45 protein-coding genes, 5 tRNA genes, 1 pseudogene and 1 riboswitch are annotated in these 48624 nt (G+C 58.5%); of the genes and pseudogenes, 26 read left to right on the top strand and 25 right to left on the bottom strand.

Annotated features, from left to right (window positions below; all coding sequences use genetic code 11):
- Nucleotides 1-20: 20 nt before the first annotated feature.
- Complete coding sequence (locus BN1129_RS20290) at nt 21-227, bottom strand: hypothetical protein (protein WP_042039009.1); 207 nt, start codon at nt 225-227, stop codon at nt 21-23.
- Between the two features lie 114 nt (nt 228-341).
- Between BN1129_RS20290 and BN1129_RS20285 the strand changes: the two genes are divergently transcribed.
- A complete protein-coding gene (locus BN1129_RS20285) occupies nt 342-2591 on the top strand; it encodes a patatin-like phospholipase family protein (protein WP_042039007.1) in 2250 nt (749 codons plus the stop codon).
- 227 nt (nt 2592-2818) lie between these two features.
- Nucleotides 2819-5416, top strand: a complete 2598-nt coding sequence (acnB, locus tag BN1129_RS20280) for a bifunctional aconitate hydratase 2/2-methylisocitrate dehydratase (RefSeq protein ID WP_042039006.1) — start codon at nt 2819-2821, stop codon at nt 5414-5416.
- Between the two features lie 105 nt (nt 5417-5521).
- On the opposite strand, the gene BN1129_RS20275 is transcribed toward acnB, so the two are convergent.
- On the bottom strand, nt 5522-6433 hold the full coding sequence (locus tag BN1129_RS20275) for a LysR family transcriptional regulator (protein ID WP_042039004.1): 912 nt from the start codon (nt 6431-6433) through the stop codon (nt 5522-5524).
- Between the two features lie 77 nt (nt 6434-6510).
- Here BN1129_RS20275 and BN1129_RS20270 point away from each other — a divergent pair, with 77 nt between their 5' ends.
- The 4 genes from BN1129_RS20270 to mdtD all read left to right on the top strand — a co-directional run bounded on the left by BN1129_RS20270 (nt 6511) and on the right by mdtD (nt 11227).
- On the top strand, nt 6511-7128 hold the full coding sequence (locus BN1129_RS20270; protein ID WP_042039002.1) for a LysE family translocator: 618 nt from the start codon (nt 6511-6513) through the stop codon (nt 7126-7128).
- Nucleotides 7129-7245: 117 nt separating this feature from the next.
- Nucleotides 7246-8640 carry a D-arabinono-1,4-lactone oxidase gene (locus BN1129_RS20265; RefSeq protein WP_042039000.1) on the top strand — a complete coding sequence of 465 codons (1395 nt, stop codon included), beginning with the start codon at nt 7246-7248 and terminating at the stop codon, nt 8638-8640.
- 9 nt (nt 8641-8649) lie between these two features.
- Complete coding sequence (locus tag BN1129_RS20260; protein WP_042038999.1) at nt 8650-9777, top strand: CobW family GTP-binding protein; 1128 nt, start codon at nt 8650-8652, stop codon at nt 9775-9777.
- 61 nt (nt 9778-9838) lie between these two features.
- Nucleotides 9839-11227 carry a multidrug transporter subunit MdtD gene (gene mdtD / locus BN1129_RS20255; protein ID WP_042038998.1) on the top strand — a complete coding sequence of 463 codons (1389 nt, stop codon included), beginning with the start codon at nt 9839-9841 and terminating at the stop codon, nt 11225-11227.
- Nucleotides 11228-11248: 21 nt separating this feature from the next.
- Here the strand turns inward: mdtD and BN1129_RS20250 are convergent, their stop codons facing one another.
- The 3 genes from BN1129_RS20250 to folB form a co-directional block, all read right to left on the bottom strand.
- Complete coding sequence (locus BN1129_RS20250; protein ID WP_042038996.1) at nt 11249-11737, bottom strand: YbaK/EbsC family protein; 489 nt, start codon at nt 11735-11737, stop codon at nt 11249-11251.
- A gap of 124 nt (nt 11738-11861) precedes the next feature.
- Nucleotides 11862-12371 (bottom strand): 2-amino-4-hydroxy-6-hydroxymethyldihydropteridine diphosphokinase, encoded by a 510-nt coding sequence (folK, locus tag BN1129_RS20245; RefSeq protein ID WP_042038995.1) that lies wholly within the window; start codon nt 12369-12371, stop codon nt 11862-11864.
- A 52-nt stretch (nt 12372-12423) separates the two neighbouring features.
- A complete protein-coding gene (folB, locus tag BN1129_RS20240) occupies nt 12424-12795 on the bottom strand; it encodes a dihydroneopterin aldolase (protein WP_042038994.1) in 372 nt (123 codons plus the stop codon).
- Between the two features lie 169 nt (nt 12796-12964).
- Between folB and plsY the strand changes: the two genes are divergently transcribed.
- Complete coding sequence (gene plsY, locus BN1129_RS20235) at nt 12965-13576, top strand: glycerol-3-phosphate 1-O-acyltransferase PlsY (RefSeq protein ID WP_042038993.1); 612 nt, start codon at nt 12965-12967, stop codon at nt 13574-13576.
- A gap of 61 nt (nt 13577-13637) precedes the next feature.
- Here plsY and citG read toward each other — a convergent pair whose 3' ends face one another.
- From citG to BN1129_RS20195, 8 genes are read right to left on the bottom strand one after another with little or no spacing between them, the layout of a single operon-like run.
- Complete coding sequence (citG, locus tag BN1129_RS20230) at nt 13638-14471, bottom strand: triphosphoribosyl-dephospho-CoA synthase CitG (RefSeq protein ID WP_042038991.1); 834 nt, start codon at nt 14469-14471, stop codon at nt 13638-13640.
- Nucleotides 14449-14994 (bottom strand): citrate lyase holo-[acyl-carrier protein] synthase, encoded by a 546-nt coding sequence (citX, locus tag BN1129_RS24620; RefSeq protein WP_209418537.1) that lies wholly within the window; start codon nt 14992-14994, stop codon nt 14449-14451. The genes citG and citX overlap by 23 nt, the downstream gene beginning before the upstream one ends.
- A complete protein-coding gene (gene citF, locus BN1129_RS20220; RefSeq protein WP_042038989.1) occupies nt 14991-16511 on the bottom strand; it encodes a citrate lyase subunit alpha in 1521 nt (506 codons plus the stop codon). Before citF ends, citX begins: the two co-directional genes overlap by 4 nt.
- 10 nt (nt 16512-16521) lie before the next feature.
- Nucleotides 16522-17397, bottom strand: coding sequence for a citrate (pro-3S)-lyase subunit beta (gene citE / locus BN1129_RS20215; RefSeq protein ID WP_042038988.1), 876 nt, complete (start codon nt 17395-17397; stop codon nt 16522-16524).
- The gene (citD, locus tag BN1129_RS20210) at nt 17394-17687 is read right to left on the bottom strand and encodes a citrate lyase acyl carrier protein (RefSeq protein ID WP_042038987.1); all 294 of its coding nucleotides are present in this window, start codon (nt 17685-17687) and stop codon (nt 17394-17396) included. Before citD ends, citE begins: the two co-directional genes overlap by 4 nt.
- Nucleotides 17688-17704: 17 nt before the next feature.
- Nucleotides 17705-18724 (bottom strand): [citrate (pro-3S)-lyase] ligase, encoded by a 1020-nt coding sequence (gene citC, locus BN1129_RS20205; RefSeq protein WP_042038985.1) that lies wholly within the window; start codon nt 18722-18724, stop codon nt 17705-17707.
- A gap of 18 nt (nt 18725-18742) precedes the next feature.
- Nucleotides 18743-19603, bottom strand: coding sequence for a fumarylacetoacetate hydrolase family protein (locus tag BN1129_RS20200; protein WP_042038984.1), 861 nt, complete (start codon nt 19601-19603; stop codon nt 18743-18745).
- Nucleotides 19604-19630: 27 nt separating this feature from the next.
- The gene (locus tag BN1129_RS20195) at nt 19631-20992 is read right to left on the bottom strand and encodes a 2-hydroxycarboxylate transporter family protein (RefSeq protein WP_042038982.1); all 1362 of its coding nucleotides are present in this window, start codon (nt 20990-20992) and stop codon (nt 19631-19633) included.
- A 358-nt stretch (nt 20993-21350) separates the two neighbouring features.
- Between BN1129_RS20195 and BN1129_RS20190 the strand changes: the two genes are divergently transcribed.
- From BN1129_RS20190 to BN1129_RS20165, 6 genes are all read left to right on the top strand, one after another.
- Nucleotides 21351-22976, top strand: a complete 1626-nt coding sequence (locus BN1129_RS20190; RefSeq protein ID WP_209418536.1) for an ATP-binding protein — start codon at nt 21351-21353, stop codon at nt 22974-22976.
- Nucleotides 22966-23679 carry a response regulator gene (locus BN1129_RS20185; protein WP_042038980.1) on the top strand — a complete coding sequence of 238 codons (714 nt, stop codon included), beginning with the start codon at nt 22966-22968 and terminating at the stop codon, nt 23677-23679. The genes BN1129_RS20190 and BN1129_RS20185 overlap by 11 nt, the downstream gene beginning before the upstream one ends.
- Before the next feature lie 392 nt (nt 23680-24071).
- Nucleotides 24072-24147 (top strand) — tRNA-Phe (locus tag BN1129_RS20180).
- 52 nt (nt 24148-24199) lie between these two features.
- Nucleotides 24200-24275, top strand: a tRNA-Thr gene (locus BN1129_RS20175).
- A gap of 10 nt (nt 24276-24285) precedes the next feature.
- Nucleotides 24286-24361, top strand: a tRNA-Phe gene (locus BN1129_RS20170).
- Nucleotides 24362-24369: 8 nt separating this feature from the next.
- Nucleotides 24370-24445: transfer RNA gene (locus tag BN1129_RS20165), tRNA-Asn, on the top strand.
- A gap of 197 nt (nt 24446-24642) precedes the next feature.
- On the opposite strand, the gene BN1129_RS20160 is transcribed toward BN1129_RS20165, so the two are convergent.
- Nucleotides 24643-24975, bottom strand: coding sequence for a hypothetical protein (locus BN1129_RS20160; protein ID WP_042038978.1), 333 nt, complete (start codon nt 24973-24975; stop codon nt 24643-24645).
- Between the two features lie 569 nt (nt 24976-25544).
- Here BN1129_RS20160 and BN1129_RS20155 point away from each other — a divergent pair.
- Nucleotides 25545-26717 (top strand): CD0519/CD1768 family membrane protein, encoded by a 1173-nt coding sequence (locus tag BN1129_RS20155; RefSeq protein WP_042038976.1) that lies wholly within the window; start codon nt 25545-25547, stop codon nt 26715-26717.
- 60 nt (nt 26718-26777) lie between these two features.
- On the opposite strand, the gene BN1129_RS20150 is transcribed toward BN1129_RS20155, so the two are convergent.
- A complete protein-coding gene (locus BN1129_RS20150; protein ID WP_042038975.1) occupies nt 26778-27791 on the bottom strand; it encodes a chemotaxis protein in 1014 nt (337 codons plus the stop codon).
- 208 nt (nt 27792-27999) lie between these two features.
- Here BN1129_RS20150 and BN1129_RS20145 point away from each other — a divergent pair, with 208 nt between their 5' ends.
- A complete protein-coding gene (locus tag BN1129_RS20145; RefSeq protein WP_042038973.1) occupies nt 28000-28719 on the top strand; it encodes an SDR family NAD(P)-dependent oxidoreductase in 720 nt (239 codons plus the stop codon).
- Here the strand turns inward: BN1129_RS20145 and BN1129_RS20140 are convergent.
- Nucleotides 28706-30772 carry a tRNA(Met) cytidine acetyltransferase TmcA gene (locus BN1129_RS20140; RefSeq protein WP_042038972.1) on the bottom strand — a complete coding sequence of 689 codons (2067 nt, stop codon included), beginning with the start codon at nt 30770-30772 and terminating at the stop codon, nt 28706-28708. The two genes, BN1129_RS20145 and BN1129_RS20140, sit on opposite strands and share 14 nt — an antisense overlap.
- The gene (locus BN1129_RS20135) at nt 30769-31083 is read right to left on the bottom strand and encodes an HlyU family transcriptional regulator (RefSeq protein ID WP_042038970.1); all 315 of its coding nucleotides are present in this window, start codon (nt 31081-31083) and stop codon (nt 30769-30771) included. The genes BN1129_RS20140 and BN1129_RS20135 overlap by 4 nt, the downstream gene beginning before the upstream one ends.
- Nucleotides 31084-31220: 137 nt before the next feature.
- Between BN1129_RS20135 and BN1129_RS20130 the strand changes: the two genes are divergently transcribed.
- The 4 genes from BN1129_RS20130 (at nt 31221) to BN1129_RS20115 (ending at nt 34906) form a co-directional block, all read left to right on the top strand.
- On the top strand, nt 31221-31427 hold the full coding sequence (locus tag BN1129_RS20130; protein ID WP_042038969.1) for a bacterioferritin-associated ferredoxin: 207 nt from the start codon (nt 31221-31223) through the stop codon (nt 31425-31427).
- A gap of 145 nt (nt 31428-31572) precedes the next feature.
- Complete coding sequence (gene bfr / locus BN1129_RS20125) at nt 31573-32052, top strand: bacterioferritin (protein ID WP_042038967.1); 480 nt, start codon at nt 31573-31575, stop codon at nt 32050-32052.
- A 201-nt stretch (nt 32053-32253) separates the two neighbouring features.
- Nucleotides 32254-34359, top strand: a complete 2106-nt coding sequence (locus BN1129_RS20120) for a DUF885 domain-containing protein (protein ID WP_042038965.1) — start codon at nt 32254-32256, stop codon at nt 34357-34359.
- Between the two features lie 88 nt (nt 34360-34447).
- On the top strand, nt 34448-34906 hold the full coding sequence (locus BN1129_RS20115) for a methylglyoxal synthase (protein WP_042038964.1): 459 nt from the start codon (nt 34448-34450) through the stop codon (nt 34904-34906).
- 163 nt (nt 34907-35069) lie between these two features.
- Here BN1129_RS20115 and BN1129_RS20110 read toward each other — a convergent pair whose 3' ends face one another.
- Complete coding sequence (locus BN1129_RS20110) at nt 35070-35657, bottom strand: superinfection exclusion B family protein (protein WP_042038963.1); 588 nt, start codon at nt 35655-35657, stop codon at nt 35070-35072.
- Nucleotides 35658-35861: 204 nt separating this feature from the next.
- Nucleotides 35862-35969: riboswitch (yybP-ykoY riboswitch) on the top strand.
- Nucleotides 35970-36057: 88 nt separating this feature from the next.
- Here BN1129_RS20110 and BN1129_RS20105 point away from each other — a divergent pair.
- Nucleotides 36058-37044 (top strand): sodium:calcium antiporter, encoded by a 987-nt coding sequence (locus BN1129_RS20105; RefSeq protein WP_042038962.1) that lies wholly within the window; start codon nt 36058-36060, stop codon nt 37042-37044.
- Between the two features lie 95 nt (nt 37045-37139).
- Here the strand turns inward: BN1129_RS20105 and ansB are convergent, their stop codons facing one another.
- The 3 genes from ansB to BN1129_RS20090 all read right to left on the bottom strand — a co-directional run bounded on the left by ansB (nt 37140) and on the right by BN1129_RS20090 (nt 39563).
- Nucleotides 37140-38198, bottom strand: coding sequence for an L-asparaginase 2 (gene ansB, locus BN1129_RS20100; protein WP_042038960.1), 1059 nt, complete (start codon nt 38196-38198; stop codon nt 37140-37142).
- A gap of 130 nt (nt 38199-38328) precedes the next feature.
- Complete coding sequence (locus tag BN1129_RS20095) at nt 38329-38523, bottom strand: heavy-metal-associated domain-containing protein (RefSeq protein ID WP_042038959.1); 195 nt, start codon at nt 38521-38523, stop codon at nt 38329-38331.
- Between the two features lie 89 nt (nt 38524-38612).
- On the bottom strand, nt 38613-39563 hold the full coding sequence (locus BN1129_RS20090) for an AEC family transporter (RefSeq protein WP_042038956.1): 951 nt from the start codon (nt 39561-39563) through the stop codon (nt 38613-38615).
- A gap of 139 nt (nt 39564-39702) precedes the next feature.
- Between BN1129_RS20090 and treR the strand changes: the two genes are divergently transcribed.
- From treR to BN1129_RS20065, 5 genes are all read left to right on the top strand, one after another.
- On the top strand, nt 39703-40650 hold the full coding sequence (treR, locus tag BN1129_RS20085) for a trehalose operon repressor TreR (RefSeq protein WP_042038955.1): 948 nt from the start codon (nt 39703-39705) through the stop codon (nt 40648-40650).
- Nucleotides 40651-40841: 191 nt separating this feature from the next.
- Entirely contained in the window at nt 40842-42272 is a 1431-nt protein-coding gene (treB, locus tag BN1129_RS20080; protein ID WP_042038953.1) for a PTS trehalose transporter subunit IIBC, read from the top strand.
- 67 nt (nt 42273-42339) lie between these two features.
- A complete protein-coding gene (treC, locus tag BN1129_RS20075) occupies nt 42340-44001 on the top strand; it encodes an alpha,alpha-phosphotrehalase (RefSeq protein WP_042038951.1) in 1662 nt (553 codons plus the stop codon).
- Between the two features lie 3 nt (nt 44002-44004).
- Nucleotides 44005-44628: a sugar O-acetyltransferase gene (locus tag BN1129_RS20070; protein WP_280136047.1), complete on the top strand. Its 624-nt coding sequence runs from the start codon at nt 44005-44007 to the stop codon at nt 44626-44628.
- Nucleotides 44629-45073: 445 nt separating this feature from the next.
- Nucleotides 45074-45406, top strand: coding sequence for a hypothetical protein (locus BN1129_RS20065; RefSeq protein WP_042038950.1), 333 nt, complete (start codon nt 45074-45076; stop codon nt 45404-45406).
- Nucleotides 45407-45653: 247 nt separating this feature from the next.
- Here BN1129_RS20065 and BN1129_RS20060 read toward each other — a convergent pair.
- Together BN1129_RS20060 and nhaC are read right to left on the bottom strand one after the other, a co-directional pair.
- Nucleotides 45654-45979, bottom strand: a pseudogene (locus tag BN1129_RS20060) (aldehyde dehydrogenase family protein); the annotation flags it as partial.
- Nucleotides 45980-46155: 176 nt separating this feature from the next.
- Entirely contained in the window at nt 46156-47565 is a 1410-nt protein-coding gene (gene nhaC / locus BN1129_RS20055) for a Na+/H+ antiporter NhaC (protein ID WP_042038947.1), read from the bottom strand.
- Between the two features lie 298 nt (nt 47566-47863).
- Between nhaC and BN1129_RS20050 the strand changes: the two genes are divergently transcribed.
- Nucleotides 47864-48073, top strand: a complete 210-nt coding sequence (locus BN1129_RS20050; protein ID WP_042038946.1) for a hypothetical protein — start codon at nt 47864-47866, stop codon at nt 48071-48073.
- Here BN1129_RS20050 and BN1129_RS20045 read toward each other — a convergent pair.
- A complete protein-coding gene (locus BN1129_RS20045; protein ID WP_042038944.1) occupies nt 48068-48340 on the bottom strand; it encodes a late competence development ComFB family protein in 273 nt (90 codons plus the stop codon). The two genes, BN1129_RS20050 and BN1129_RS20045, sit on opposite strands and share 6 nt — an antisense overlap.
- Before the next feature lie 109 nt (nt 48341-48449).
- Nucleotides 48450-48535, bottom strand: a tRNA-Leu gene (locus BN1129_RS20040).
- Nucleotides 48536-48624 lie beyond the last annotated feature (89 nt).

Genomic DNA, 48624 nt, shown 5'->3' with positions numbered 1-48624 from the left:
CGCTCTCTGTTGTTTCTGGTTCACGTCAAGGAGCAGGTCCGAGCCGGAAGCTGCCCACCAGCTTGCCGAACTGGCCGCAGAGCGGCAGCAGGCTGCGGCTCGACAAGCCGGTGGGCTATGTCGGTCGTCTTGATGTCATCCACGTTGCGGTTGATCTCGCTCATCACGCAGGACTGCCCCTCGGTGGCGGTGGGCTCACACAGCGGCACCGGATTGTTCAGACCCATTGGCTGCTCGGTGAGTGCGCTATATCGCTGTCGTAGCGGTTGCGGTTCCTTGTTCGCACTTTATAGTAGGCTTCATTGCTCACTTGGCTCGAACTGGATTCAATGGAAAATCATATGCGCATCTTTCATCGGGGATGGACCCACCTGTTTCTGGTTTTGCTGGCTTGCCTGCCGTTCATGGTGGCGGCCCAGTCCGATCGGCCCAAGATTGCTCTGGTACTGAGTGGCGGTGGTGCCAAGGGGGCGGCCCATATCGGTATCCTCAAGGTACTGGAGGAGAAGCGCATTCCGGTCGACATCATAGTGGGCACCAGCATGGGTGCCTATGTGGCGGGCATGTCCGCCATGGGGCTCAGTGCCGAAGAGGTGGAGCGAACCACGCTCGCCATCGATTGGAGTAAGGGATATCAGGACCGAGTGGGCCGCGAAGAGCTCTCGCTGCGTAAAAAGCAGCAGATAGAGAGGTTTCAGCTGCGTACCGATATCGGTTTTAATGGCGGAGCTTTCCAACTACCGAATGGCTTCATTCAGGGGCAGACTATGGCTAGTCTGCTACGACTCGCGACCTTCAACCTGCCGTCATTGCAGAGTTTCGACGATCTGCCCATCCCCTATCGTGCCATGGCGACCGACATGGAGACCGTCACCCCCTTCGTGCTGGATCACGGTAGCTTGGCTAAGGCGATGCAGGCCTCCATGTCCATCCCGGGGGCGCTCAAGCCGGTCAAGTGGGAGGGGCGCATTCTGGCCGATGGTGGCATCGTCAATAACATGCCGGTTGATGTTGCCAAGGCGATGGGGGCTGATGTGGTGATCGCGGTGGATATTGGGGCCAGGCTGCGCACTCAGGAATCCCTCAATTCTGGCCTTGCCATGATTGGCCAGCTCACCACCTTCATGACCCGGGTCGGTACCGACAGGCAGAAGGCGCTGCTGGAGGATGGAGATATCCTGCTGACACCTGACATAGACGACATCGGGATCGCTGATTTTGCCCGTATGCCGGATGGGATCAAACGGGGTGAGATGGCTGCCATGAAGGCTGCACCGGAACTGGATCGGCTTGCCCTGAGCAAGGAGCGTTACAAGGAGTATCGCGATCACAAACTGAGCCGGCGGGCCGAGCGTAGTGGTCAGCCCGCCTACTTCATCGACAAGGTGGAGATCATCAACAACTCGCGCCTCTCGGACGAGACTGTGCGCGCCATGTTGAACGTACGTCCCGATCAGATCCAGACCAATGAGAGCTTGGAGGCTGGGATCCGCCGTCTCTATGCGCTGGAGTCATTTGACCGTATCACCTACAAGATAGAGGAACGGGATGGGGAGAACGTGCTGGTGGTGGATGCCAACGAGAAGAGCTGGGGTCCGGGTTTCCTCAACTTCCAGTTTGGCTTCTCTGACGATTTCGAGAGTAATTCCAACTACAACGTCGGCATGTCCTATACCCTGACCAATGTCAACAAGTGGGGGGCCGAGTGGTTAACAGAGGCCGCGCTTGGTACCTCAAAGCACGTTAAAACAGTCTTCTACACCCCGCTGGAACCATCCCAGACCTTTTACGGTGAGGCGAGCCTGGCTTATAACAAAACCCCGCGGCGCATCTTCAATATTGGGTTGGATGCATCGACTAATCCCGACATCAGCTACTCATTCTTCAGCTCCGAGCTGGCCGTGGGTTGGAACAGTCAGCCCTGGAGCCGTATCTACACGGGACTGGAGGGGCAAATAGGCAGTATCGAGATTAAACAGGCGGGGAATGCCAATGTAGATGCCACCACTTGGGGCCCTTTCATTCACTTTGAGTACGACACCCTGGATAGCCTCTACTTCCCCTACTCGGGAAATAAGTGGGACATGAAGCTGGGTTACTCCCGCGTCAATCTCACTGGGGGAGAACTTGATCAGATTGGCAGGGACAGGGGACTGAACTACAACTTCGCCATGGTCAAGCCTTGGTCGTGGGATCGGCACAGCCTCAACCTGATACTGGAAGGGGGCGGTTCCAATAGTGACGAGATAGTACCGCTCTACGTCCAGGATCTTGGTGGTCCTTTCCGCCTCTCCGGCTTCCAGCGCTATCAGCTGAGCGGTCGCTACAGTCTGCTGGGAGGACTTCGCTATATCTACCGGGTGGCGGATAACGACTTTGGTGCATTCAGGATGCCGCTCTATCTGGGCAGTTCCCTCGAACAGGGCGGGGTATGGAACAAGGGGGCGGAGATCGACTTCGACAGCTCCATTACCGCCGGTTCCGTCTATGTGGGGGTGGAGAGCTTCCTCGGCCCCATCTTCCTCGGCTATGGCGTGGCAGAGGGGGGCAACAACATGTTCTATCTGCAATTGGGCACCACATTCGAATAACGGCCAAATGATGCTTTTTTGTTAACTTATTTCTGGTGTGTCTTTTATATGCTGGCAAAACATGAGCAAGTTTAGATGGTTATGTTGTTTTGGTGAATATATGTACAGTGTTTGGATTTTAATTAGTCGTTAAAACTTATATAGTGGGGGGCACCCTAAGGGTGTCCCGCAAGGACGATCGCCGCGAGCGTGGGCGACCCCCAAAAAAGACCAAAGAGGAATTAGTCGTGCTTGAAACATACCGTAAACACGTCGCAGAACGTGCCGCCGAGGGCGTGGTAGCCAAACCTCTGGATGCAGAGCAGGTCGCCGCCCTGGTTGAGCTTCTCAAGAACCCGCCCGCTGGCGAACAAGACTTTCTGAAAGAGCTGTTGTCCTCCCGTATTCCCCCAGGAGTTGATGAAGCGGCCTATGTCAAAGCCGGTTTCCTCACCGCCATCGCCAAGGGCGAAGCCCACTCTCCCATCCTGACTGCCGCGCAAGCTGTTGAGCTGCTGGGCACCATGCAGGGTGGTTACAACATTCAGCCGCTGATCGACCTGCTGGACCACAGCACCCTGGCCCCGCTTGCCGCCAAGGGCCTCTCCCACACCCTGCTGATGTTTGACTCCTTCCACGACGTGGAAGAGAAGGCCAAGGCGGGCAATGCTCACGCCAAGCAGGTGATGCAATCCTGGGCCGATGCGCAGTGGTTCCTCTCCCGCCCAGAGCTTGCCGAGAAGATCACGGTCACCGTGTTCAAGGTGACTGGCGAAACCAACACCGACGACCTCTCTCCGGCGCCGGATGCCTGGTCCCGTCCCGACATTCCGCTCCATGCCCTGGCCATGCTGAAAAACGCCCGTCCCGGCATCACTCCGGACAATGACGGCACCGTTGGCCCCATCAAGACCATCGATGCCCTGAAAGAGAAGGGTTTCCCGCTGGCGTATGTCGGCGACGTGGTCGGCACCGGTTCTTCCCGCAAATCCGCCACCAACTCTGTGCTCTGGTTCATGGGCGACGACATTCCGTTTGTGCCGAACAAGCGCGCTGGCGGTGTCTGTCTGGGTGGCAAGATTGCCCCGATCTTCTTCAACACCATGGAAGATGCCGGCGCCCTGCCCATCGAAGTGGATGTCTCTGCGCTTGCGATGGGCGATGTGATCGACATCTACCCGTTTGCCGGCAAGATCTGCAAGCACGGCACCGAGCAGGTGCTGGCCCAGTTTGAACTCAAGACAGAGGTATTGATCGACGAAGTGCGTGCCGGTGGCCGTATTCCGCTGATCATCGGCCGCGGCCTGACCGACAAGGCGCGGGAAGTCATGGGTCTGCCGTTTTCCACCGTGTTCCGCCGTCCTGTGCCTGTGGCCGATACCGGCAAGGGTTACACCCTGGCCCAGAAGATGGTGGGCAAGGCGTGTGGCGTGAAGGGCATTCGTCCCGGCACTTACTGCGAGCCTCGCATGACCACGGTCGGCTCTCAGGACACCACAGGCCCCATGACCCGCGATGAGCTCAAAGATCTGGCTTGCCTCGGCTTCTCCGCCGATCTGACCATGCAGTCCTTCTGCCACACCGCGGCCTATCCCAAGCCCATCGACGTACAGACTCACCACACCCTGCCGGACTTCATCATGAACCGTGGTGGCGTCTCCCTGCGTCCGGGTGATGGCGTCATCCACTCCTGGCTTAACCGCATGTTGCTGCCCGATACCGTGGGTACCGGTGGTGACTCCCATACCCGTTTCCCCATCGGTATCTCCTTCCCGGCGGGTTCCGGTCTGGTGGCGTTCGCCGCCGCCACCGGCGTCATGCCGCTGGACATGCCGGAGTCCGTGCTGGTGCGCTTCAAGGGCGAACTGCAACCGGGCATCACCTTGCGTGATCTGGTTCATGCCATCCCTTACGCTGCCATCCAGAAAGGGCTGCTGACCGTCGAGAAAGCGGGCAAGAAGAACATCTTCTCCGGCCGCATCCTCGAAATCGAAGGCTTGCCGACCCTGAAGGTGGAGCAGGCGTTCGAGCTGGCCGACGCCAGTGCCGAGCGCTCCGCCGCCGGTTGCACCATCAAGCTGGATCAGGCGCCGATCATCGAGTACCTCAAGTCCAACATCGTCATGCTGAAATGGATGTTGTCCGAGGGCTACGGTGACCCGCGCACCATCACCCGTCGCATCAAGGGGATGGAAGAGTGGCTGGCTAATCCTGTGCTGATGGAAGCAGACAAGGATGCCGAGTACGCCGAAATCATCGAGATCGATCTGGCCACCATCAAGGAGCCGATCCTGTGTGCGCCGAACGATCCTGACGATGCCCGTCTGCTCAGCACTGTGGCTGGCGACAAGATCGACGAAGTGTTCATCGGTTCCTGCATGACCAACATCGGCCATTTCCGCGCCGCCGGCAAGCTGCTCGAGAAGTTCCAGGGCGAACTGCCAACCCGCATGTGGATAGCGCCGCCCACCAAGATGGACAAAGATCAGCTGACCGAAGAGGGCTACTACGGCATCTTTGGTCGCGTCGGGGCCCGCATCGAGATCCCGGGCTGCTCCCTCTGTATGGGCAACCAGGCGCGCGTGGCGGAAGGGGCCTCCGTGGTTTCCACCTCCACCCGCAACTTCCCGAACCGTCTGGGCAAGGGTGCCAACGTCTATCTGGCCTCTGCCGAGCTGGCTGCCGTGGCCGCCATCCTCGGCAAGATTCCGACCGTGGCTGAGTACCTGCAGTACGCCAAGACCCTGGATGCCACTGCGGCTGACACCTATCGCTACCTCAACTTCAACGAGATCGCTTTCTACACCAAGAAGGCCGGTGGGGTGATCCTGCAGCAAGCGGTATAAGGATTGGCGCCGGTTGGCGCAAACAGTCTGACAAAAAGCCCCGGCTCATGCCGGGGCTTTTGTTTGGCCGACCCTTGCCTCTGGTTCTATCTTGCCTGCCAGGGCTCAGGCATTGAGGGATTGCAGCCAGTTCGCCAGTTTTCCATGGGGGCTGCCCGGAATCGGCGGTGCGGGAGCGAGCAGGTGATAGCCGGTGCCATCCGGGATGAATCCGAGCGGGGCGGCCAGCAGGCCGGCGGCGACATCGTCGCACACCAGCCGGTAGGGGCCGATGGCGACGCCAAGGCCCGCCACGGCGGCCTGCAGGCTGAAGTAGAAGTGTTCGAAGGTCTGGGTCGGCGCCTCGTCGCTTGCACTCTGTCCGGCCTGTTCCTGCCAGCTTTGCCAGGCGGCGGGACGGGTCTTGGTGTGCAGGCGGGGGGCAGAGGGGCGCAGCGCCGGCAGTTCCCCTTGTGGCTCGAAAAACTGCGATACCTTGCCCGGCTGACAGACGGGCCCCGTTAGCTCCTCAAACAGCAGCTGGCTGTAAAGGTCATCAGGCCAGTGAAAGTCGTTGCGCCGAATGGCGAGGTCTATGCCGTTGCCAAAGCTGAGGGCGCCACCGCCCGCCATCAGATGCACGTCCAGCTCGGGATGCAGGGCTTGAAAGGCAGGCCAGCGCGGGATCAGCCAGCGCATCAGCAGGGTGGGCTCGCAGGAGATGACCAGCGACTGGGGCTTGCTCTGCTGGCGCAGCGCCTGCACCGTCTCCCGGATCCTGCCCAGCCCTTCCCTGACGGCCTCATGTAGCCTGCTGCCCGCCTCGGTCAGAAAGACCCGGCGCTGGCGGCGCTCGAACAGCCCGATCCCCAGATCCTCCTCCAGCAGGCGTACTGCCCGGCTGATGGCGCCATGGGTGAGATGCAGCTCATCGGCGGCGCGGCTGAAGTTTTCGGTGCGGGCCGCCACCTCGAAACAGCGCAGTGCCGTCAGGGAGGGGAGGGAGAGGTCTTTCTGTGAGTTATTATCACCATTCATGTCAGAAGTTATCGTTCGTTATTGGTGTGAATGCCAAATAAAATAGCCGATATCTCTCAGCATCAGGACTCTTTTTAATGACCGAACTGTTAGCCGTAGTGGCCATTACCTTCTTTGCCGTCATCAGCCCGGGGCCCGATTTTGCCATGGTGTCGCGCAACAGCCTGCTGCTCTCCCGTCGCACCGGCGTGCTGACGGCGCTCGGCATAGCGGCCGGGGTCTGTGTCCATGTGACCTACACACTGCTGGGGGTCGGCCTGCTGATCCAGCAGTCGCTCTGGTTGTTCAACCTCATCAAGCTGGCAGGGGCTGCCTACCTCATCTTCCTCGGCATCAAGATGTTGCGTGCCAGACCTGTGACCCATGAGGAGATGGTCAGCCAGCCAGCGCTATCCAGCCTGGGGGCACTGCGCACCGGGTTTCTGACCAATGTGCTCAACCCCAAGACCACCATCTTCATCGTCAGCCTGTTTATGCAGGTGGTGCGACCGGACACGGCCCTTGGCGTCCAGCTTGGCTATGGCGCCTTTATCGTGCTGGCCCACGGGGCCTGGTTCAGTGCGGTGGCGCTTTTCTTCTCCACCGCGTCGGTACGGGCCCGTCTCTTGGCGGTGCGCCACTGGATCGATCGGGTGTTTGGCGGCTTGCTGGTGGGGTTTGGCATGCTGCTGGCACTGACCCAGCAATCGCGCTGAGGAAGTGGGTGAGTCATCCCCCTTATCCACTCTCGACTGTAGGGGCTTGTTTTTCATGCCTTGTGGTCCGCTTTTCGGTAGAATTGCCGCTCATTTTGAAGTCAGATGAGGCGCGGTATGACGGTCAAGTTCCAGGCATTTCACAGCATCAAGGCGATCAACAATCGGGAGGTGCTGTTCAACTGGTCCAGGACCAACCCCCTCGGCGCGCTGGATCAGGTGTGGCGCCCGACCCATAGCGACGAGCTGCAAGCGCTGCTGCGCGAACACCCCGGGCGCAAGCTGCGGCTGATCGGCTCAGGCCTCTCCTTCGAACCCATCCACAGCGTCTATGCCGAGGGCAGTCAGGCGCTGCTGGTGGATCTGTACCACCTGCGCGGCCAGCTGGCGAAAACCGCCGATACCGTCACCTATCAGGCGGGTACGCCGCTCGATACCATTTACGCTGATCTCATCGCCATGGAGCGGATGCTGCCCGCATCCCCCGGCGTCATTGGCATCCAGACCCTGGGCGGTGCCCTCAGCACCGGCACCCACGGTCAGGGGCTGTACCAGTCTGCCCTCTGCGATGCCGTGGAGGCGATGACTGTGATGCTGGCCAGTGGCGAGATCATCCGGGTCGATCGCACCGATCCGCGCTTCGGCGCCTTCGTGATGGGGATGGGGATGCTCGGTATCCTGCTCGACGTCACCCTGCGTACCGTGCCTAACCGCATCATGCGCTGCACCAAGTTCACCACCGACTATCCCTTCCTGCTGGAACACAACGAGCGGCTCAACCGCGAGCACGGCTTCGTGAAGAGCTGGTGGTTCGCCTGGACCGGCGAGAGCCACATCTGGCTGGTGGATCCCGCCTCCGATGACGAGGTGGCCCGCTACCGCGCCGCTGGCAGCGAGCCGCTGCTGCTGGAGGGCGATATCGACGCCCGTATGAATGCCACCATAGATGCCACCCTGCAGAAGATGGCGAAAGACACCAAGGATGAAGCACTGGCAGGGGAGCACTTCGAGACGGTGCGCCGTTTCAAGGATGCCTCCGATCTGGTGGGCAACGTCTACCAGATCCTCTGCAAGGGGATCCCGGCGCCCCAGATCAACTGCGAGGTGGCGGTGCCGCTCAATCGTATGAACGAGGCGCTGGAGACCCTGCAAGCGTGGCAGCAGGCCAATCCCGGCGTGTTGCACTACCCCTTTATCCTGCGCTGCACCGGCCCTTCCGAGGCCTGGCTCAGCGCCGCCCATGGCCAGTCGGTCTGCTGGGTGGGTTTCTTGGTCTATCTGGCGGCGGACGGCACCTTCGTCAACGGCTCCATGGAGCAGATGCGCGAGCTGCAGCAACTGCTGGTGCCGCTTGGCGGCATTCCCCATTTTGGCAAGCATCTGGCGATGGATCTCTACGACTTCCCGGCCCTGTTGCCACGCTGGAACGACTTTGTGGCCTTGAAGCGCGAGCTCGACCCTCACGGTCGCTTCGAAAACCGCTGGCTCAGCGACCTGTTTGCCAACCGGTAAGGACCCGACATGACCGATATGCAAGACACCCGTATCCCTGTGACCCTGCTGACCGGCTTTCTCGGCAGCGGCAAGACCACCTTGCTCAACCACTGGGTCAAGCAGCCTGAGCTTGGCGAGTGCGCCGTGCTGATCAACGAGTTCGGCTCGGTGGGGCTGGATCACCATCTGGTACAGCAGGTGGACGAGCAGGTGGTGCTGCTCGATTCGGGCTGCATCTGCTGCTCGGTGCAAGGCTCCCTGGTGGAGGCACTGCAGGGGCTCTTCATGCGTGCCATCCAGCGAAAAATTAAGCCGTTCAAGCGACTTATCATAGAAACAACCGGCCTGGCCGATCCGGCTCCCGTGCTGTTTACCCTGCGCGAAGAGGGCTTTATCGCACAGCGTTACCGCTTCGATGGCACTGTGACAGTGGTGGATGCCGGTCATATCGAACAGCAGTTGGCGGCTCAATATGAGGCGGTCAAGCAGGTGGCGCTGGCGGATCTGCTGGTGGTGAGCAAGGGGGATCTGGTGGATGGCGAACAGCTGGCGCGGGTCGAAGCCCAGCTGGCATCCCTCAACCCGGCGGCCCCCATCGAGCGGGTGACTAATGGCGAGTTGTCGCCAGCGGTGCTGGAGAAGCTCGGTGCCTACAACGAGGCGGCGGGGCGCGACGTGCGTCAGCTGCTGGCCTGGCTGCGCACCGAATCCCCGAAGCAGGGGCTGGCCTCGCCGATGCAGCCCAAGATGCAGCCATTCGCCGCCAAGGTGGGCACCGCCGCGCCGACCCATTTCGAGCATGGCAACATCGAGAGCTTCTCCCTGCGCATCGGCGAGCCGCTCAAGCCGTCTCGCTTGCTGGCCGCCATCGATGCGGTGCAGGCCCAATATGGCGATGCCCTGCTGCGGCTCAAGGGGATCTTGCAGCTGGAGGGTGAAAGCCAACCTGTGGTGATCCACGGCGTACACGGTCAGCTCTATCCGTTGCAGGCATTGGGCGACTGGCCTGAGGGCAAGGCCCAGTCCCGGCTGGTGTTTATCGTGAAAAGTCAGGACAAGGCGGGGATCGAGCGGCTGTTCCTTGATACGCTCGAGGCCCCCGAGCCCAGTCTGGAAGAGCGGCTCAAAGCCATGCTCGGCCAACCGGATGCCTGACCGGCTGATATGACCCGCTTGCGTGCGGGTCTTTTTTTATCTGAAGAGGAGGTGGTTGCTCATGCCCGATAGCACACACATGGTGACCCCTGCCCAACGCAAGTGGCTGCCGTTGCTGACGGCGGTCGGCTTCTTCATGCAGACCCTGGATGGCACCATCCTCAACACGGCCCTGCCCAGCATGGCCGAGACCCTGGGCGAGAGCCCGCTGCAGATGCAGTCGGTGATCATCGCCTATATGCTGACGGTGGCACTGCTCATTCCCGCCTCCGGCTGGCTGGCGGACAGGTTCGGCACCCGCCGCATCTATCTGGCCGCCATCCTGCTGTTCACCCTGGGTTCGCTGGCCTGCGCCGCCTCCAACACCCTGCCCATGCTGGTGGCGGCCCGGGTGCTGCAAGGCATAGGTGGCGCCCTGCTGATGCCGGTGGGGCGCCTCGCCGTGCTGAGGGTCTACAGCAAGCACGAGTTGTTGCGGGTGATGTCGTTCGTCACCATCCCCGGGCTGGTGGGGCCCTTGATCGGCCCGGCACTGGGAGGCTGGCTGGTGGAGGTGGCGAGCTGGCACTGGGTGTTTCTCATCAATCTGCCGGTGGGAATCGTCGGCTTTATCGCCAGCTGGCACTTCATGCCCGACCTGCGGCAAGGCACGGCCAAGTTCGATTGGCAGGGGTTCGTGATGTTCAGTGCCGGTATGGTGCTGGTGTCGGTGGGCTTGCAGGGGCTGGGTGAGCACAGCATCTCTACCGGCTGGGCGCTGTTTGCCCTGCTGTTCGGTCTGGCCGCCATGGCAAGTTACTGGCTCTATGCCGCCACTGCCAAGGAGCCACTGTTCAGTCTGGCGCTGTTCAAGACCAGCACCTTCGCCATCGGTGTCTGGGGTAACCTGTTCGCCCGCCTCGGCAGCGGTGCCATGCCCTTCCTCACCCCGCTCTTCCTGCAACTGGGACTGGGTTTCTCGCCGAGCAAGGCGGGTATGACCATGATCCCCACTGTGCTTGGGGCCATGCTGACCAAAACGCTGGTGAACAAGCTCATTCCGCGCATCGGTTATCGGCGCATCCTGATCGGCAATACCCTGGCGCTGGGGGCCATGATCGCCAGCTTCTACTTCATCGACAACCAGCTGCCCTATGAGGTACTGCTGGGCTGGTTGATGGTGTTTGGCGCCATCAACTCGCTGCAGTTCTCCGCCATGAACACACTCACGCTGCAAGACTTGAGCGCCGAGCATGCCAGCAGTGGCAACGGTCTGTTGTCGGTGGTGATGCAGCTCTCCATGAGCCTGGGGGTGGCCATCGCCGCCAGCCTGTTGGGGCTCTTCTCTGCGGGTTTGTCGGCGTCGAATGGGCAGTGGCTGGGAGGCTTCCACCTCACTTATCTCTGCATCGGCCTCATGTCCATGCTGGCGGCGCTGATCTTCGCCCAGTTGGCGCGGGACAAGGGGTGAGCGGGTTGGTACCGTCAGCCGTCAGGTTGATGGCGCAGGCAGATAGCTGACCTGACAGGGCAGCTGCTCAAGCACCCGGGCAAGGTGGACAGTCTCCAGCAGAAAGGTCTGCTCCGGGTGACCCGGCGTCCAGGTGAAGGCGTGATGGTCCATCAGTTGAGGGTCTACCAGCAGCGGAATATCGGCGCGGGGCAGGAAGGGGCAGACTGCGCCCGGCAGACAGCCGATCTCGGCCTGCATCTCTTCTGCGGTGCAGATGGAGGGCTTGGCACCGAGCGCGGCTTTGACCGCCTTGTTGTCGAGCCGCCCCCCTTGATGGGTCAGCAGCAAGGCGAAGCGACCATCCTTGAATTTGAGAAACAGCGTCTTGCTGAACACCGCCTGCCAGCCCAAGCGGGCCCTGACTCTTTCGTCGGTGGCGTAATCCAGAATGGGTTCATGCTGGTAGCGCTGATGGGGCAACTCGACCAGCAGCTGGCAGTTGAAGTCGTGAATGGTGTCGAGCGGCATGGGGATCTCCTGTGGCGAGCCTTATCCTGCCAGCCATGGCGGGCTGGGCCCAATAACACTTTCTTATGGCGGATAAGCCGCCTTGCAAGATGCAACAAGGGCACCCTCGGGTGCCCTTGTTGATTCAGTAAGGCTGCAGCTCGCACGCTTCCCAGTGAAAGGGAATAGGGCAGAGTCGCTGGGATGCCTTGTCATAACCCTGCCACAGCTCGCCCAGCGTGCGGCCATCGACCGGATGGCGCAGGCTTGGGGCCAGTTCGGCCAGTGGCCAGAGCACAAAGGCATTGGTGAGGATCTCGCCGCGGGGCAGGGCAACCGGGGTCTCGCAGACCCGATCACCATAGAGCAGCAGATCCAGATCCAGAGTGCGCGGTGCGAACTTCTTGGCATCCGGCTCGCGGCCGTGGGCGAACTCCATGGCGCGCAGCCGTTGGCACAGGGTTGCCAGCGGCAGATCGGTGTCGGCCCCCACGACCAGGTTGTAGAAGGGGCGGCCATTGAAGCCCACCGCCTCGCTCTCGAATACCCTGGAGACCGCCAGCTCGCCGAACTCGGCCTGCAGGGCATCGAGTCCGGCGCGGATGTGGTGCTCCCGCTCTATGTTCGAGCCCAGACTGATATAGATGCGGGTCATGCGGCGCTCCCTGTCATCGGGCTTGCACCCAGACGGATATAGAAGGAGGCCATCAGTTGGCGCTCGTGGCCGGAATACGGTGGCGCAGGATCTCGACCCCGACGCCGGCGGCATTGGGCACGGCGCCCGGTTTGGTCAGGATGACCTTGACCCATTGCACCCGCTCGTCGGCCAGCACCAGCATGGCGACCTGCTCGGCCATGGTTTCGACCAGTTCCACCACCTTGCTGGCGGCGTGATCACAAATCTTGCGAGAGAGGGTGGCGTAATCCAGTGCCAGATTGATATCGTCGGTTGCTGCGGCGGGACGGTTGTCAAACCCCATTTCGAGGTCGAAACAGAGCTTCTGGCGAATGCCTTTCTCCCACTCATAAACACCAATAGTGGTCAAAACCTCGAGTCCGCGAATAAACACCTTGTCCATGACAGTACTTCTTCTTTACTCTTGATGGGCTGTGATAACAGCGCAGGGATGCAGGCCTGGCAACCAGTTTGCCGCGCGGTCGGTTTGAACGACACGCTTTTGGGCAACGCCAAGCCAGAGAATGTGGCCCGCATCATACCCCATTCATATCGTGGTAAAAACGACCAAGATGACGGCCCTGACGATTTTGATGATTATTCTGGCCTATCTGGGCGGCTCGCTGTCCAGTGCTGTGCTGGTTTCCCGTATCACGGGTCTGCCGGATCCTCGCGATCATGGCTCACACAATCCGGGTGCGACCAATGTATTGCGCCTCGGCGGGCGCGTGGCTGCCGTTGTGGTGTTGCTGCTCGACGTGCTCAAGGGCACGGCCCCCGTCTATCTCGCCTGGTATCTGCAAATCAAACCCGTTTACCTCGGCTTGATCGGGGTGGCGGCCTGCCTCGGCCACATGTACCCCATTTTCTTCCACTTCCGTGGAGGAAAGGGGGTCGCGACGGCGCTTGGTACCATGATGCCCATTGGTTTCACCATGGGCGGTGCCGTCATCGGCACCTGGCTACTGGTGCTGCTGGTGAGCGGCTACTCCTCGTTGGCCTCCATCATTACCGTGCTGCTGACCCCGCTCTTTACGTACCTGCTCAAACCCGAATACACGCTGCCGGTCTCGTTGCTCTCCTGCCTCATCCTTATCCGCCATCATGAGAACATAGCCCGCCTGCTGAAAGGGGAGGAGCCCAGAGTCTGGGGGCGAAAGGGGAAGCAGAAAGAGGAGTCGTAGCGACTCGGCTGGCAACGCCTTGGGGCGCGCGGGGTTCATCATGACCCGTCTTGCCGGTCAGTTATGGGGCCAGTTTGGCCAGAACGCAGGCGACGGCCAGCAAGTCGGCGCTGCCGCCTGGGCTCAAGCGTTTGGCGATCAACGCTCTGTCCATCTCTTGCAGTCTTGCTAGGTCCCACCCGTTATTCAGCAGGTTTTGCGCATAGCTCTGAACGTAGCGCAGACCGGCAATACCTCCTCGGGAGACCAAGTTACTGTCATTATTGGTCGCCATCAGTCTTAACAAGGCATGGTGCAACTGTCGCTCCCCCTGCTCGGCATGCCAATGTGGCAGGACGAAGCGCCTTATCGTAGCGAAACCGTTTTCCACTTCACCTCGCGCTCCCGTCAGGGCAAATTGCTGAAATTGACGCTCACCCGCTGTGCTGGGATGGGGTTTATGGTGCAACTCTCGACTGACCAGTCCCTGACAGATTTCACTGACCGTTCCGCAGACATTGTCGCTCGTCACGGGTCTGTTTTGCCCCAGCAGGCGACCGGCGGCAAAGCAGAGCAGACCCAGTGAAAAGATACCGCCTTTATGGGTATTCACCCCGCCCGTTGCGTTGAGCATATCCTGTTCGCAGGCCATCCCTGCCGGGCGTACCAGCGCCAACTGTCTATCCGGGGTATGCTGGGCATTTGCTCTCCCCATCTCTTCAAAGATGGTCAGCCAGGGGGTGATGGCGGCAATGCTGCGCAAGAACAGCGGGTAATCCATATCGGAGTGCGAGCCCGAGTTTGCCTGATCCACCAAACCCGGTTTTGGGGTCAAATCCAGCTCCTGAAGCAGTGCCCAGGCCGCGATAGCCGGTACATCGATTGCATGGCTTTTAAGGGCGAGTGAAGCAGTCATCGATTAACTCCTCGATTCGTCTGACTATCTCTGGGTGTGGGTGGCGGCGGGAGCGGGCACAACCGTGAGCCTGTTCATCACATATCAAGCACCGGCGTGGAGGCTCGCCCAGAGCGCGTCGTCCGATCTGGCCGGTCTGATGACAAATGACATCGAGATCCCACAGTCTGCCAAGGGGGTGGGTTTGTTCCAGCGCGACACAGGCGGTTTTAATATCGGTGGCGGCGTGTGCAATCGACCATAGTCCTTCCGGGCCAGTGGGTAGCCACAGAACCTGGTGGTCCAAGACTTGCCATTGCCGGGCTTGTAGTAGTTGCTGGCACTGTGTGATGGCGGTTTGCATGCATTGGCGGTAACGGGGGCTATCTTTTATGGCCCCCGGCGTGACCAGCGTGAGTGAAATGATGGGGTGCTGGTAACGAGTCAGCCATTCTTGCTGGCGTGCTGCGCGGCACTCCTTTGCCGTCAGCAGTTGCTCCAGGCTGACCCCCGCCTGAGCGGGGGACTCTTTATCACGGATCAACTCTCTTTCACCTCTCGTACCGTATCGATAACACTCCCATCGCGATAGCGGATCACGCCGACAATCTTGTCGGTAAATTCGATCGCTTTCGGTTTACCCGTCAGCGAGATGGCTTTCTCATAAAGTGCCTCGATATCGACCAGTTTCAGCCCCGCAGTGGCCAGCCTCGCACGAATTTCCGGACGAGCCGGATTCACCGCGATCCCGTGATCGGTGACCAGTACATCAATGCTCTCGCCTGGTGTCAGTCGGGTGGTGACCTGCTTCACTACGGTCGGGATGCGGCTGCGCAGTAAGGGCGCCACCACAATGGTGAGATTGGCGGCCGCGGCGACATCGCAGTGACCGCCGGATGCACCACGCATCACCCCGTCCGATCCGGTGATCACATTGACGTTAAAATCGACGTCAATCTCCAGTGCGCTCAGAATGACGATGTCCAGTTGGTCGCAGCAGGTCGCCTTGCTGTCCGGGTTGGCATAGACGTTGGTGGAGATCTCTATGTGATTGGGATTGCGAGCCAGAGAGGCTGCTGCTTGCCCATCAAAGCATTGGGTATCAAGCAGCTTTTCAATCAACCCTTTTTCATGGAGTTCGACCAGGCTGCCGGTGATGCCGCCCAGAGCAAAACGGGCTTTGACGCCATTGCGCTCCATTTTTTCTGCCATGAAGCGGGTACAGGCTGTTGATGCCGCGCCGGAGCCGGTCTGCATCGAGAAGCCGTTTTTGAAGTAACCCGAGTGTTCAATTACATCGGCGGCAAAGCGGGCAATCAGCAGTTCGCGCGGGTTGCTGGTGACGCGGGCTGCACCGACGCTGATTTTTGCCGGATCCCCAACGCTCTCCACTTTGACAATGTAATCGACCTGATCCTGGACCAGGCTGGCAGGCATATTGGGGAAGGGCACCAGCTCTTCGGTCATCAACACCACATGACGTGCGAAGTGGGCATCGACCATCGCGTAGCCGAGCGAACCACAGCAGGATTTGCCGTGGGTGCCATTGGCATTGCCAAACTCGTCGCTGCAGGGGACGCCAAGAAACGCTACGTCGATCTTCAGTTCGCCATCTTGCAGCAGTTTTACCCGTCCGCCATGGGAGTGGATCTGGACCGGTTCATCCATCAGACCATGGGAGATGGCGTCGGCCAGTTTGCCGCGCATGCCGGAGGTGTAAATCCGGGTGATCACCCCGTTTTGGATGTGCTCAATCAACTTGTCATTACAGGTCATCAGGGAGCTGGAGGCCAGGGTCAGATTTTTGAAGCCCAGTTTGGCCAGCGTGGCAACGACCTGATTGATCACCTTGTCCCCTTCGCGAAAAGCGTGGTGGAACGAGATGGTCATGCCATCTTTCAGGCCGCAACGTGCAACCGCCTGCTCCAGGGATTCACACAGTTTGCGATTGTGCTTGGCAGCCTGATCTCCCAGCCAGGGGGTTGCGTGGTAGGCTCCGGCGAACGGGGTCAGTGCCCGCAGGTGAGGAAAATTGATATGGAGTTGTTCAGTCTGTTTCATGGTTGCATCCTTAACGGCGCACGCCGGAGGCTGCGGCGCGCTCCAGCACTACTTGGGCGTGATTGATAATGGGGGCATCCACCATTTTCCCGTTGAGGGAGACCACCCCCAATCCGTTGCGCGCACCCTCTTCGGCGGCCTCAATGATCCGTTTCGCGTGCTCGACTTCCTGTTGCGTCGGGGCATAAGCGTTATGCAACAGGTCGATTTGGCGCGGGTTGATCAGGGATTTGCCGTTAAAGCCCATGCGGCGGATCAGCTCGACTTCCCGTAAAAAGCCTTCCTCGTCATTCACATCCGACCATACGACGTCAAAGGCATCGATACCTGCGGCACGTGCCGCATGCAGCACGGCGCAGCGGGCGTAAAACAGTTCGGTGCCATCTCCCCGCTCGGTTTGCATGTCCATGACGTAGTCAAAGGCCGCGAGGGCGATCCCGATCAGGCGCGGTGAGCTGCGGGCGATGGCGACCGCATTGATCACGCCAACCGCGGATTCGATGGCCGCCATCACTTTGGTCGAGCCAACCTCCCGGCCACATTCCCGCTCAATTCGCTCCAGATGGCCTTCCAGCTCATAGATATCATCGGGGGTATCGGTTTTCGGCAGGCGGATCACGTCCACGCCACCCCGGACTGCTGCTTCCAGATCGAGCAGACCAAAGGGGGTGTTCAGTGGATTGATGCGGACCACGGTTTCGATGTCCCGATACATGGGGTGCTGCAAGGCGTGGAAGACCAGCAATCTGGCCGAGTCTTTCTCCCGCAGTGCGACGGCATCCTCCAGATCAAACATGATGGAGTCGGGGTTGTAGATAAAGGCGGTCGAGAGCATGGCGGCATTGGCCCCCGGCAGGAACAGCATGCTGCGGCGAAGTTTTTTCATTGCAGTTTCTCCCAAGCAATCTGCTGCACATCGGTGGCACGCAATATTGCGCTTTGCAGGCGAGCGCGAATGACGCAGTCCAGCGCCCCTTTATCTTCGATGATGATCAGTCCCCGGGTGATGCCCATGGCATCGAGCGTGATCTCCACGACCTGGCGGATCTGTTCGCCAAACTGTTTCATCACTTCGCTGTAGATTTCGATCTCCAACCCCTGGTCAGAGGGGGCAATCTTTACCATCAGGTCGCTGGACTCCTGAGTTCCTGCCAGCGCCTCTCTTACTATATTCATGGTGAATTCCTTAACTGCTATGCGACTTCCGCGCTGTAATGGGTTTCGAGATAGGCAAGGGTGCTCTCGGGGACGATCTTTCTTATCCGGGAAAAGAGCTGCTGCTGAAGCAAGCGGCGGACCTCTGATGCTGAAATCGCTTTATCGGCCTCCTTGATGCGCGGTATTTCCACCACATCAATCGTGCCAGCCAGCAGGTCATGCAGCGTCTGATTGTATTGCCGGGAAATCTGGCAAAACGGTTCGGAGCCGATGAAGCGATGGGTAATGCCTAGCGCGGGGGCGATGTAGTCGCGAAAGGTAATCACATCTATTTCGCTCCAGGCTTGCTGCACCTTGCCGCTCTCTTTCAGGAAGTAGGTCGGAAATGTGGCGCGGGAGATGATGTATTTCGAACCTTCATGAACGGTCACATTCGCCAGGTTCGCCACACCGGCACGCACCATTTGCAGCCGAGCGTGGAACGGGAAAAAGGAGGCATCTTCCCGTACGACAAACAGATGAACCCAATCGCACTGTTTGGCCGCTTGGGTGATCAGGTGATAATGGCCAAGGGTGAACGGATTGGCATTCATCACAATCGCCCCGACCTGTCTGCCTTCATGCCGGTAAGGGAGGAGTGAACGACAGTAACGGTCAACGCCACCGGGGGTGTTTTCCATCAAAATGGCATCATCGCCACTTTGGGCGATGGACCAGAATCCACACTGTTCAAAGCGCTCCCGGTTAGCCGGTTTGGTACAGAGGAACAGGTGAAAATGGCCCTGTTCCAGGGCCAGATGTTCTACTTCTGCAAGCAGCCGGGTACTCAGGTTGGCACCGCGCAACTGCTTGTCGACCGCTACGCATTTAATAACGTTGTGTGCCAGACCGGCGCATCCCACCAATTTGAAGCCTGACCAGGCCTCGACAAAAAGGGTGATGTCGGCATCCAGCCCCAGATCATTGTCCGCGAGCAGGCCACGAAGCCGCTCAAGGCGCTCCGGCTGTTTGGCAACGCCGGTCAATCTGAAGTCAATTGTGGGTAGTGACTGCATAGTCTTGTCCGCGCTCTCTTACGCCGCACTTTGCACATCGGTGGGTGATTCGACGATCACATTGCTCAGGCGGCCAATATGTTCAATTTCGACCTCGATGCGATCTCCGGCTTTCATAAACAGTGGTGGATTGCGTTTTTTGCCGACACCACCGGGTGAGCCGGTGATGATGACATCCCCCGGGCTGAGGCGAGTGAAGGTACTGATGTACTCGATCAGGTCAGCAACTTTGTGGATCATGCTGCTGGTGTTGTCCTCTTGCACCATGCACCCATTTAACCAGGTGCGAATGGCCAGTTGATGCGGGTCGGGGATCTCGTCAGCGGTGGTTAGCCACGGGCCGAAGGCACCGGTTTGCCGCCAGTTTTTACCAGCGGTAAACCAGGTGTGCTGCCAGTCCCGGGCTGAACCATCCATATAGCAGCTATACCCGGCGACATGGTTGAGAGCATCCTGTTTGGCGATATGCTCGCCGCCTTTGCCGATAATGACCGCCAGCTCGCCTTCATAATCGAATTCGCTGGAGTGATATGGCTTGATGACGGGGTTGTTGTGGCCAGTCTGGGAATCAGCAAATCGGACAAACAGCGTGGGCGCTGGATTATGTTGATCAAACTCCTGACGTTTGGCGGCATAATTCATGCCGACGCAAATAATTTTCCCAGGCTGTTCAATGACAGGTAAAAAGGTAATTTCAGCAATATCCAGATCAACAGGATCATGTTGATAGTTTGCCGCTTCGCTGAGGGCATTGGCATCAAGCAGTGACTTCAGATTGTTATAACGATGGCCAAGGCGGCGTCCTAAATCGACCACGCCTTGTGCGCGGACAATGCCGTAGCTACTCATACCTTGATATATAAAACTTGCGAGTTTCATCGCGTCTTCCTTACTACTTTTATTCAATCAAATGAGGAAATTGCCCAATACCAGCAGCGCAATGGAGACATTGATTGCACCGCCAATACGGGTTGCAATCTGGGCAAAAGGCATCAAGCTCATGCGGTTGCCGGCAGTCAGAATGGCCACGTCCCCCGTTCCGCCCTGGCCGCTTTGGCAGCATGAGACAATGGCGACATCAATAGGGTGCATACCGATTTTTTTACCGACGAAGAAACCGGTCACAACCAGTGCTGATACCGTGCTGATAATTACCAGCAGGTTAGTCAGGGTGAAGGCATTCACCAGTTCTTGCCATGGGGTGATGGCGACACCTACCGCAAACAGCACGGGGTAGGTCACGGCTGTTTGGAAGAATTTATAAACAACCTGAGAACCTTCCAGAATTCGCGGTGAGACACCATGGGTCAGTTTCACCAGTACGGCGATAAACAGCATGCCGACCGGTGCAGGCAAACCAATCAGTTTATGACCAAGCATGCCGAGCATATAAAGCAGTACTGCCAGCAATACCCCTGAAGCCAAGGTTGTAACATCGGTCTTGCCGGTAAATGCGCCGGACAAATTGGCGATTTTGTCATCGCGGCTATTGCTGTTGGGTATTAACTGGCCTTCGCCGGTCAAATGTGGGTAGCGTTTGCCAAGTTGGTTCAGGCAACCTGCAATAATAATTGCGGTCAAACTACCCAGCATGACCATTGGCAGAATACGGCCAAGGGCAACCCCCTGATCCATGTGGAGGAGCGTGGCATAGCCGATAGATAGTGGAATTGCGCCTTCTCCTACCCCCCCTGCCATGATTGGCAAGATAATGAAGAAGAAGATCTGGAATGGTTCAAGGCCTAATGCCAGGCCGACACCCATGCCAACGATCATGCCAACAATTTCGCCACACAGCATCGGGAAGAAAATTCGCAAGAAGCCCTGGATCAGTACCTGGCGATTCATGCTCATAATGCTGCCAACAATAATGCAACAGATATATAGATAAAGAATGTTGGTGGACTTGTAGAATTTTATTGTTGACTCGACGACTGAGTCAGGTAGCAGACCGTAGTAGACTAGCGCAGACGGAATAAAGGTCGCACAAATCGCAGCTGCACCAAGTTTACCAACAATTGGGAGTCGTTTGCCAAATTCACCACAGGCAAAACCAAAAAATGCCAGTGTGGCGACCATAACAACTATATCACTGGGTAATTTACCGCCCAGACAATCAATAGCAATCAGTACCCCAGCCAATATAAAAAGAGGCAGTGGTATAATGCCTACCTTCCAGGTGTCCATGATGTACCACCACCGTTCCTTGAGAGAGACCGATTTGGTATTTAGTGCTCCTGGTGCATCCAAGTTGTCTATTGCACTCATAGTCAAGCCATCCTTTCAGTTATTTGTCATCGCCAAGATATAGACATCCTTGATTGCGTTGTGTGAGTGTCCGCATGATAAAGTCATGATTTTAATGGTGGCTATGGACTTTATGGTTTCTTTTTATCCTGCGTGATCGAGATCATTTTTTATAGTGTGGATTTTATGGTTTCTTTTCAATCTCGGCAGATTCTGTAACAGAGAGTCATAATTTTATTAATTGTCCCGTGCATTGTCGCCTTAGGACGGCTGGTATGTTGTGGAATAGATCACAACATTTTTATTGTGGTCCACCATATTGCATGAAAGCTGATAAGCTAACTGCTGGTTTTTTATTGTCGCATATAATGTTATGAAAATGTCCTTCCAAATCAGATTGTTTATCTCGTTGGCGTTGTTTTCTCTGGTACTCTCTCTGGTATTGGGGGGCATGTATTACGCAAGTTTTAGTCGCCAGTTGTATGAGCATATGGGGGAGCGGGCAAAAATACAGGCAGAAGAGATTGCCTTGATTCCGACATTACGCCTTGATGTGCTGAAGAATGACACTGAAGCGATTAAATTGTTAATGGAGAAACTGGCTGCACGTAGCGATGCGAGTTTTATCGTCATCGGCGATATGCAAGGGCGTCATTTGTACCATTCGGTGTTTGATGGTCGGGTGGGTACCGCTCTGATTGGCGGTGATAATGCGGAAGTGTTGGCTGGAAAAAGCATCGTGACCCTGCGTCGTGGCGGCTTGGGAGTGTCCCTGCGTAGCAAGGTGCCAATTAGAGATGATGCTGGGCGCGTTGTCGGGATTGTCTCGGTGGGGTATCTGACGAGTTATCTTGATAACATCACCATCAGCAAGGTAGTTAATATATTGATGGTTGCGCTCTCTTTCCTTGCTGCGCTATTTGTATTTTCATGGTACTTCACTCGAAGTATCAAAAAACAGATGTTTGCGTTGGAGCCACGAGAAATTGGCTTGCTGGTGCGGCAACAAAAAGCACTGATGGAGTCGATATTTGAAGGGGTGATCGCTATTGATGGCCAATTGCATATTGAGGTTATTAACCATGCCGCACGGACATTGCTTGATTTGCCTCAATCTGCCCACTCTCTACGTGGTCAGCCGATTGGTAATGTGATAAGCCCAGTGCCATTTTTTGATGAAAATCTTATGTTGGCAAATGATACGCATGATGAAATCTGTACTTTTAATCATTTAACGGTGATCGCCAGTAGAGTCAGTATTATGCTGGGAGATGATTTGCAGGGGTGGGTAATTACATTTCGAGACCGTAAAGAAATAGACTCTCTGAACGCTCAATTGAGTCAGGTTCAACGATATGTTGATAATCTCAGGATCATGCGACATGAACAACTGAATCGGATGGCTGCTTTGTCAGGGATGCTGCATATGGGGCGTTACGATGATGCCATTCGTTATATCCAGGCGCACTCTGAATATGCACAAGAGCTGCTTGATTTTATCTCGTCGCATTTCAGCTCACCAACAGTGTGCGGTTTGCTGCTGGGCAAGGTTTCACGCGCCACCGAGAAAGGGGTAGTGTTACAATTTGATCCGGCTTGCTCGATGACGAATGAGTTTGGCACGCTTGCGGAATCTGAACTGATATCGATTATTGGCAATCTTCTGGATAATGCCATTGAGGCAACCCAACGCGCACCATTACCTCATGCCCCGGTAGAGATATTGATTAAACTGACGCAGCGAGAATTGATTGTTGAGGTGGCCGACCAAGGTGTTGGAATTAATAATGACATTAGAGATCATATTTTCCAACGAGGGGTGACAACCAAGATTAGTGGTGACCATGGTATAGGACTGTATTTGGTCGATAGCTATGTGACGCAGGTGGGCGGTTCCATCGAAGTGACGAATAATATACCCCGTGGAACAATATTTTCCATCTTTATACCTGTGACTGAACATATTAATAATTCAGGGCTGGAAACACATTATCATGCGATATGAACCGATAGATGTCCTTATTGTTGAAGATGAGAATGAGCTGGCACAGTTGCATTCGGAGTCGATCCAGAAGCACCCCCGTTTACGGCTGGTGGGTATTGCGTCATCACTGGCAGATGCCCAGGCACAGATCGCCAGCAAGCAGCCACAGCTGATTTTGCTGGATAACTATTTACCCGATGGGAAAGGCATCACGCTCATCAATCACCCGGATCTGCTGGCCAATACCTCGGTCATTTTTATTACTGCCGCTAGCGATATGAATACGTGCAGTCAGGCGATCCGTAACGGGGCATTTGACTACATCCTGAAGCCCGTATCATGGCGGCGTCTTGACCAGTCTCTTGAGCGCTTTGTTCAATTTACCGAGCAACAGCGGCTTTGGAAGATTGTTGACCAGAAGAGTGTCGATTCACTCTACCTGTTGCAAGCCAAAAATTATCGTCTGGATAACAGTGCCAAGGGAATAGAAGAGAGCACACTGACCTTGGTACAAAAACTGTTCAACGATGCGGACTGCCAATTCTTTTCGGTGGATGATGTAGTCAGCGCCACAGGGCTCAGTAAAACCACCACCCGTCGTTATCTCGAGCACTGTGTCGAGAGTGGTTTTCTGAGGGTTGATATGCTGTATGGCAAGATTGGTCATCCGCGGCGGATCTATTGTCGCGTAGTGGAGGGGGGTGATACTTGCCAGACTGATTGATGCCATGTGGCTACGCCCATAGTCGAGGCAGGTGTGCCTCGGGGTATCAGGGCTGTCGAGTCAGTCGCCGTGCTCCTCATATAATGGGGCCGCCCTCTCTCTTCTGTGCGGGGCGATTGTGGTTGTGTCTACTGGCATGGGGTTGCGGGTGTGCTTTGTTCAGCGCCAAACGCCCAGTCATGACGGTTGCTAATAAGGGAGAGGCTCTCGACTTATCTTGTCGGTCGCCAGTTGTTCCGGCGGCCTCTCTTATTGATCTCAGGCGGCCCTGGCTCGGAAAAATGCCGAAAAGTGCTCATAGTTGTGCAAGTTGCGCAAAAAAGAGACGAACGAGACAAAAAGTGAAATTTCCCGTTGACCATCCGCCTTAAAATCCGTTTAATAGCGCCCACGCCCAGATAGCTCAGTCGGTAGAGCAGGGGATTGAAAATCCCCGTGTCGGCGGTTCGATTCCGTCTCTGGGCACCAAAATTTGGTGCTATGAAATAAAAATTTGTTCATGCACAAGGGTTTAAAGTGTGCCGGCTTAGCTCAGTAGGTAGAGCAACTGACTTGTAATCAGTAGGTCACCAGTTCGATTCCGGTAGCCGGCACCATTTATAGATTGCCCAGATAGCTCAGTCGGTAGAGCAGGGGATTGAAAATCCCCGTGTCGGCGGTTCGATTCCGTCTCTGGGCACCAAGTACAATTCCTCCTTAGTTCAGTCGGTAGAACGGCGGACTGTTAATCCGTATGTCACTGGTTCAAGTCCAGTAGGAGGAGCCAACACAAAAGCCCAGCAGCAATGCTGGGCTTTTTCTTTGTCTGTCGTTTACGGCCGACCAGATTCACGTGACAGGTTCGTTTGTTACTGGCTGAGTGAGAGCATGGCTGGCCGAGATAGTAGCGTCTTTCTAGTATCTCCGTTCGACAGGGATGGCACTTAATGTCTGCTGTTGTTTCATCAGCGGCCAGCGTTATCGCTATCTTTCCGGCGTGATACCTTGCATTTTCAGCCAGAATGCCTCCTGACAGGGATTGTGGAACAGCTTGCGTAGCGGCGTGATGGGCATGGGGCTGGTGACGACGCTGTAGCTTATCCAGCATTCGGCACACAGCTGTGCTGAGGGGACTTGATCCTGCTCTGTCTGATGACAGATGACGACCCTATTGGCGAACCAATAGGTGGTTTGCTGGTGCTGGATCAGGGTGCCACTCTCGTCATGCTCGCTATAGTGTTCACTCTGCTGGCGTGTGATGATCGCCGGCCCCGGCTGCCGATGGATGGCCTTTATATAGGTGATGAGCTGATTCATTGCTGTTCTGTTTGTGATGGGGGCGGAGTTCGGCGCTGGCCGGAGGTGTCGCGATCTTAACTTGTTGCATCGAGACCGGTAATCCTGCCGCCAGACCGAACGGTGGATCACCGTCGATATGTATTTTGGCAAGTTGCTGAAGGCCTTGCTAGTCATGCCCGAGCGCTGTCAGCAGGACGGAGTACCCTGCCACCAAGTCATCGGACTAATGCGTAACGGGTTGAACATAGGCGGCATTCAGATACGAAATCCCAGTAAGGTAGATGAAGTCTCTGGCGGAGGTTATCCACGTTCTTTCGCTGACTTGCCGCGGTTGTTATACTCCTGCCCCGCAATTTTTCCCGAGTGCTGGTTTTATCGTGCCGACCAGGTCTGATGCGGGCTTGCTGGCTATGTTGGCCCGGCAATCGCGTTTTCCTCCCGAGTGCCGTTGTCAACACTACTGACTATTCGTCCGGATGTCAGCGGAACCTTGCTGGATACGCCATTCAAGGAGCCCTTGTCGCGAGTGCGTCATGAGTTCAATAACAAAAACAACGATTCACACAGAGACAGCAATCAGGATTGGTATGGAAAATCAAGCAGTTAAAGATTCGCATACATCGCAAACCTCTCTCCGCCGCTGGCTGGAGCCGGTACTGGTGCTGGCCATTCTGGGCTCCCTGTTCGGCTACCTCGGCAGCCAGATGGGGCTCTCCTCTTTGGTCAATACCCTGTTCAACACCGCCCATCAGCTGCTGCTCAATACTGTGCTCTTCATCATGGGGATTACCGTGTTGTCGGGGGCGCTGAGTCAGCTGCTCAGCGAGTTCGGGGTGATCCGCCTGCTGGAGGTGCTGCTGGCGCCGCTGATGAAGCCCATCTTCCGCCTGCCTGGACGCACCGCCCTGGCGGCCTTGATGACCTTCTTTTCCGATAACCCGGCGGTCATCAGCCTCGCCAAAGACAGTCGCTTTCGCAAAGGCTTCACCCCCTGGCAGCTGGTCTCACTCACCAACTTCGGTACCGCCTTCGGCATGGGGCTGATAGTGGTGACCTTCATGGCCACCCTGCAACTGCCGAGCGGCGAATCCACTGCCAGTGCAGCCCTGATCGGCCTGCTTGGCTCCCTCATCGGTTCAGTGGTCTCGACCCGGTTGATGCAGCACATGATCCGCCCGCTGGTGGGGGAAACCCTGATGGATGACGAGGTAGTGAGCCTGGGTGCCAAGCCTGGTCTGAGCCAGGAGGCGGCCCCCACCTGGCTGCGGGTGCTCAATGCCCTGCTCGATGGCGGCAAGTCCGGGGTGGAACTTGGGATGGCGGTGATCCCCGGGGTGCTTATCATCAGCACTTTCGTGATGCTGCTGACCTTCGGCCCGGGCGAGCAGGGTTACAATGGCGAGGCTTTCCAGGGGGTGGCGTTGCTGCCCGTGCTGGCGGCCAAGGTGGGTTGGTTGTTCGAACTGCTGTTTGGCTTCCAGCAACCGGAGCTGGTCGCCTTCCCGGCGACCTCGCTGGGGGCGGTCGGTGCCGCCATGTCGCTGATGCCTCCCTTTATCGCCAAGGGGTGGATCACCGGCAACGAGGTCGCGGTGTTTACCGCCATGGGCATGTGCTGGAGCGGTTTCCTGAGCACCCACACCGCCATGCTGGATGCCCTCGGCTATCGCCACCTCACCTCCCGTGCCATTGTGGCCCACACCATCGGTGGCCTGTGTGCCGGGGTGGCGGCCCATCAGATCTACCTCTGGCTTGGGTGAAGGGACAGTCAGCAAAAGGGCGCCTCGGCGCCCTTTTGCTTGTCTGGCCGGCTAACGGCCTTACAGATTGCCCGGTTTGGGGATGGGGATACCGATCAGGAAGTTGTCTATCATGCCGACCATGCGTCCCAGCTCGGGTTTGGTGATGGTATCGTTGGCCCCCAGCTGAAGTGCCTTCTGGCGGTTGTCGTCACTCATCAGCGACGAGAACATGACGATGGGGGTGGTCTTGAAGGCAGGGGTATCCCGCAGGCGTTTGAGCAGGTGCATGCCGTCCATGCGGGGCATCTCGACGTCTGTGATGATGCCGCTGACGAACTCGGCCACCGGGATCTTCTCCTCCTGCGACAGGCGGTCGAACTCCATCAGCATCTCCAGCCCGTCCCCCCCATCCTTGGCGGTCACCACGTTGTAGCCTGCGGTGCGCAGCGTGGTCTCTATCATCTTGCGGATGAAGGCGGAATCATCCACCACCAGCACCGTCTTGGCCTGGCGCAGTGCCATCATGCGATCGTCGATGATGACCTTGCGATCCTGGGTCACATCGTACTTCTCCATGCTCAGCTCGGGGTTGATGTCGGCGATGATCTTCTCGAAGTCGAGGATCATGATGAGGTTGCCATCACGCCTGACCACGGCCACCACGCAATCATTCTCGCCCGCCTCCAGAAACTGGCTGGGGGACTCCACATCCTCCCAAGAGACCCGATGGATCCTGCTGACGCTGTCGATGAGAAAGCCGTTCGCCATCTTGTTGAAGTCGGTGACGATCACCACCTTGTGGCTGGGGTCAGGGTTGGTCTTGATGCCAAGCCAACCCGCGAGATCCACCAACGGGATCAGCCGCTCGCGCAGGGAAAAAACACCCACCATGTGACGTTGGGCGTTGGGGTAGTCTGTGGTTTCCGGTACCCGTATCACCTCGCGCACCTTGGCGACGTTGATGCCGTAATAGGCGATCTTCTCCCTGCCATCTGGCATCTGCTTCTTGAGGTGAAACTCGATGATCTCGAGCTCGTTGGTACCGCTCTCGGTCAGGATGGATTTACGATCTTCCCCGTCTTTGGACATCATGGTCACTCTCGTGCTTCTGGTTGCGCTGGCAGCACCCGCTGCGGTTTTCCCTCAGTATAGGAATGGATCCGCCCACTCCGGGGCGATCCACACAAGCTGGCCCTCATAACTGCTTGATCCGGCAGACAGGAAGGCGCGTACCAGCTTAACAGGGAAAGAAAGAGGCGATGGAGAAGGGCATCACACTCACCGCAAACAGGAGATGAACATGAACGAGGGCGTCGTGGTGATTGGAGCCGGGGGCGGTATAGGTCAGGCGCTGGTGGCACACTGGCTGGCGACAGGGGGCGGTCCTGTCATCGCGGTCAGCCGGCAGCCGGCACCCTTCGGGTGTGATGATCCCCGCTTGCATTGGCTGCGTTGCGATTACAGCGATCAGCAGATGGCTGACGTGGTGGCCCGTATCGCCACTCTGGCCCCGAGACCGCACCGGCTGGTGATATGCAATGGTGTCCTGCATCAGGGGGGGATCAAGCCTGAAAAGCGGCTGGAAGCGCTTGATGTCGAGGCCATGACCAGCCTCTACCAGACCAATGCTTTGCTGCCGCTGCGCTGGATCAACCAGCTGCTCCCGCTGCTTGGCGCCTCGCCCTGCACCCTGGCGGTGCTCAGCGCGCGAGTCGGCAGCATTGGGGACAATCGGGCGGGGGGCTGGTATGGCTATCGTGCCTCCAAGGCAGCCCTCAACATGCTGCTCAAGTGTGCCGCCATCGAACTCGCCCGGCGTGCCCCGGGCGTCAAGCTGCTAGCGTTTCATCCGGGTACTGTGGATACCCAGCTCTCGCGCCCGTTTCACGCCAATGTGCCAGATGGCAGCTTGCAGACGCCAGAGCAGGTAGCTCGCCATCTGGTCAGTCTGATGGCGGGGCTGATACCTGACGGCGAGCTCAGCTATCTCGACTGGCAGGGCAAGACTATCGAGTGGTAGGGATATCCAGCAGGCGAGCCAGCAGGGCGCGTAGCGCCTTGATGATGGCCGGCTTGCCCGCCAGTTGCAGCCGATTGGCCAGATGTCCCCAGTCCGCATATTGCCAGATGGTGGCGATCAGCAGCTGGCGCTCGCTGGGGGTCAAGGAGGTCAGTCGTGGCAGATTGCTGGCCAGCCAGTGCTGTAAGCTGGCTTGGCACAGCTCGAACGGCTTGTGGTGATGGGCGAAGCAATCAAGCTCAGCCTGTTCAAACTCATCCAGCTCAGGCACGGCCAGCTCTTGTCCCTTCGCACATTGCCACACCAGTTCGGGATCCAGCCCTTTCAACTCACCTGCCAGCAGGGTCGGCAGCTGACACACGAAGCGTTGGCGCCACTGGATCAGCTCGGCCTCCCACTCGGGTTTGAGTGCCTTGAACAGCAGAGCGGCATGGCAGCCGCTGGCGGCATCCCGTTGCAGGCCGATGCGCAGCACCTGCAGCCCGGCCCTGCGCCAGAAGGGCAGCAGATCGGCACTGGCCGAGAAAGCCGAGCCCAGATAGTCGAGCCCTTCCTCCCGGTAATACTCCTCCAGCTGGCCGAGCAGTTGCGAGCCGAGCCCGTGGCGATGCAGCGCCGGGTGGATGGCGATACGCATCACCCGGGCGTAGCTGCGCGCCCCTGCCGTTTTGAAACCGGCGTGGGCCAGCAGGGACTGGGGCAGCAGATGGCCGCGCGGACGTCGTCGGCCCGCCCAGATCTGCTCGGCCAGTGTGGGATCTATGTTGCCTTCCCGTGCCACCAGCGCGACCCCGAGCAGGCTCTGCTCCTGTTCCAGCAGGTGGATGTCGAGATCCGGGCTCTCCAGCAAAGACCTGAGATCGCTCGGCGTGGTCTGGTAGTGCGCCAGCACCAGCAGGCCGAACAGCTGATGGAGTAACTTTTCGTCTTCTGCCAATGCCTCTTGGCCGATCAGCCGCCAGCCCGGGCTGGTCGGTGGCAGGGGCGGAGCCACCTCGGCATTGAGGCCCAGCAGGCGAAATACCAGGGGTTCCAGCGGATCGCCAAGGCTCCAGCGGATCGGCTCGTCTAAGTGGATCTCCTGCCAATCCGGCGTCTGGTGGTCCAGCACTCGCTTGAAACGCAGGTGAAAACCGCGTCCCGTGCCCTCGTAGCCGTGTTCCGTGGTGGCAAAGACGATACGGCTGTGGCGGGCCAGCATGGCCTCCAGCAGCGGGGTGGGGATGGCGGCGGCTTCGTCCACCAGCAACAGATCGGGTTGCAGGGCTTCCTCTACCAGCCGGGCCGGTGAGCAGAACTCGAGGCCAATCAGCCGTTCCACCTCTATACCCAGCGACTGTGCCGCGTGGTCAAACAGGGTGGCAGCCGTGGCCTGGGAAGGGGCCGTCACCACTATCTTTAGGTCGGGTTGCTGGCGCAGCAGCTCGGCGGCGGCTAACCCCAGCAGGCTGCTCTTGCCGCGTCCACGATCGGCACTCAGCACCAACGGGCGGCGACGATGGCCGTGCAATACCCTGTGAATGGCAGGCAGGGCCGCGGCCTGATCATGGCTCAGCCGTCGCAGTGCGCCGATCGGCTGCCAGGGCGCAAGGCTGTGGGGCGGAAGCAGGGAGAGCGCAGGATCGTCCGCCAGCAGGTGCACCAGCCGGGCGATGAAGCCGTGACCAGCCCGGTCCGCCTCTTCTGGCTGGGCGACCAGTCGCACCCTGTCCGGATCCGGATACTCGGGCCATTGCGCTCTTGGGGGCGTCAGCAGCAGCAGCAGACCGCCCGCCCGCAGTGTGCCCGCCAGCGCGCCAAAGGCGTCGGGATGAAAACCACTGAAAGCGTTGAAGACCAGGGTGTCGCACTCCTGACCGAGCCGTTGCAGCGCCTTGGCGGCGGGAACGGGCTCATGGCAAGCCGGACCTTCTCCTAGCCAATAGATGATGCCGCCCAGCAACGCTTCGGCACGGGCGATGCAATCGGCCTCGTCCCCTTCCAGCCAGACCAGTCGCCGTTCACCGGCGCGGGCCAGGGCCTGGCGCAGGGCGTTCACCTCGGCAGGGCTCATGAGGCTGAACTGTCGCCCGCTTTGACGCGAGGTTCAAACATGCGATCCCCCATCTGATCGATGAAGGTGTGGGCCTTCTGCACCATGAAACGCTCCGCATCGGCCGGATTGGCGAACAGATCGGAGCGGATGAAGATGTGGGTCTGCAGCATGCCATCCATCTCTTTGGTGATGCGGCCCGCCAACCGGTACTGGCCCCCTTCCGCCATGGGCTCGGGGTAGATGAGATAACCGGCGTATTCGGTGGGAGTCACCTCAACGACAGGGGTGGGCTTGCTTGCGAACAGGGCAGTGAACAGTTTCTTGAGCATGATGTTTTCCTCTGTGACGGGACATTGTCACCAAGGGGTTGATGGCTGGCAAGCAGGGGATCTTATTACTAATGGTTATTTGCACTACGAACCATTCTCATTTAGATTTCATGGCATTCCAGCATGAGGTAAACACTATGTACGTCTGTTTGTGCCGCGGCATCACAGATACCCAGATCCGCAAGGCGGTACAGGCAGGCAAGACCGAGTTTCGTCAGCTCAAGCAGTCACTGGAGGTGGGGGCCCAGTGTGGCAAGTGTGTGCGCATGACCATGGAGATCATCACCGCCGAACTCGACAAGGCCGAGCTGGCACAGACTCCGCTCTACTACGAGGTGGCCTGACCCGGACCGCCCCTTTTCTGGCTCGACCCGCTAACAGTGTCACCCTGCCTCTCAAGCGAGCTGGCTCGCCAGACCTTTTGTTGTCACCTTTCTGGACTAAGCTCTAACGATCGAGGCCTCAGGCACGCATCAAGGAGCACTGTCGATGAAAGGAGATCCCAAGATCATTACCCACCTCAACAAGGTGCTGGCCAATGAGCTGATTGCCATTAATCAATACTTCCTGCACGCTCGCATCTACGATGACTGGGGTCTCAAGGCGCTTGGGCATAAGGAGTATCACGAGTCCATCGATGAGATGAAACACGCCGACGAACTGGTCAAGCGGGTGTTGTTTCTGGAGGGGCTGCCCAACTTGCAGGATCTGGGCAAGCTGCGCATCGGTGAAACGGTCGAGGAGATGTTGCGCTGTGATCTGTTGCTGGAGATGGATGCCATCCCGGACCTGAAAGTAGCTATCGCCTACGCCGAGTCGGTGCAGGACTATATCAGTCGCGACCTGTGCCAGAACATTCTGGAAGATGAGGAGGAGCATGTGGACTGGTTGGAGACCCAGCTCGATCTCATCGATCGCATCGGGCTGGAGAACTATCAGCAGTCCCAGCTGCATCACGGCTCATCCTGACCAGTCATGGCATGAAAAACCGATTCCAAAACCCGCTTTGGCGGGTTTTTTTATGTTCGGCACCATCGCTTTTTATTGCAGTTATCTGTATGAAAAACAAGCTTGTTTTGTTAATCAGGTCGCAACAATACGAGCGAGAGAGATGCATTATTGGAGCCCCGTATCGGGACACACAATAACAACAGGTGAAAGGACTACACCATGCACTTCTTGCCCAACAAGCTGGCGCTTGCCTGCGCCATCGCACTCTCCCTCGCTGCCTGCAACGACAACAGCTCCAACGCGCCGGCGGATCCCGCGGCCACCAAGGCCTCTCTGATGCAAACCATGGACGAGGCCCTGCGCGAGAGTCAGGCGCTGGACCCCTACGGTTTTGCCATTGATGCCTCCAGCATTGCCAAACGCAAGGCGCTCGACAGTGCGCTGCTCACCCGGCTGGATGCCCTGGACCCGAGCGTGCTGAGCGAGCGGGACCGATTGTTCTACGACATGATCCGCTGGGATCTGCAGATCAATCTGGCGGGCTACGAGTTGCCCCAATCCCAGATCCCGATCCACCACTTCCGCAACCGGGTGGTGGATCTGGCCGATGACGTGGGGGCTGCCCCCGCCAGCGGCAAGGCCGCCCGCACCGTCAGCAGTGGCTTCGATTACTTCGAGCAGAGCTCGGCCGAGCGGGTCGCACCGGGGGATGCGGCCTGGCGGCGGGATCTCGACCGCCCGGCCACTGCGCCAGCGCTGGCTACTCGGGCCAGGGCAACGACGGCCCCGCTGGCCTGGTATCAGGATCACCTTGTCTGGCTCAAGGCCTATGATGCCTATCTGGCCGAGGTAAAACATCAGTTCGAGCTGGGCAGCGCCCAGGGCAATACCTTGCCGGACGAGCTGGTGGACCGGCTGCTGGCCCAGCTCAACAGCAAGCTGGATGGCGAGGTGATCGCCGGTGCCTACCTCGGCTGGCAGCTGCTGCCGGGGGAGGCCGACGAGGCGCTGAGCACCGATTACAAAGCGGTGCTGGACAGTATCAATGGCCGCTATCTGGCACTGCGGGACTATCTGGATTACCAGCATGGCGGTGCCTATGGGGTGCGCCTTGGCAGTGGCGAGTGTGACGACGGTTTCTGCGGTATGACCAATGGCCGCGACTGGTATCGCTGGCTGCTGAAGAAGCACACCACCACCAATATGACGCCGGAGCAGGTGCATGAGCTGGGGCTGAGCGAGGTGGAACGTATCTTCGGTGCCATGGTCAAGGTGTGCCATACCGTCGGCAAGTGCGACAGCGATGAGGTGGCCCAGAGCAAGCAGAGTGGCCAGATCTATGACTTCTTCCGTTATCTCAACGAGCCAGCCTTCTTCTACCAGAATCCGCTGGCTGTCTGGTCCGCCAATCTCAACCCGGGCAATGTGGCCGGTGCGGCCCTGAGCGAGCCGCAGCAGCAGGCGCTGGCGGAGCATGAGCGGGCGTTGCGGGAGTACAACGGCTTCAAGAGCAAGGCGGCGCTGGTGTTGCCGGACTTCTTCGATGCCGAGCGCACCATTCCCAAGTTGGATTACGAGGTGGTGCCTGTCTCCTATGATGAGGCGCCTTATGGCGGGGTCGCTTGGTATCAGGACGGTAACCCGCAGACCGGCCGCAAGGGGCAGTTCTTCCTCAATACTTACTACCCCTATGGCCTGCAGAGCTGGAACATCAGCACCCTGCTGGCCCACGAGGCGGCGCCGGGCCACCACTTCCAGATCACCATAGCCCAGGAGCTGGCGGCCAAGGATCCCGACTTCCCGCAGTATGTGGCGAATGCGTCCTATACCGCCTATGCAGAGGGCTGGGCGCTCTACACCGAATACCTGGCGGATCACGATATGGGGCTCTATCAGGGGCGTGGCCTCTATGATCCGGCGGTGGGGGATGTGAAGGTCGAGGGTTCGCCTGCCTTCAATAACCAGTTGCAGTACTTCGGCCGTCTCAACGAGGAGATGCTCAGGGCCATGCGGCTGGTGGTGGATACCGGCATTCACTGGTATGGCTGGGGCCACGACAGGGCCGTCGGCTACATGAAGGAGAACTCGGCACTGGGGGCGGGGGACATCAGCTCTGAGGTACCCCGCTACATGGCCTATACCGGTCAGGCAACCTCCTACAAGGCGGGTCAGCTGGCGCTGATCCGGATGCGGGAGTCTGCCGAGCAGGCCCTTGGCGGCCGCTTTGACCTCAAGGCGTTCCACCACCATGTGCTGGAATACGGCATGTTGCCCATCTCTGTGCTGGAGCAGAAGCACCAGCAGTGGATTGAACAGTCGAAGTGATCACAGTTACGGCGCCCGGCAAGGCAGCGGGCGCTGCTTTCGATTAGGATACAGCTCTCTTCCCATCACTATGCTACGGATGAATTCCATGGAACTGATTGCACGTGAGATGGCGCCCCACAAGCGGGTGGCGCTGGTGGCTCACGACAACATGAAGACCCCGCTGCTGAACTGGGTGATGTGCCGCAAGGAGGAGCTAAAGCTTCACCATCTCTATGCGACCGGCACCACCGGCACCATGCTCGGCAAGAAGGCACAACTGCCCATCACCTGCCTCTTCTCCGGCCCCATGGGTGGCGACCAGCAGCTCGGAGCCCTGATTGCCGAGGGCAAGATAGACGTGCTGATCTTCTTCTGGGATCCCCTCAATGCGGTGCCCCACGATCCGGACGTGAAGGCGCTGCTGCGCCTGGCGGCCGTGTGGAACATACCGGTTGCCACCAACGAGGCCACAGCGGACTTCATCATGGACAGCCCTCACATGCAGCAGGCGTTCAGCGTGCAGATCCCGGATTATGCCGGCTATTTGAAGGCCAGGACCGAATAACGGCAGATCCGCCAGTCAGTGCTGGTTATTTGAAAGCCAGGACCGAATAACGGCAGATCCGTCAGTTTGTGCTGGTTACTTGAAGGCCAGAGCCGAATAAAAACAGCCAGATAGCAAAGAGCCGGACACTGTCCGGCTCTTTTATGTGAAGGATGGCAGCAACTTAGCGCTGGAAGCCCTTCTGGGCGAACTTGGGTCTGGCGTTCATGATCTGCTCCACCTGCTCGTCGCTCATCTTGCCACGGGAGAGGCCCAGCACCTTGTAGGTGAGCAGCGGTCGCGCGGGCAGGGCTATCATCAGCGCCCGGATCTGGTTTTCGTCCTCTTTCTCTCGCACCGGCTTGCCGTAGGCGTAGGTGAGTACGCCAGCGTCCATCAGGTTTTTGACGGCAGGTTCGGTGATCGGCAAGTTTATGACGCTTTTGCGTTGTAGCACGAACTCGCGCAGCACCGCCTTCTCGTTGAAATCGAGGAAGGCGATCATCTGGGCCAGCTGATCCTGCTGACGGCGGGATTGCCATTCATCACAGGCCCACTCCCAGGCGATCAGGAAGCCCTGGCTGCAGAAGTAGGAGATGGCGATCAGCATGCCGACCCCGAGCCAGGCGGCGTGGAGCGTGGCCCACTGGCTGACGGCACCCTTCATCAGGCCGGCTGGAAACAGCAATATGATGCTGCAGCAGAGTAGCAACCAGACCATAAGCCAGTTGAGACGGTTCAGTTGATAGAAATGTTGGATCCACCGTTTCATCGTTCATCCTTCCCAAACTATTGTGGACAGTAGGCAACTCATAGCAATCGTTATGCCAAGGCGTGGGTGCCGGGGGAAAGAGTGGGGACCCGGACGGAGAAAGCGAGGGCTCTGACCAAGGGGAACCTTACATTTTCTTACAACTTATCGGGCGGATGATCATTCATTTGCCTTGTGAGGCGGCGGTCAACTTGGTAAAAAGCCCGTACTGTCATTGGGGAGTAGCAACCCGCCCGTGATCCGGGCAGGGCTCATGTCAACATTCTTGGATCTGCCGATCCATGGCATGAGCGGCGATAGCATCTATCGCTCTGCAAGACCTTTGGCCTCGATACGCAAGCCAGCCGGGCGAGCCGTATCGGGTCCATTGGTTGTTCTGCTCGCCTGGCGGTTGCCTATTATGTTGATTACCCTGCTGTTATTTCTGCTCTCTGCCGTCACCATCTACCTGGCCTGCGAATATTTCGTCAACGGTATCGAATGGACCGGCCATCACTTCAAGTTCTCCCAGAGTGCCACCGGTTCCCTGCTAGCAGCCCTCGGCACGGCCTTGCCCGAATGCATCGTTACCCTGACCGCCCTGCTGATGGGGGATGCCCCCGCCCAGCAACAGATAGGGATAGGCGCCGCCCTCGGCGGCCCTCTGGTGCTCTCCACCATAGGCTATGCCGCCGTCGGCGTGACCCTGCTGCTGTGCATGAGCCGTGAGCACAGAGTCATAGATGGCGAGGTGCAGCGCGAGATAGGGCGTGATCAGGCCTGGTTTGTCGGTATCTTCCTGGTGGCGGTGGCCCTTGGCATGGTGGCATTCACCGGTAAAGCCTGGCTGGCACCGCTGTTCGTGCTGGTTTATCTGGTCTATGTGCGGCGTGAACTGAAACAGACCGACAGCCACGAGGTCGCGTTGCCAGAGCCCCTCAAACTGGATCCCAAGGCCGAGATCCCGGCGCTTGGCAAGGTAATGCTGCAGACCCTGGTGGCGTTGGGGGTGGTGGCGCTGGCGGCGCAGCTGTTCGTCCATCAGCTGGAGAGCATGGGTGAGCTGTTCGGCCTCTCTCCCGTGCTGGCGGCCCTGCTGTTGAGTCCGGTGGCAACCGAGATGCCCGAGTTGATGAATGTGCTGATCTGGGTACGTCAGGGCAAGAACCGGCTGGCGCTGGCCAACATCTCCGGCGCCATGATGATCCAGGGCACCATTCCCAAGGCATTCTGCCTGCTGTTCACCCCCTGGTTGCTGGATAGCACCATGATGGTCTCCTCGCTGGTGACCCTGCTGGCGGTGGTACTGCTGTGGTGGGGCTTTAGCCGTGGACGGATGACGGCGGGCAGATTGGCCTGCGTGGGGCTCATCTACCTGGGTTTCTGCGGCTGGCTGATGGTGAGCTGATGGTGCGCTCTATGTGAAGATGACGCCATGAGCAAGGGCAGGAGCCGATCCTGCCCTTTTTTCATGGGGTGACGTTAGCGGGTTGAGCCCCGGGATCAGAACTGCTGGAACCAGCGCTGGATCTGGACCGGATCCTTACTCTGGGTCAGGGAGAGCATCAGCAGGATGCGCGCCTTCTGCGGGTTCAGGGTACCGGCAGCCACGAAGCCGTACTTGGCGTCATCGATCTCGGCATCCAGAGTGGTGGCGCCGGTCGGCACGCGGGTGGAACGCACCACGCGGATACCATCCTTGCTCGCCTGAGCCAGGGTATCGAACAGGGTGTGGTAGAGGTTACCGTTACCCACACCGGCACTGACGATACCGTCAAACTTGGCATTCACCATGGCCTTGGCCGGCAGATCGGTGGCGTTGGCATAGTTGTAGACGATGCCCACTTGCGGCAGCTTGTCGAGCTTGCTCACATCGAACGGGGTCTTGCTGGTGTGCAGGCGGGCCGGGCTGCGCTGATAGTCGATCTTGCCGTTGTGAATGTAACCCAGCGGGCCAAAATTGGGGGAGGCGAAGGTCTGTACCCCGGTGGTGTTGGTCTTGGTGACGTCGCGGGCATCCAGCACTGTGTCGTTCATCGCCACCATCACGCCACGGCCCTTGGAGCTCGGGTCGGAGGCGGTCACCACGGCGTTATACAGATTCAGAGGGCCATCGGCGCTCATGGCGGTGGAGGGGCGCATGGCGCCGACCAGCACCACCGGCTTGTCGCTCTTGACGGTCAGATTGAGGAAGTAGGCGGTCTCTTCCATGGTGTCGGTGCCGTGGGTGATGACGATGGCATCCACGTCATCCTTGGCCAGTAGCTCGTTGACCCGCTTGGCCAGGGTCAGCCACACCTCGTCGTTCATGTCCTGGGAGCCTATTTTGACTACCTGCTCCCCCTGCACATCGGCCACGTTCTTCATCTCGGGAACTGCAGCAATCAGGGTCTCGATAGCTACCTTGCCAGCCTCGTAGTTGGACTGGGTGGCCGACTGGCCCGCCCCGGCGATGGTGCCGCCGGTTGCCAGAATATGGACGCTGGGCAGAGCCATCGCCATGGGGGAGAGGGTCAGGCCAACAACGGCGGCGAGCAGGGTCTTGCGGATCGGTAGGGTCATGCTGCAAATCCTTATGGTTGGAATAATCGCAGCCAGTTTGCCCATTTAAACAGCAATATCTGTGATAACACTCACCAAAAGACAGGTGGGTACAGATTTTTAACCTGTTTAATACCTCTATAGAGATAAATTAACCTACCTGAAAGCCCTGTGCTTCGATCAGGGCGATCAGCGCTGCCTTGCTCAGTTCGCTCTCGATAACAGCCTTGCTGCTGGCAAAATACACCCGGGCCTGACTAATAGCACTCTGGGCCAGCAGGGCTTTTTGCAGGCTGGCGGCGCAGCCACCACAGGACATGCCGGACACTGTGAGTTCGATAGTCATGGGATATCTCCTCTGTTGATAGTGCGCCAGCCTAAAGCTGCCGCCCGCGGCAAGGTCAAGCCGTGCCGGATTGGCAATGGCAGCCTCCCTCAGCCCATCAGCCCGAGGTAGTTCATCAGGGTGGCGCCCAGGCTGGTGCTGATCAGTGAGCCCAGCGTGGTGGTGGCGATGATGTTGGCGGCCAGCACGCTGTCGCCGCCCATGGCCCGGGTCATCACATAGCTGGCGGCGGCTGTGGGGGTGGAGCTGATGAGAAACAGTATGCCGAGTGCCTGCGGGTTGAAGCCAAGCGCCCAGGCGCCCGTCACCAGCAGCACCGGAATGCAGAACAGCCGGTTGGCGGTGGCCCAGCCGGTCAGCATGGCACCGCCGCGCAGGGCTTTGAGGTTGAGACTGGCGCCGGTGCAGAGCAGGGCCAGCGGCAGTGTCATGTTGGCAAAATAGTTGCCCGTGGTGATCACCAGCTGGGGCAGCTCGATACCGAGCAGGCCGAATGGCAGGGCGGACAGGATGGCGATGATCAGGGGGTTTTTGGCGATCCCCTTCAGGATCGGTTTGATCCCCTGGTTGCCCCCCAGACTGCGGGTCAGGGTGATCACGGCGAGTATGTTATAGAGCACGGTCACCGAGCCTACCAGCAGGGCGGCGGCACCTATCCCCTCAGCGCCGTAGGCGTTTTGCACATAGGCCAGCCCCATGATCCCCATGTTGCCGCGAAAGCTGCCTTGCACGAAGATACCGCGCTGACGCCGCTCCGGGATGAAGCGGGCCGCCAGTACCTCCAGCACCAGAAAGCCGGTGAGCGTGCCGAGCAAACCGTAGAGGATGAGCCAAGGACTCGGCATGGTGGAAAAATCGGTGCGCACCATGCTGAGGAACAGCAGGGCCGGCAGGGTGACCTGAAACACCAGGCGGGAGGCGGATTCGACGAAGCTGTCTGGCAGCAGGCCCAATTGCTTGAGCCAGATGCCGAGCAGCAGTACCACGCAGATGGGGCCTGTGATGGAGAGGGAAAAGTGCAGGCTTGCCAGCAGATCCATGATGCGCGTCCTGTGCGATGGCGAGCGGCACGGCGTTCGCCAGGGAAAAAAAGCATTCTAACGCCATGGGCTTGTATTCACAGGGCTTAATCACAACAATGTGGGCAATTCTGCCGCCGAGCCCCCTGTGAGCCAATTCATGGACAAGAAACTGACCATCCTCGATATCGCCCGTCTGAGCGGAGTCGGCAAGTCGACCGTCTCCCGGGTGCTCAATCAGGATCCCAAGGTGAAGCCGGCGACCCGCGAGCGGGTGGAGCAGATCATTGCCCTGCACGGCTTTGTTCCGAGCAAGTCGGCCCGGGCCATGCGCAGCCATAGCCAGCAGGTGGTGGGGATCATCGTCTCCCGACTCGACTCCAGTTCCGAGAACCAGGCGGTACGCGGCATGCTGGAGACCCTCTACCAGCGTGGCTATGACGCCGTGCTGATGGAGAGCAAGTTCTCCCCCGCCAAGGTGCTGGAGCATCTGGCGGTGCTGGAGCGGCGCGGGGTGGATGGCATCATCCTCTTTGCTTTCAACGATCTGGACTACGACGCCATGGCGCCGCTGCAAGAGAAGCTGGTACTGGTGGCCCGCGACCATCCCGGTTTCTCCTCTGTCTGCTTCGACGATGCCGGGGCTGTGCGCACCATGCTGGCCGCGCTGGCGACCCGCGGGGTAGGCGAGATCGCCTATCTGGGGGTGGATACCTCGGACCTCACCACGGGCCAGCGCCGTCTCAATGCCTATCTCGGCTACTGCGCCGAGCAGGGATTGACGGCGCGCAGTGCGCTCGGCGATCTCAGCCTGCAGAGTGGCTACCGGCTGGCGGCCGAGCTGCTCACCCCTGCCACCCAGGCACTGGTCTGCGCCAGCGATACCCTCGCCATAGGTGCTGCAAAATACCTTCAGGAACAAGGGCGCAGCGAGGTGCTGGTGACAGGCCTTGGCAACAACCCCATGCTCAGCTTCCTCTTTCCCAACGCCCTCAGCCTGGATCTTGGCTACCAGGGGGCGGGGGAGCAGGCTGCCCGCCAGCTGCTCGGCCAGATCGAGCAGGATCACCGTCCGCTGGCGACCATAGCCCCCTGCAACACCCTGTGAGCTCCATCACTTAGACCTGAACAAAAAACGTGCTTTTTGTGATGCTGACCACGAAATGGGAACGTTCCCATTTCGATCCTATCAAATTGGCTGCATGCTAAATAAGAACGATACCAAAAACGCTCAGACCAGCAGACTGGTCCAAAAGGGCGAAGTAGACCAATATCAATAGAGTCACAGAGGGAAGACTCATGCCAAAGATCAACGCACAACAGCTTGCCACCCTGATCGACAAGATCGGCGGCAAAGAGAACATCGCCACCGTCAGCCACTGCCTGACCCGCCTGCGCTTCGTGCTGAACGACCCGGCCAAGGCTGACAGCAAAGCCATCGAGACCATACCTGCGGTGAAGGGCTGCTTCACCAATGCCGGCCAGTTCCAGGTGGTGATCGGTAACGAGGTGGATGACTGGTACAAGGCGCTCACCAAGGAGATAGGTGTCAGTGGTGGCAGCAAGGATGCCGCCAAGCTGGCCGCCCGTCAGAACATGAACCCGCTGGAACGGGGCATCTCCCATCTGGCGGAGATCTTCGTACCCCTGCTGCCTGCCATCATCACCGGTGGTCTGATCCTGGGCTTTCGCAACGTCATCGGCGATATCAAGATGTTCGATGATGGTACTCATACCCTGGTCGAAATCAGCCAGTTCTGGGCTCAGGTCCACGCCTTCCTCTGGCTGCTGGGCGAGGCGATCTTCCACTTCCTGCCGGTTGGCGTCTGCTGGTCTGCGGTGAAGAAGATGGGGGGCTCCGAGATCCTGGGGATAGTGCTGGGTATCACCCTGGTCTCGCCGCAGCTGATGAATGCCTATGGGATAGGCCAGCAGATCCCGGAAGTGTGGGACTTCGGCTGGTTTGTCATCGAGAAGGTGGGCTATCAGGCCCAGGTTATTCCAGCCCTGCTGGCGGGCGTGGCACTGGCTTATATCGAGACCACCCTCAAGCGCATCATTCCGGCTTATCTCTACCTGGTGATCGTCCCCTTCGTCTCCTTGCTGCTGGCGGTGATCCTGGCCCATGCCCTGATAGGCCCCTTTGGCCGCTGGATTGGTGACGGCGTCGGCTTTGCGGCCAAGGCAGCCATGACAGGTTCGTTTGCTCCCATCGGTGCAGCCCTGTTCGGCTTCCTCTACGCACCCCTGGTTATCACGGGTATCCACCACACCACCAACGCAGTGGATCTGCAATTGATGCAGAGCATGGGTGGTACCCCGATCTGGCCGTTGATCGCCCTCTCCAATATCGCGCAAGCTTCGGCTGTGGTGGGCATCATCCTCATCAGCCGCAAGGAGAACGAACGGGAGATTTCCGTGCCTGCCGCCATCTCGGCTTACTTGGGCGTGACCGAACCGGCCATGTACGGTATCAACCTCAAGTACAAGTTCCCCATGCTGTGCGCCATGGTGGGCTCCAGTCTGGCGGCGCTTATCTGCGGCTTCGCCGGTGTGATGGCCAACGGCATAGGGGTGGGCGGCCTGCCGGGCATTCTCTCCATCCAGCCCCAGTATTGGGCCGTCTACTCAGTCGCCATGCTGGTGGCCATAGTGGTGCCCATGGTGCTGACCCTGTTGGTTTACCAGCGGCAGCAAGCGGCCGGCAAGCTGGCCCAGGCCAGCGCCTGAACATAGTCATCAGGGCGGCCCTAACGGGTCGCCCTCTCCTTTTTCATTCGAAACAAGAGCAAGACTCATGAACCAAACACCTTGGTGGCAGAGTGCCGTGATTTACCAGATATACCCCAAGAGTTTTCAGGATTCCGCTGCCCGTGGCACCGGCGATCTCAAGGGGATCATGGCCCGCCTAGACTATCTCAAGACCTTGGGGGTCGATGCCCTCTGGCTGACTCCGGTTTACGTTTCCCCTCAGGTAGATAACGGTTACGACATCGCCGACTATCTGGCCATCGATCCTGCCTACGGCACTATGGCCGATTTCGAAGCGTTGCTGGCTGCGGCGCATGAGCGCGACATCCGCATAGTGATGGATATAGTGGTCAATCACACCTCTACCGAGCACGCCTGGTTCAAATCCGCGTTGGGAGATAAAAACAGCCCCTACCGCGACTACTACATCTGGCGCGATCCGGTGGACGGCGGCGTGCCCAACAACTGGCAGTCCAAGTTTGGTGGCAGCGCCTGGGAGTTGGATCAGGCCACCGGCCAGTACTATTTGCACCTGTTTGCCCGCGAGCAGGCGGACCTCAACTGGGAGAATCCGGCCGTGCGCGCCGAGGTGAAGAAGGTCATCCACTTCTGGGCCGAGAAGGGCATCGATGGCTTCCGCCTCGACGTCATTAACCTCATCTCCAAGGATCAGACTTTCCCGAACGACGATATTGGCGATGGCCGCCGGTTCTACACCGATGGGCCGCGTATCCACGAATTCCTGCAGGATGTGAGCCGCGATGTCTTTGCCCCGGTGGGCGTCATGACGGTGGGGGAGATGTCCTCTACCTCGCTGGAACACTGCCAGCGCTACGGCGCGCTCGATGGCTCCGAGCTCTCCATGGTGTTCAACTTCCACCATCTGAAGGTGGATTACCCCAACGGCGACAAGTGGACGAAAGCACCGTTCGATTTCCTCGAACTGAAGCGTATCTTCAACCACTGGCAGAGCGGCATGCATGGCAAGGGCTGGTCGGCGCTGTTCTGGTGCAACCACGACCAGCCGCGCATCGTCTCCCGCTTCGGGGACGAGGGCGAACATCGGGTTGTGGCCGCCAAGATGCTGGCCAGCACCCTGCACGGCCTGCAGGGCACGCCCTACATCTATCAGGGGGAGGAGATCGGCATGACCAACCCCGGTTATCAGAGCATCGATGACTATCAGGATGTGGAGAGCCGCAATATCTTCGCCATCAAGCAGGCCGAAGGGATGAGCGAGGCCGAGATCCTCGCCATCCTCGGCGCCAAGTCGCGCGACAACTCGCGCACCCCGATGCAGTGGAGTGCCGCCCCCAACGCCGGTTTCACGAAAGGTGAGCCCTGGCTCACCCCTGCCGCCAACTACCCCGAGATCAACGCAGAGGCAGCGCTGGCCGACCAGAACTCGGTGTTCTGGCACTACCGGGATCTGATCGCTTTGCGCAAGGCGCACCCCATCTTCACCCAGGGGGATTATCAGGAGCTGCTGGTGGGGCATCAGCGGATCTGGGCCTATACCCGTAGTGCCAACGGCCAGACCCTGTTGGTAGTTAGCAACTTCTACGGCGAGCCGACAGAGTTCGAGCTGCCTGCGCAGATGTTGGCTGGCGAGGGACGCCTGCTGCTTGGTAACTACCCGGATAGCCCGGCCCGGCCGCAATCTTGTATGCTGCGCCCTTATGAATCCCTGATCTGGCTGATGGAATAGAAGATGACACAGGCCCCGCCCATGGCGGCAACAGAGGCTCGGCAACCCGTGCGCGGGCCCGAGTGGCAGAAGATGGTGGCGGGGGAGCCCTATGATGCAGGAGATCCTGAGCTCAAGGCGGCGCGTGAGCGCTGCCGTTTCCTCTATCACACCTTCAATACCAGTTGGCAGGAACCGCCGGCGCGGGACGCCATGCTGCGGGAACTGTTTGGCAGCCGTGGCGCTGTGTGCGCCATCAATCCTCCGTTCTTCTGCGACTACGGCGCCAACATCCACCTGGGGGAGAACTTCTACGCCAATGTCAACTGCACCATCCTCGATGTGTGCGAGGTGCATATCGGTGACAACGTGCTGCTGGCGCCAGGGGTACAGATCTACACCGCGGCCCACCCGGTGGCGGTGGTGCCGCGGGTGGCCGGGGTCGAGTTCGGCAAGCCGGTGCGCCTCGGCAACAACGTCTGGATCGGTGGCAGCGTCGTCATCTGCCCGGGTGTCACCATAGGGGACAACAGCGTGATCGGTGCGGGCTCAGTGGTCACCCGGGATATTCCGGCCAACGTGGTTGCCGTCGGCAATCCCTGCAAGGTGCTGCGGCCCATGACGACAGAGGAACTGGCAGGAATATGAGTATCAAAGGGCAGGGGATCCTGCCCTTTGTGTTGTCCGTCTGTAAACTTATTCCAACCCTCATTCCACCGAGGAATAGGGGTCAAAGCGTGCTTCCTGCGTTAGCCAAATTGGGAGCGACGCCGTGTCGTTCCCCTGCCATAAACCAGTGCCCGTTGCGGCGTTGGCGATACCTGAACCCAAGATGGATATCCACATCAGATTTTTTGAACATCTAGGCCAGTTTATATCGCTAACAAAGATGGGTAGAGGTGTCTAATATTCACTCAACGCTTAGGCAGGAACGCCAAGCGGCCAAATAACAGGTCGTTCCAGGCTGTGGCACCATCAAACAGGGTGTCGGATGTCAGTGAAAGAACAACATACTATTTGAATAACCTCTTGCATGGATGCATTGATTCAGGCCGAACCGGCCTTGGCAATGACATAAAAACCAAGAGAGTGAATGAACATGAAAAACGTAATCAAGATGCTGGCCGTTGCAGGCCTGATGACAGCTGGTGTCGCCCAGGCTTCTGTCCCCGCTGACCTCAACGCCACGCCGGGCGTGCTGTTTGTCAATTGGCATGCGAGCGCTGCCGCGGATGGCAAGGCTAACCCCATGCTGGAAGTGCGTGACGAGTCTGGCGATGTCGTTGCCTCCGCCCACGCCAATCTGGTGGGGACCCAGCAGGTTCGTATTCCAAGCCGCGCTCAGGGCAACCTGACCGTCACCTTGGGTGAGCAGAGCAGTGATTACCGCATCCCGTTTGGTATCGGCAGCGGCAAGCAGCGCTAAGCCGTACACGCAAGCAGAGAACGATGGCCACAGGCCAGACCGGCAGTCGCTGGCAAAGGGCTCGGTCATGTTCCGCCACAGTGGCGTGAACATACAGAGTGTCCAGAAAGAAGGCCCCGCATTGCGGGGCCTTCTGCTTTTTGGCGCGGCGAGCAATCCCTTGTCAGAGCTTGACCATAATATGGCGCGGCACCGTGCAGTCCTCCAGCGCATAGAGGGAGAGATCCTTGCCGTAGCCCGAGATCTTCATGCCGCCGACAAACGTGTCGTAGATCTTGCCCTGGGCATAGGTACGGCTGGCGGCGGTGCAATCCTGGCCGGTGTTGTAGAAGGCGAAGGTGCGAATACCCGCCACCACCGCCTCCAGGTCCGCATCGTCGAAGATGGTCACCCCCAGCTCAAGCTGGGTGCGCTTCATGGTGCGAGCGGCGCTATGCAGGATCTTCTGGCCGGTGGCGATATCGCCGGTGAGCGATACCATGCGTACCAGCGAGTACGCCACCAACGGCGCCCCACGCTTTCGGCCCGCTGGCAGATGACGCCGGGCGGGAAGATCTCGCTGCCCAGCTCGGCGGCGGCGCGGCTCACTCAAAAGCTGTCAGCCACAGCCACAAAATAACGGATCTGGCGAAAGGTAAAGTTCATCGGGCATCCGGCCACTCGCGACTGGGGTGGCTGTCAGCTTAACCTCGAATCCCGCTCAAACAAAAGGCGCCGTGATGGCGCCTTTGTCATTGATCTCGCAACGATTAGCGAGAGCTGGCTGCGGCCACCAGCGGAACCCGGTTCACCCCTTTGCCCATGTAGGCGAGGGTGACGGTCACTATGATGCAGGTGAAGCTGAGCCACATGTAGGGCAGGTAGTCGAGGGTGGCGACTCCGAGCACCCCGGCCATGAAGATGCCGTTGTCGCTCCAGGGCACCATGCCGCAGGTGAGGGTGCCGCCGAACTCGGCGTTGCGGGAGAGGTTCTTGCGTGCCAGTCCCAGCCGGTCGTAGTTCTTGGCCATGATCTTGGGGGTCAGGATCAGTGATACATACATGGCCGAGCCGAACACGTTGGCCAGAAAAGCGGTACCAATGGTGTGGCTGGTCAGGCTGCCGACACTGTTGATGCGTTTTTCGAAGGCACTGGCAATGACGGAGAGAATACCGACCTTCTCCAGCAGGCCACCAAAGCCCAGGCCGAAGATGATGACTGCGACCGAGCCCAGCATGGACTCCATGCCGCCGCGACCGAGAATGTTGTCGATAAAGTCGATGCCAGAGCTGATGGCAAACGGGCTGTAGGCGGAGTGCATCGCCTTGACCGGATCCATGTCCTGAAATGCGATGGCCCAGATCAGGCCCAGCAGGGCGCCGAAGCTGATCACCGGGAAGGCGGGTTTGCGGTTGGCCAGCAGGCCCAGCACCAGCACCACGGGGACTATGGCCAGCGGGGTGATGTTGAACTGGTTGTCGAGCGCCTCCATTACCAGATTGACCTGCTCCAGACTGACATTGCCTGAATATTGCATGCCCACCACGGTGAACAGCACGGCGGTGATGACATAAGAGAGCAGGCTGATGGGCAGCATCCCTTTGATGTGCTCCACCACGTCGACGTTGGACATGGTCGAGGCCAGCACCACGGAGTCGGAGAGCGGAGAGAGCTTGTCACCGAAGTAGACGCCGGAGAGTACGGCACCTGCCACCAGCGGCGCAGGCACGCCGAGACTGTGGCCGATCCCCATCATGGCAATACCGGCCGTGGCGGCAGATCCCCATGAGGTGCCAGTGGCCAGTGAGGTCAGGGAGCAGATGATCAGGGTTGCCAGCAGGAAGATGGACGGGTGGATCACCTTGAGGCCGAAGTAGATGATGCTGGGCACTATGCCGCCAGCAATCCAGGTGCCAACCAGCGCACCGACGGAGACCAGGATAAGGATGGCCCCCATCCCCTTGGCTACGCCGTCAACGGCCGCCTGCTCCAGAGATTTGTAATCGTGGCCAAGCTTGATGCCGAGCCCCATGATGATGAACCAGGCGATGAACAGCGCCAGTTGGATGGGCAAATCGAGCACGCTGGTGAACGAAAATGCCAGTGCCAGGAAAATGGCCAGACAGGCAAACACCTGTGCCATGTTCGGTAGTCGGATGTGGTTTTGTTGGTTTTGCATAGATACTTCCTAAACTCTTGCTCGCCAAGGTCAGTCCCTCTCGTCCTGTGGATACACGTATCCCGAGGGGCCAACCCAAAAAGAGGCCGCAATCTACCACAAACCTGGGGGGGAGAATCCCAACAGATTTAGCAAAAATGCACTTTTGATTGGAAAACTTACCAATTAGTTGATCTCATAACCCGTTTTTGAGTGCTCTGTTTGCCCCGATGGACATTTGAATCTGATAGAAAAGTCCGATTGCATACGCCTAAAATACAAATGATAATTGTTATTGATTGGTAGGGGAGGCATCACCATGATCTGGATTGTGAGAGTCATGCTGTTGGGCTGGCTGCTGGCTGTGCTGGGCTGGGGTCAGGATAAGGAGTACGGCATCTGGAGTCTTGGCTTTGTGCTGGCCGCCTGGGTCATGCTTGAACCCAGATTGAGGCCAGCCTTGATCCTGCTGCCAGTGGCAGGGCTGACCGGTATTGTCACTTTGCTCTGGCAGCAGCCCTGGTTATGAGGTTTTGACGGGATCCTGCTTGATCTTTTGCTGTGCCAGTGTGAGTGAGTCGACAACCAGCCTCTCCATTTCGGTGCGCTTGGCATCGGTCAGGAAGTAGAGCATGTCGACACTGTGGCGAATATAGTGGGCCGGGAGCTGGTTGAGGGTGAGACAGCAGAGATCGGCAATCTGGTCGCTGGTGAGCGTCTGTTGCAGTCCCTGTTGCTCAATCTCCTTGAGCACCAGATGTTCGTAAAAGTTGTGAATATCGGTATCCAGTATCATATGCGTTCCTTGGCATGACGATGGGCGGTAAGTCGTCAAAAGCATAGTCATAACAAGGAGTGAAAACAAAAGGCCCATCACTTGCGTGATGGGCCTTTTATGTAATGAATGGTGCGAAGAGAGGGACTCGAACCCTCACATCCGTGGGACACTAACACCTGAAGCTAGCGCGTCTACCAATTCCGCCACCTTCGCACACTGATTTTCTCCAGCTGGTTTTTAAATGCGGTTGGAGCGCATTGCTCTGTTTTTACATGTCAGAGTCATGGTGCGAAGAGAGGGAC

This window comes from Aeromonas popoffii, assembly GCF_000820025.1.
GTDB classification, from domain to species: Bacteria; Pseudomonadota; Gammaproteobacteria; order Enterobacterales; family Aeromonadaceae; genus Aeromonas; species Aeromonas popoffii.
Note: the sequence above shows the minus strand (reverse complement) of the source record. Positions and strands in the feature narration are given on the sequence as shown.

Bases quoted from the DNA above. Each gene is read 5' to 3' on its own strand.
- treR (WP_042038955.1), top strand. From the start codon at position 39,703: ATGGACAAGAAACTGACCATCCTCGATATCGCCCGTCTGAGCGGAGTC.
- ansB (WP_042038960.1), bottom strand. From the start codon at position 38,198: ATGACCCTACCGATCCGCAAGACCCTGCTCGCCGCCGTTGTTGGCCTG.
- BN1129_RS20145 (WP_042038973.1), top strand. From the start codon at position 28,000: ATGAACGAGGGCGTCGTGGTGATTGGAGCCGGGGGCGGTATAGGTCAG.
- BN1129_RS20285 (WP_042039007.1), top strand. From the start codon at position 342: ATGCGCATCTTTCATCGGGGATGGACCCACCTGTTTCTGGTTTTGCTG.
- folK (WP_042038995.1), bottom strand. From the start codon at position 12,371: ATGACCCGCATCTATATCAGTCTGGGCTCGAACATAGAGCGGGAGCAC.
- BN1129_RS20155 (WP_042038976.1), top strand. From the start codon at position 25,545: ATGGAAAATCAAGCAGTTAAAGATTCGCATACATCGCAAACCTCTCTC.
- plsY (WP_042038993.1), top strand. From the start codon at position 12,965: ATGACGGCCCTGACGATTTTGATGATTATTCTGGCCTATCTGGGCGGC.
- nhaC (WP_042038947.1), bottom strand. From the start codon at position 47,565: ATGCAAAACCAACAAAACCACATCCGACTACCGAACATGGCACAGGTG.
- citF (WP_042038989.1), bottom strand. From the start codon at position 16,511: ATGAAACAGACTGAACAACTCCATATCAATTTTCCTCACCTGCGGGCA.
- BN1129_RS20250 (WP_042038996.1), bottom strand. From the start codon at position 11,737: ATGCCGCTCGACACCATTCACGACTTCAACTGCCAGCTGCTGGTCGAG.
- BN1129_RS20185 (WP_042038980.1), top strand. From the start codon at position 22,966: ATGCGATATGAACCGATAGATGTCCTTATTGTTGAAGATGAGAATGAG.
- BN1129_RS20105 (WP_042038962.1), top strand. From the start codon at position 36,058: ATGTTGATTACCCTGCTGTTATTTCTGCTCTCTGCCGTCACCATCTAC.
- treC (WP_042038951.1), top strand. From the start codon at position 42,340: ATGAACCAAACACCTTGGTGGCAGAGTGCCGTGATTTACCAGATATAC.
- BN1129_RS20070 (WP_280136047.1), top strand. From the start codon at position 44,005: ATGACACAGGCCCCGCCCATGGCGGCAACAGAGGCTCGGCAACCCGTG.
- citC (WP_042038985.1), bottom strand. From the start codon at position 18,724: ATGCAGTCACTACCCACAATTGACTTCAGATTGACCGGCGTTGCCAAA.
- citG (WP_042038991.1), bottom strand. From the start codon at position 14,471: ATGACTGCTTCACTCGCCCTTAAAAGCCATGCAATCGATGTACCGGCT.
- BN1129_RS20050 (WP_042038946.1), top strand. From the start codon at position 47,864: ATGATCTGGATTGTGAGAGTCATGCTGTTGGGCTGGCTGCTGGCTGTG.
- BN1129_RS20095 (WP_042038959.1), bottom strand. From the start codon at position 38,523: ATGACTATCGAACTCACAGTGTCCGGCATGTCCTGTGGTGGCTGCGCC.
- BN1129_RS20195 (WP_042038982.1), bottom strand. From the start codon at position 20,992: ATGAGTGCAATAGACAACTTGGATGCACCAGGAGCACTAAATACCAAA.
- mdtD (WP_042038998.1), top strand. From the start codon at position 9,839: ATGCCCGATAGCACACACATGGTGACCCCTGCCCAACGCAAGTGGCTG.
- bfr (WP_042038967.1), top strand. From the start codon at position 31,573: ATGAAAGGAGATCCCAAGATCATTACCCACCTCAACAAGGTGCTGGCC.
- BN1129_RS20120 (WP_042038965.1), top strand. From the start codon at position 32,254: ATGCACTTCTTGCCCAACAAGCTGGCGCTTGCCTGCGCCATCGCACTC.
- BN1129_RS20065 (WP_042038950.1), top strand. From the start codon at position 45,074: ATGAACATGAAAAACGTAATCAAGATGCTGGCCGTTGCAGGCCTGATG.
- BN1129_RS20135 (WP_042038970.1), bottom strand. From the start codon at position 31,083: ATGCTCAAGAAACTGTTCACTGCCCTGTTCGCAAGCAAGCCCACCCCT.
- BN1129_RS20115 (WP_042038964.1), top strand. From the start codon at position 34,448: ATGGAACTGATTGCACGTGAGATGGCGCCCCACAAGCGGGTGGCGCTG.
- citE (WP_042038988.1), bottom strand. From the start codon at position 17,397: ATGAAAAAACTTCGCCGCAGCATGCTGTTCCTGCCGGGGGCCAATGCC.
- BN1129_RS20160 (WP_042038978.1), bottom strand. From the start codon at position 24,975: ATGAATCAGCTCATCACCTATATAAAGGCCATCCATCGGCAGCCGGGG.
- BN1129_RS20130 (WP_042038969.1), top strand. From the start codon at position 31,221: ATGTACGTCTGTTTGTGCCGCGGCATCACAGATACCCAGATCCGCAAG.
- BN1129_RS20190 (WP_209418536.1), top strand. From the start codon at position 21,351: ATGTCCTTCCAAATCAGATTGTTTATCTCGTTGGCGTTGTTTTCTCTG.
- BN1129_RS20265 (WP_042039000.1), top strand. From the start codon at position 7,246: ATGACGGTCAAGTTCCAGGCATTTCACAGCATCAAGGCGATCAACAAT.
- BN1129_RS20150 (WP_042038975.1), bottom strand. From the start codon at position 27,791: ATGATGTCCAAAGACGGGGAAGATCGTAAATCCATCCTGACCGAGAGC.
- citD (WP_042038987.1), bottom strand. From the start codon at position 17,687: ATGAATATAGTAAGAGAGGCGCTGGCAGGAACTCAGGAGTCCAGCGAC.
- BN1129_RS20200 (WP_042038984.1), bottom strand. From the start codon at position 19,603: ATGAAACTCGCAAGTTTTATATATCAAGGTATGAGTAGCTACGGCATT.
- BN1129_RS20090 (WP_042038956.1), bottom strand. From the start codon at position 39,563: ATGGATCTGCTGGCAAGCCTGCACTTTTCCCTCTCCATCACAGGCCCC.
- BN1129_RS20275 (WP_042039004.1), bottom strand. From the start codon at position 6,433: ATGAATGGTGATAATAACTCACAGAAAGACCTCTCCCTCCCCTCCCTG.
- BN1129_RS20045 (WP_042038944.1), bottom strand. From the start codon at position 48,340: ATGATACTGGATACCGATATTCACAACTTTTACGAACATCTGGTGCTC.
- treB (WP_042038953.1), top strand. From the start codon at position 40,842: ATGCCAAAGATCAACGCACAACAGCTTGCCACCCTGATCGACAAGATC.
- BN1129_RS20140 (WP_042038972.1), bottom strand. From the start codon at position 30,772: ATGAGCCCTGCCGAGGTGAACGCCCTGCGCCAGGCCCTGGCCCGCGCC.
- BN1129_RS20110 (WP_042038963.1), bottom strand. From the start codon at position 35,657: ATGAAACGGTGGATCCAACATTTCTATCAACTGAACCGTCTCAACTGG.
- BN1129_RS20290 (WP_042039009.1), bottom strand. From the start codon at position 227: ATGGGTCTGAACAATCCGGTGCCGCTGTGTGAGCCCACCGCCACCGAG.
- BN1129_RS20270 (WP_042039002.1), top strand. From the start codon at position 6,511: ATGACCGAACTGTTAGCCGTAGTGGCCATTACCTTCTTTGCCGTCATC.
- folB (WP_042038994.1), bottom strand. From the start codon at position 12,795: ATGGACAAGGTGTTTATTCGCGGACTCGAGGTTTTGACCACTATTGGT.
- BN1129_RS20260 (WP_042038999.1), top strand. From the start codon at position 8,650: ATGACCGATATGCAAGACACCCGTATCCCTGTGACCCTGCTGACCGGC.